This window comes from Paracoccus sp. SY, assembly GCF_002901215.1.
In the GTDB taxonomy this organism is placed as follows: Bacteria; Pseudomonadota; Alphaproteobacteria; order Rhodobacterales; family Rhodobacteraceae; genus Paracoccus; species Paracoccus acridae.
In genome coordinates this window covers 1-46,642 of record NZ_NWMQ01000026.1, presented here as the reverse complement: position 1 = coordinate 46,642, position 46,642 = coordinate 1, and the positions used below count along the sequence as shown (strand labels likewise).

The following is a 46,642-nucleotide window of genomic DNA, read 5'->3' as shown; positions in this document are numbered from 1 at the left end:
GAGGTGCGCAACAGGACCGAACTGGCAGTGCTAAATCCGGCTGCACGGCCCGCCCCCGTCCAGGCGGCAGGGCCGTTGATCTAGGGCACGGCGGCGACCTTCCCGGGTGGGCATGGGATCGGCCCTGGGTCACGTCAGGACCGCGAGTTTCCATAGGTTCTGGCCCAGGGGGTCGCTGCAATGCCGCCGAAACGCGCTGCAAGCAGTCTGCAGGGCCGTGGATCGCCGTCTGCACCCTGATCCGACTGGACTTCAGTCCAGTTTCCCCGACCATGCATCCGGGGAATGATGGATCATGCGAGGACGGGAACTGGTTTGCACGGCTTGGAACAGGGCATCGCTCGCCACCCGCTTCGGATTGGCGGGCGGGGTGGTCCTGCTGGTCTTCTCGCTTCTGGCGGGGGGCCTGATCGTCCAGCAGATCCAGCGCGTCGTCGTCCGCAACACGGCGACCGCCGCAGCCTTCTACATGGAAAGCTTCCTGCATCCGCTGGTCGAAGGCTATATCGGCGACGAGGCTCCCTCTCCGGCCATCCGGCGCGCGTTGCAGGAGGTGCTGCCCGCGACCTCGATGGGCGACCGCATCCTGTCCTACAAGATCTGGCGCCCCGGAGGACTGGTCATCGAAGCCTCGGATGCGGACCTGATCGGAAAGACCTTCCCGCCGTCGGACGAATTGCGGCAGGCCTGGGCCGGACAGGTCGCCGCGACATTCGAGGACGATGCCGAGGAGGAGGACGAAGCGGAACACGCGCTCGGGCTGCCGCTTCTGGAGATCTACAGCCCAATCCGCGCCGACTGGACCGGCGAGATCATCGCCGTGGCCGAGGTCTATGTCGCCGATCCCGCGTTGAAGGCCGACCTTGTCGCCGCGCGCAACAAGGCGCTGCTTTGGGTCGGGGGGGCGGGGCTGGCGCTTGGCTTGCTGCTTTATGCCATCGTCTATGGAGGCAGCCGGACCATCGAGGCGCAGCGCCGCGATCTCGACCGTCAGTTGGCAAACCTGCACAGGCTTTCCTCGCATAACGGGGCATTGCGCCGGCGCGTGCAGGAAGCCGCGGCCCGCGCGGCGATCACGGCCGAACAGGGCTTGCGCCGGATCGGGGCGGATCTTCATGACGGCCCCGCCCAGTATCTGGCCTATGCCAGCCTGCGGGTGGATGCCCTTGGCCGTGCGATCGGGCCAGCGGCGCCGGAACTGGACGAGTTGCGCGATGCCCTGGCGCAAGCCATGTCGGAAATCCGGTCCATCTCGCGCGGGCTGGTGCTGCCCGACATCGCCGACATGTCGGCCCGGCAGATCGTCGAATTGGCGGTCGCGGCGCACCAGGCCCGCCATGGTCAGGCCGTGGACCTGACGGTCGATCTGCACGGCACGGTGACCATGACCCCGGCATTGCAGGTCTGCCTGTTCCGCTTCACCCAGGAAGGCCTGAACAACGCCGCCCGCCATGCCCCCGGTGCGGAACTGGGGGTGGTTCTGTCCCGAAGCGGGTCGAACCTGCGGCTGGTCGTGCAGGACCGAGGTCCGGGACCGGCGCCCGACAGTGTCCCGGGCCTGGGGCTCAGCGGACTTCGAGACCGGGTCGAGGCCTTGGGCGGACATTTCGGCCTTGAGCGCAAGAATGGAAGGACCGAACTGTGGATGGAGGTGGAGACATGACAAGGCACCGCGTTCTGGTCGCCGACGACCACCCGCTGTTTCGCGAAGGCGTTGCACGGACCCTGGCGGAAAGCACCTTGTTCGAGGTGGCGGGCACGGCCGCCTCCGGCGCCGAAGCGGTCGAGCAGGCGTCGCGCCTGGCACCGGACCTGGTTCTTCTGGACCTGTCGATGCCGCAGGGCGGATTGTGGGCCCTGGAACGGATCGCGCGGCTTGAACCCGCGCCGGTGGCCGTCATGCTGACCGTTTCGGAAGACAGCGAGGCCGTCTTTGCCGCCCTTGAAGGCGGGGCCCGGGGCTATCTTCTCAAGGGGATCGGCGGGACCGAACTTGTCGCCATCCTCCAACGCCTGATGGAGGGCGAAAGCCATGTGGCCCCCGCCCTGGCGGCGCGGATGCTGACCCGGATGCACAAGCCGCAAGACGCCCCGCCCGATCCGCTTTCAACCCTGACCGCGCGCGAGGAGGAGATCCTGCGCCTTGTCTCGGCAGGCCTGTCGAACAAGGAAGTCGCGCGCCGGCTGGATCTGCAGGAACGCACCATCAAGCATCACATGACCCAGATCCTGCAAAAGCTGCACCTGCGCAACCGGACCGAAGCCGCGATCCTCGCACAGCGCAGATGGGGCGACGGCTAACGCCATCGCCCCTCGATCCGTCGTTCGCGCGCTGCTCAGCGGGCGATGGCACCAAGGCGGTTGTAGTCCTGCCGGGTGGCGGGACGCTCGACCACCGTACGGTTCTGCGCATCCTTCAGTTCGTAGCGGCCGTTCTCCACCTCCTCGCGCCAGCCGTCGGAATAGGTCACCTCGATCCCGCGGTCCGAGCGTTCATAGCGCGTAGGGGTTGCATCCGGGGGGCTGCCGACCGATCCGCCACGACCTGCGGACCGGCCGCCACGATCGTCCTTCCCGCGGTCGTCCCCGCCGCGTCCACGCCCGCCGCGGTCATCGCCGGGGCCGTCATCACTGCCCCGGCCGCGTCCGCCGTGGTCATCCCCGGCGCGGTCATCGCCGCCACGTCCACGGCCGCCATTGTCATCGCCGCCACGTCCGTGGCCGCCGCCATGACCGCCGCCATGACCACCCCCGTGACCCGCGCCGTCATCGCCTCCGCGTCCGCCGCTATCGTCGCCGCCTCGGCCGCCGCCCCCTCCGTTATCGCCGCCGCCCCGGCCGCCGCCGCCATCATGGCCGCCGCCGTCGTCGCCGCCCCGAGCCTGGGCAAAGGCAAAGGACAGCGTTGGTCCCTTTCCGGGCGCAAAGTCGATCGTGACAGGCGCGGCAATCGCCGCCCCGGCCAACAGCAGCACCATCAGTCGCGATCTTGCCGAATGGCGCAGGAATGATGTTTGCAGTCGCATGAACGTGTTTCCTTCCTTGACCGGCCCCATGGCCGCTGATCACCCCTGCATTAAAGCACCGCGCGAGCCGCTGCGGATCGAACCAAGGTCCAGTCGATGCGGCGCAAAGGTTCGGCAAGGCCGCTGCCGGATGGACAGTTGCGGTGTCGCAGGCCTCGGCCTCTGCCATCCGATCGCTGCGACAAGGCCGCGTTCGGGGCGCCTGTCTGGACAGGCACGATCGACTTTGCGCCATCAAGGCGATGATGGACCGCGCTGCTGCCGCGGATCGCCTTGATTGACGCCCTGAACGGGCGTTGTTGCGGAACCTTCAAAACGTCACCGTGAAGGTCATCCAACGCCGGGGGCGTGTTTCCTCAGCCATGCCGCAGGCTGTGCAGCCTTGACGCGATGCCAGAGGATTCGGTCCTTCTGCGGCATCTGGACCGGCCGGACGGCATGGTGCAGGGTGCCGATACCACCCGCCCGGATTTGTCGCCGCATCCTTGGGCCTGTCGCGCATCCATGCCGACGACCTGAAACGACCGAAGGGCGGGATTCTGATCGGTGGCGCCCTGTGTCGCCGGGCACCGGACGCCACGAACGAGACCCGAAACTGGCCCAGTGCCGAGGCAGGAGCCGCGCCATGACCCATCCAGGAACACCGCCGGAAAAGGGCCAAGGGGACGACCCCACCGGCACTACCTTGCATCCCCCCCATCCTTCGCTGGCCGAGGCGACCCGAACCTGGGCACGCATCGCGCTTCTGTCCTTTGGCGGCCCGGCTGGCCAGATCGCCGTCATGCACCGGATCCTGGTCGAGGAAAAGCGGTGGATCGGCGACGGCCGCTTCCTGCATGCGCTCAACTTCTGCATGCTTCTGCCCGGACCCGAGGCGCAGCAGCTTGCCACCTATGTCGGCTGGCTGCTGCACGGCACGCGTGGTGGCCTGATCGCGGGGTTGCTGTTCGTCCTGCCCGGCGTGGTGGCGATCATGGCCCTCAGCTGGCTTTATGTCCTTTACGGGGATGTCGGCCCGGTCGAGGCGCTGTTCTTCGGCCTCAAGGCCGCCATCCTCGCCATCGTGCTGCAAGCCGTGGTCCGCATCGGCCGGCGGGCCTTGAAGAACAACGCCATGCGCCTGCTGGCGGTGCTGTCCTTCGTGGCGATCTTCGCCTTTGATGCACCCTTTCCGCTGATCGTGCTGACGGCCGCCTTGATCGGCTATCTTGGCGCGCGCGGCGGCCTGCGCGCCTTCGCCCCGGGCGGAGGGCACGGAGCCGTCGGCGGCACCCATGTCGATGATGCCGATACGCTTCTGGGCGAGGAAATGGCCGAGATGCCCCCCGCGGCGCGGCGCAGCGCGATCCGGGCGGGCGGTGCGGCGCTGATCCTGTGGCTGGTGCCCGTGGCCCTGCTGGTCCTGGCATTGGGGAACGGGAATGTCTTTGCCGAGATCGCCGTTTTCTTTTCGAAGATGGCGGTCGTGACCTTCGGGGGCGCCTATGCGGTCCTGGCCTATGTCGCGCAGGAGGCGGTGGGAACTTATGGCTGGCTCCGCCCCGGAGAGATGCTGGACGGCCTCGGTATGGCCGAGACGACGCCCGGACCCCTGATCATGGTGTTGCAGTTCGTGGGCTTCCTTGGGGCGTTCCGTGGCGCAGGCTGGGACAATGCGCTTCTGGCGGGGACGCTGGGGGGATTGCTGACCACCTGGGTCACCTTCGCCCCATGCTTTGCCTTCATCTTCCTGGGCGCCCCCTACATGGAGCGGTTGCGGTCCAACCGGGCGCTTTCCGCCGCCCTTACCGCCGTCACCGCCTCGGTCGTGGGCGTGATCCTGAACCTGGCGATCTGGTTCGCGGTCCATGTCATCTGGCGCGAGGTGCAGCGGATCGAGGCAGGGGCCCTGTCCCTGGAACTGCCGGTTCCGGGCAGCATCGATTGGCTGGCGGCGCTGCTGTCCGTGCTTGCCCAGATCGCCGTGTTCCGGCTGAAGCTGGGAATGGCGACGGTGCTGGTGGGGGCGGCGGGGCTCGGCCTTGCTCTTTATGGTGCAGGCATGATCGCCTAAGCACAGCCTGAGCCGTGCCGAGGCAGGCGAGCGGGCCGACCATTATCTGTCCCGCGTGGGCGTGGCGCACCGGAAGGACGCCTATCCCGGCTTCCTGTCCGGCGGAGAGCAGCAGCGCGTCGCCATCGCCCGCGCCCTCGCGATGGAGCCGGATCTGATGCTGTTCGACGAACCGGCCAGTGCGCTTGACCCCGAGCTGGTGGGCGAGGTGCTCGTCATGCGCAGCCTGGCCGAGGAAGGCCGCACCATGATCGTCGTCACGCATGAGATGAACTTCGCCCGCGATGTCGCCCACCGGGTGGTCTTCCTGGACCAGGGCGTCATCGCCGAACAGGGTTGCCCGCGCGAGGTGTTGCGCAACCCCCGGACCGAACGCCTGCGGGGGTTTCTGGCCGCGCAGGCTGCGTGACCGGAAGGGCCGCCCCGACCAGGGGCGGCGCCGGCATCAGGCGGCCTGCGCGCCCTCGGCCCGGCAGATCATGCCGAACAGATCGCGGGGATCGTCGGGATCGGCGATCATGTCCAGGTCCTGGAAGAACCCCGTCCCGCGCAGGCGGCGGTGGATATGGCGCAGGGCGCTGAAATCCTCGATCGCGAAGCCCACGCTGTCGAACAGCGTCACCTGCGCCGCGTCGGTCCGGCCGGGCGCCTCGCCCGCAATGACCTGCCACAATTCGGTCACGGGATGATCGGGGCCGAGTTGCTGGATTTCGCCCTCGATCCGGGTCTGGGGCGGGTATTCGACGAAGATCTCGGCGCGATGCAGGATGGCCGGGGCCAGTTCGGTCTTGCCGGGACAGTCGCTCCCGACCGCGTTGATATGCACCCCGCCGCCGACCATGTTGTCGGTCAGGATCGTCGCGTATTGCTTGTCGGCGGTGCAGGTCGTGATGATCCGCGCCCCAAGGATCGCGTCCTCGGCGCTGTTGCAGGACACCACCCTCAGCCCCCTGCCCGCCAGGTTCGCCGCGCATTTGCGCGTCGCGGCAGGGTCGATGTCGTAAAGCCGCACCTCCTCGATGCCGCAGACGGCCTTCATCGCCAGGGCCTGGAATTCGGCCTGTGCGCCATTGCCGATCATCGCCATGACGCGGGCGTCGCGCGGGGCAAGCCATTTCGCGGCCATCGCGCTTGTCGCCGCGGTTCGCAGCGCGGTCAGGATCGTCATTTCGGACATCATCACCGGATAGCCGGTGGCAACATCGGCCAGAACGCCGAAGGCCGTGACGGTCTGCAGGCCCCGGCGCATGTTGCCCGGATGGCCGTTCACGTATTTGAAGCCGTATTGCTGACCATCCGAAGTGGGCATCAACTCGATCACGCCGATATCGGAATGGCTGGCGATGCGAGGGGTCTTGTCGAATTCCGGCCAGCGGCGGAAGTCGGCCTCGATGGCATCGGCCAGTTCGACCATCAGGCGTTCTACCCCTACATGAAGGACAAGCCGCATCATGTTGTCAACGCTGACAAAAGGAACAAGAGCCTGGCGGGAAGGCGGGTTCATGCGGGTCTCCTTTTACACATGAACAGGTCGGGCGGCCGTTTTTGGCAGGATGCTGGACGAAACGGTCCAGCCACAACTGGACAATCTGTTGGTTCGGCATCAAAACTGGTCAAATCGGGCAGAGGGACTTTCCAAAGTGGACGATCTTGATCAGCGGTTGATCGCGGCCCTGCGTCGGGACGGCCGGGCTTCAGTCCAGCATCTTGCGGATCGCCTAGGGGTCAGCCGCGCCACGGTGCGGATGCGGATGGCCCGTCTGCAGGCGCGTGGCGAAATCCTCGGCTATACCGCCATTACGCGCGGCGACGTGTCGGACGCCCCCGTGCGCGGTCTGGTGCTGATCGGGATCGAGGGGCGGGGCGGCGACCGCATCATGGCACGCCTGTCGGGCATGGCACAGGTCTCGGCCGTGCATTCGACCAACGGCAAGTGGGACCTGATCGTCGAAATCTCGGCCGCTTCCCTTGCGGAACTGGACGAGGTGCTGCGCCAGATCCGCAACCAGGATGGCGTCGTCACATCGGAAACGAACCTCTTGCTGTCGTCACGCCGCACTGCAGCGCGTTGGACCTGACCGGAGGAATGCTGCCACCGCACCTGCGAAGGTCCCATCGGGACCTTGCTAGTACGAGGCTTGACATGCAAACTAGGCCCCCTGCCCTGCCTTGCTCAACGCATACGCCGTCGTCACCGGTGCTGTTCAACGTGAACACACTGATCCGCATTATAGCCGGTTGACGCGGATAAATTGAGACGGGCGTTGAGTGATGACGATCAGCGCAAGCCTCGAAGATGGCACCTGCCCTAGCCGATCTGATCCAACAGCGCCACAACCGCCGCCTCCAATCTGCGCCGGTCGATGGCTGAAAAATCACGCGGCAAGCGGATTTCCAGACAGCCGTTGGCAGCGATGCATTTCGCGTTGCCCTGCGGCCTCGGGATCTGGAAAGTGGTCTTAGCGCGGCCGGCGGGCGTCGCCGGACCGGACGCCTTGACAGGCGGCGCGTCTTCGGATGCGTCGGGCCCCTGCCCCGCGAAACGGCGCAGGACGTCCAGTTCATCCTTCACCGAACGGGTGTCCCAGTCCTTCAACTCGGCGGCGATGGCGGCGGCAAGACCCGGTATCTCGGCCAGGCGCTGCGCTAGGGCCAGACCCAATGCACGCGGGATCTCCTGAGGATAGAGCAGCACCTCTCCCAAAGCCTGGACCAAGGGGATGAAGTTTCGGATATAGCTGCGCTTCTGATATCCCGCCGACTTGAACAGGATTGCGACGGCGCGATCGGGATCATGTTCGGCCGTATGCGGGTCCATCGCGTAATGCAAGGCAAGCTGCGCCATTTCCGCAAACGAAATATCCTTGCGGACCATGTTCTCATCGACCATGCGGCGGTAAAGTTGTTCAAGGGCATCGCCTCGCGCCGCGATGCCGGCAGGAATGCGGCCCCAGGTTTCCGCATCGCCGGTGTCCTTCAGCAGCTGGCGATAGGCCGACAGGCGGCGCCATCCCTGGATCAGCTCAAAGCGCCCTTCCCTGCCCGGCTCAACCCGGATCGGATTGGACAGACCGATGTCTCGGATGGATTGCACCAGTTCTGCCAGTTCGAAGTCGGCCGCGGGCGCCCGGTCGCGGATCAGCTTGTGCGTGTCGATCGCATCCAGCGGGATCAGATCAACGATCAGCCCTGCCCGCTTCAACCTGACATGTTCCTGTGCCAAGGCATCGTTTTCGGCGCGGATTTCTGCTTCCAGGCGGGCGCGATCCCTCGTGGATTCGACGGTTTCGGCGATGGCCGTGGCCATGGGTCCGCGACGCTGCGGCTTGTCATCCTCCTTCCCCGCCGGGAAGGTTTCGGGCTCCTCGACAGGAACCTCGATATCGAACATGCGACGCTTGCGGCTCATGCCTTATCCTCCAGCTTGGCCCAGGCCGCCAAGACATGCGACCGAAATTCCTCATATGCCTGGTCGAATGTGGCTCGGGCCCGCCGCCAGGTTCCCCGCGTCATCTCGCGATAGTCGATTTCATAGACCGAGCTCAAAAAACGCCCTGATTGCTCCACCGCGCGGGTCAATTCGATCGGATGTTGCGCCATGCGTTCGCCGAAGACCTGGCGAAAAGCGCCCAGCATAGCCTGATGCAGTTCATTGGCCGGTTCGAACCGAGTCATCAGGAAACGAATGTCCGCGAATGCCTTGGGCAAGGCGATCTTCCCCGTGGGGAAGTTTTCGAAGCCATGGGACAGATCCTCAAGCGCCTCGGCCAACTGGCCGATGAAGCTGGTGGTGGAATCGTATTCCCAGTAGCCGGGACCCGAGGGAATATAGAGCATGTCCGCCGCAAAGACGGCATTCATCGACTGATAGCCGATGGCAGGCGGGCAGTCGAACAAGATCAGGTCATAGGCGTCGTCCGGCAAGGCATCCAGGAACCGCGACACCGCGCCGAAGAAGGTCCATTCCGGGTTCAGGTGCCGATATTGGGCACTGGCAAATTCCACGAACGCCGCATTGGCGCAGCTTGGAACGATGTCGATGGTGGGCCAGGCGGTCTGCTTGATGAAATCACCGGGCCGCAACGACCCGAGACCCATGTCGCGGATCGAGGCCGGCAGCTTTCGCTGGGGCAGGGCCGTTCCCGATTCCGCACCGGCTGCGGCGGCGTTCATGCGGTCGGTCTCGCGTTCCAGATCGCGGGCCATGATGCCCCAGACGGTGTGATCCTCGCCCACGTCGTTCAGGCCCATGGAATGGGACAGCGTGGCCTGCGGATCAAAATCGACCACAAGGACGCGATAGCCATCCAGGGCCGCGGCATGGGCGAAGTGCAGCGCGACCGTGGACTTGCCCGCGCCGCCCTTGAAGTTCGCGATGGCTGCACGGAAGGCGCGCCGGTTGGCGGGGCGTGGCGGCATCAGGGATTTCTTGTTGACCCGTACACGCCGACGCAGTTCGTTGATCTCGTCCAGAGAGAACCACCGCTGGCGGCCGTCCTCCTCGACTTCCCCGAGGGGAAGGTTCGGATCAGCGGCCAGCTTGCCGCGGAAGGTGGACTGGTTCATGCGGAAGATCAGCTCGGCCACCTCCCAACTGGAGAAGCGACGAAGGGTCTTCTCATTGTCCGGGCTGAAGGTCTGCCGCCGAATCCAGCCCTGCATCTTCAGAGACTGGGCCTGCAAACGGGCGAGGTCTTGGTGTGTATACATCATGGGCCTTGTTTCGGTGGACGCAAATCATTGTCATCCCCGCTTTTACGCCGAATTTGCCACCTTGGCAAAAGGGATGTTTAGTCGATGCAAGAAGACGCCCATCTTCAAGGCAGACAGGACGAATCATGTCTGGCAGTCAATGACAGTTCGCCAAGTCATGACACGACAGATTGGGTGACGTGCCGCGTACAGCCACAACAAATAAGGGGACATTCCCTTCGGAATAGGGGACATCCAGCGCGGCCCCCTATACCAAAGATACCGTTTTTCGAGGGAAAGCAGCCCGGCCTATGAACCATCAAGACCGAATCTCTTGACAGAATCGGGAAGCAGGACGCAAATAGCGATGCGACGGTGAAAAGCGTTTGAGAGACGTCCCGGAAAGCAGGGGAACATCGTTGACGGGGCAGTTTCGGACGGACGGCGCGGCAAGAGGCGGGCAAGGGTATGGATCGGGTGCGGGCGGTCGGCCGAGAGGCGGCGGCAAAGAAGTACGACATCCTGTCGGCCATGGTGGCCCATGCTTTGGCGGGCGATCCGCAGGCACAGCGGCTGGTCCTCCGGCTGATGGCGCTGATTACGACCCGCTATAACTGGCAGGGGAACGAGTTGTCCATCGGTCAGCGCGAGATCGCGCGGCTGTGGTGCGTCGACGAACGGACCGTCAAGCGGGACATGGCGCGGCTGCGGACCATGGGCTGGATCACCGTCAAGCGTCAGGGCGCGCGGGGCAGGGTGTCGGTGCTGGGCCTGGATCTGGACCGGATCCTGCTGGACACGCGGCCGGCTTGGTCCAACATCGGTCCCGATTACGTCTCGCGGATGGGCGGCGCGGAGGCGGGCGAGGGCGGGGAACCCGACCGGACGGTGGTGCCCTTCCGCCGACCCGATATCGCGCCCGCAGAAGGGTTGTGGGGCGCGGCACGCCTGCGCCTTGCGGCCGAGGACAGGCCGCTGTTCGACGCCTGGTTCGCGGGCCTTTCCGATGGTGGGACGCAAAACGGCTGCCTGACCCTGATCGCGCCCAGCCGATTCCATGCCACCTATCTGCGGACCCATCTGATCGACCGTCTGCGGATTGCCGTCGGTCGCTGCGATGGTCGCGTGCGGGAGGTTCGGATCGAAGTGGCCTAGGACCCCCTTATCGCCCCAGCTTGGGCGCGCGGAAGATGCGGGTCCTGGCAAAGACGTCCTCGAGCCGGTTCAGGCGGTCCTGCACCTGATCGGCGCAATGGCCCTGGACGCGGCCAAGCAGCGCCTCGACCAGCAGCAGGATCGCGACGGTCGAATCCCAGGCCGCAGGCATGTCGATCCGGCAGGGCAGGGTGTGGTGGGCGTGCCCTGCCGCGGGGGACAGCCAGTGATCGGTCACAAGGATGACCCGCGCGCCCAGGCCCGCCGCCAGTTCGGCCATGTGCACGGCGTTGGATTCGTAACGGCGGATGTCGAAGATCACCACCACGTCGCCCGCCCGCAAATCCAGCAGCGCCTGCTGCCAGTCGGTCAGGTGGTCCGAGACATAGGTGACCCCCGGACGGATCACGCGCAGCAGGGTCGCCATGTAATCGGCATGGGCATGGGTCAGCCGCCCGCCCATCACCGCGACATGGCGGCAAGAATCGGCCAGAAGCGCCGCCGCTGCATCGAATTCCCCCGTCGCAATCTGGTCCAGGGTGGCATGGATGTTCGCGATCGCCTGTGCGGCGAAGGATTGCATAGGGTGGCGGCGGCGCTCCATCTCCGGCAGGTCCAGGGGCGCGGCCAGCAGGCGCCCCACCTCCGCCCGCAGGGCGGCCTGGTATTCGGCATAGCCCTTAAAGCCTAGCTTCTGCACCAGCCGCACGATGGTCGGCGCCGAGACCTCGGCCGCGCTTGCCAGCATGGTGATCGACCCCAGGGCCGACATCGGGAAATGCGACAGGATATGGGTCGCCGCCTGCCGTTCGGCGCGGGTCAGCGACGCAAGGCTGGCGCGCATCCGCTGTTCGATGGTCACGACGCCCCTCCTCGTTCTGGAATGATCCTATCAGAAGCAAACGAAAAGAAAAATTCTTGACAGAATGCAAGGACCGGGAGGACGCTGAACCAAAAACAGGGAGAAGAATCGTGGCCTTGCCACCATTTCAGCGCGTTTCCGCGCCCGATGACCTGTTGCCGCAAGGGGGCTGCTGATGCCGCCCTTGGCGCTTGGCTTCGTGCGCGTGGTCGAGGGGGTCAACCGCCGCATCGGGCGCATGGCCTTGTATCTGCTGTTCGTGCTGGCGGGCGTCCTGGCCTGGTCGGTCATCGCCAAAGCCTTCTTCCGGCCCGCCTTGTGGACGCAGGAAATGGCGCAGTTCACGATGATCGCCTATGTCGTCCTTGGCGGGGCCTATTCTCTGATGATGGGCGCGCATGTGCGCATGGACCTGCTCTATTCCCGCTGGTCCGCCCGGACGCGCGCGGCGGTGGATTGCGTGACGGTCTTTGCCTTGATCGTGTTCCTGGGGGTGATCCTGTGGGGCGGGATCGAAAGCACCATCTATGCGCTTGAGATCGGCGAACGGTCGCGCACTGTCTGGCGGCCCTATATGGCGCCGATCAAGATCGTGATCTGCCTGGGCACCTTGCTGATGCTGCTGCAATCGCTGGCCTTTCTGATCCGCGACATCGCCATCCTGCGCGGCACCCCCATCCCCGAGGGGCATGGCTGATGTCATACGAGCTGATCGCCATCTCGATGTTTCTTGGCATGTTGGCCCTGTTGCTGACCGGGCAGCGGGTCTTTGCCGGCATCGGCTTTGTCGCGGTGATCGCGGCGATCGCGCTGTGGGGGGACAGGGGAGGGCACGACCTGGCCTTCACCAGTGCCATCAAGCTGATGAACTGGTTTCCGATGCTGACCCTGCCGATGTTCGTCTGGATGGGCTATGTCATGTCGGAAACGCGCATGGCCGACGACCTTTACCGGATGTTTCATGTCTGGTTCGGCCCGGTGCCGGGCGGACTTGCCGTGGGAACCATCCTGCTGATGGTGCTGGTGTCAGCCATGAACGGGCTGTCGGTCGCGGGCCTTGCCATCGGCGCGACCATTGCCCTGCCGGAAATGCTGCGGCGCGGTTACGACAAGGTGATGGTCACCGGCATCATCCAGGGCGGATCGTCCCTGGGCATCCTGGTGCCGCCGTCGATCGTGCTGGTGCTTTACGCGATGATCGCGCGCCAGCCGGTCGGGCATCTGTGGCTGGCTGGCGTCTTTCCCGGCCTGTTGATGGCGGGGCTGTTCATCGTCTATGTGCTGATCCGCTGCGGCCTGAACCCGCGCCTTGCCCCGCGCCTGTCGTCCGACGAACTGGCCCAGATCACCTGGGGCGAAAGGCTGCGCCTGCTGCGGGCGGGCATCACCCCGCTGGTCATCTTCGGCGCGATGATGGGGCCCTTCGTCGCGGGCTATGTCAGCCTGGTCGAATCCTCGGTCGTGGGCGCGGTCATCGCCTCGGCGGTGGCGGTGATCAAGGGCCGCTGGACGCGGACCATCTGGGAAACCTGCCTGCGCGGCACGCTGAACGTGACCTGCATGTTCATGTGGATCCTGCTGGCCGCGCTTGCCTTTGGCGCGGTCTTCGACGGGCTTGGCGCGGTGCGCGCCATCGAATCCTTCTTCCTTGAGGAACTGGGCCTGACCCGGTGGCAGGTCATCATCCTGATGCAGGTGTCCTTCCTGATCATGGGGATGTTCCTGGACGACACGGCCATGCTGGTGATCGTCGCGCCCTTGTATATCCCGCTGGTGCGCGCGCTGGAATTCGACCTGATCTGGTATGGCGTCCTTTATACGATCACCTGCCAGATCGCCTATATCACGCCGCCCTTCGGCTATAACCTGTTCCTGATGCGGGCGCTTGCGCCGGACCATGTCACCCTGGGCGACATCTATCGGTCGATCGTGCCCATCGTCGGCATCATGATCCTGACGCTGGCGATCATCATGGCCTTCCCGCAGATCGCATTGTGGCTGCCCCAGCAGGTTTACGGACAATGACAACACGGGCGGGCCAAACCGCCCCTTTCCCCAACACATCGGAGGTTCGGATGACGACAAGACGCAAGTTTCTGATGACCGCCCCCCTGGCCGCGGGGACCGCCACCCTGGCCGCGCCCGCCGTCCATGCCCAGGGCGCGCCGATCCGCTGGAGGATGCAGACCTATGCCGGCGCCGCCTTGGGCGAGCATGTGGTCAAGCCCGCCATCGACCGCTTCAATGCCATCGCCGAGGGCGAGATGCAGATCGAGCTTTACTATGCCGACCAGCTTGTCCCCACGTCGGAACTGTTCCGCGCCATGCAGAACGGCACCATCGACGCGGTGCAGTCGGACGACGATTCCATGCAGTCGCCCACCGAGGTGACGGTTTTCGGGGGCTATTTCCCCTTTGCCAGCCGCTACAGCCTAGATGTGCCGGTGCTGTTCAACCAATACGGGCTGAAGGAGATCTGGGAACAGGAATATGCCGCCGTGGGCGTCAGGCACATCTCGGCCGGGGCCTGGGATCCGTGCCACTTCGCGACCAAGGATCCGATCAACAGCCTGGCCGACCTGGAAGGCAAGCGGGTCTTCACCTTCCCCACCGCGGGCCGATTCCTGTCGCAATTCGGCGTCGTGCCCATGCAACTGCCCTGGGAGGATATCCAGGTCGCCCTGCAGACCGGGGAGCTGGACGGCATCGCCTGGTCCGGCATTACCGAGGATTACACCGTCGGCTGGGCGGACGTGACGCAGTATTTCCTGACCAACAACATCTCGGGCGCCTGGATCGGGCATTTCTTCGCCAATGCCGACCGCTGGGCCGAGGTGCCCGACAAGCTGAAGATGCTGATGGAGGTCTGTTTCGAGCAGTCACATTATTACCGCCAGTGGTGGTACTGGGGCGGAGAGGCGGATCTGCGCGTGAACGGGCCCAAGCTGCAACTGACCTCGATCCCCGACGCGGAATGGGCCACGGTCGAGGAACGCGCCCGTGTCTTCTGGGACGAGATCGCCGCCGAGTCCGAGGTTAAGGCCCGCGTGGTGGAAATCTTCAAAAAATACAACGACGTCATGGCCAAGGCGGGACGACCTTATCGCTATAGCTGATGCAGCCTGCCGCCGGGCGCGACAGCCCGGCGGCACGATCCTGGGAATGGACGATCATGCCTGCAAACCTGACACTCGACAGCCTGAAGACGGCCTTTGACGCCGGAGAGATCGACACCGTCCTGGTGGTCTTTCCCGACATGCAGGGCCGGCTGATGGGCAAGCGTTTCCATGCCGGCTTCTTCCTGGACGGCGGCCACGAGGAAACCCATTGCTGCAACTATCTGCTGGCCCTGGACATGGAGATGAACACCGTTCCCGGCTATCGCAGTGCGGGATGGGAACAGGGCTATGGCGATTACGTCATGCGCCCGGACCTGTCCACGCTGCGCCGCCTGCCCTGGCTGCCGGGCACCGCCATGGTCATCTGCGACCTGCTAGACCATCACACGCATGACGAGGTCGCAGTATCGCCCCGCGCCATTCTGAAGCGCCAGATCGCCCGTGCCCGCGACATGGGCTTCGACGCGATGATGGCGACGGAACTGGAATTCTACCTGTTCGACAACAGCTATGAAAGCCTGCGCGGCGGCATCGCCGGGCTGGTGCCGTCTTCCGGCTATAACGAGGATTACCACATCTTCCAGACCACGCGAGAGGAAGACGTGATGCGCGCGGTCCGCAACCAGCTTTACGGCGCGGGCATCCCCATCGAATGCACCAAGGGCGAGGCCGACGCGGGCCAGATCGAGGTGAACTATCGCTATTCCGACGCGCTCGACACGGCCGACAACCACACGATCATCAAGCAGGGCGTCAAGGAAATCGCCTGGTCGCGCGGCAAGTCCGTCACCTTCATGGCGAAATACGACACCGCCAAGGCGGGATCGGCGGCCCATGTGCACCAGTCGCTGTTCCAAGGCGGCCAGTCCGCCTTCCACGACCCGGAAGGCGATCACGGCATGTCTGCCACGATGAAGCATTTCCTGGCGGGCCAGCTTGCCGGGGCCGACCAGATGATGGTGTTCCTGGCGCCCTATGTGAACAGCTACAAGCGGTTCTGCACAGGGCTGTTCGCCCCCACCAAGGCCGTCTGGTCCTGCGACAACCGCACGGCGGGCTTTCGCGTCTGCGGCGAGGGAACCAAGGGCGTCCGCGTCGAATGCCGCATCCCCGGCGCGGATGCCAATCCCTATCTGGCCTGCGCCGCGCTGCTGGCCGCGGGCCTTGAGGGAATCGAGCGGAAGCTGGAGCTGGAGCCGGAAATCCGTGGCGACCTGTATCGGGCGCAGTCCGTGCGGGAAGTCCCCAAGACCCTGCGCGAGGCCGCGGAACGCCTGAAAACCTCGGATCTTTACCGCAGGGCCTTTGGCGATGATGTGGTCGATCACTATCACCACGCCGCCGAGTGGGAGATCGCCGAGACCGACCGCGTCGTCACCGACCACGACCTGCGCCGATTGCTGGAACGCGCCTGACAGGACCGACCATGAAAGACATCAACCTGATTTCCCCCATCGACGGATCGGTGCTGGTCCGGCGCACGCCGCTGGACCGTGACGCCGCCCAGGCCGCTGTGGCCCGCGCCCGTGCCGCGCAGGCGGATTGGGCCGCCCGCCCGCTGGATGACCGCATCGCCCTGGTCAAGGCGGGCGTCGCCGCGCTGACCGCGATGAAGGACGACATCGCCACGGAACTGGCCCGGCAGATGGGCCGACCCATCCGCTTCGGCGCGGGCGAGATGGGCGGCGTGAACGCGCGCACCGACTATATGGCCCAGATCGCCGCCGAGACGTTGGCGCCCAGGGTGATCGAGGACAGCGCCGGGTTCCACCGCCAGATCGCGCGCGAGCCGCTGGGCCTGGTCTTCGTGATCGCGCCCTGGAACTATCCCTATCTGACGGCGATCAACACCATTGTTCCCGCGCTGATCGCGGGCAATGCGGTGGTCCTGAAGCACGCAAGCCAGACCCTTCTGGCGGGCGAGCGTCTGGCCCAGGCCTTTCACGCGGGCGGCGTGCCAAGGGAGGTGTTCCAGAATGTCGTGCTGGATCACGGGACCACGGAAGGCCTGATCGCCGCGCGGGCCTTCGATTTCGTGAACTTCACCGGATCGGTCGCCGGGGGCCGCGCCATCGAACGCGCGGCGGCTGGTACCTTCGTGGCCCTGGGCCTGGAACTGGGCGGCAAGGATCCAGGCTATGTCCGCACTGACGCCGACCTGGATGCGGCGGTCGAGGGGCTGATGGACGGTGCGATGTTCAATTCCGGCCAGTGCTGCTGCGGGATCGAGCGGATCTATGTCCATGAGAGCCTGTATGACGCCTTCGTCGAAAAGGCGGTGGCCTGGACGAATGCGCTGAAGCTGGGCGATCCGCTGGACCCGGCCACGACGCTTGGGCCGATGGCGCATGTCCGCTTCGCGCAGACCGTGCGCGACCAGATCACCGAGGCCGTGGGGCAGGGGGCCCGCGCCCTGATCGACCCTGCCGGTTTTCCGCAGGACGACGGCGGCGCCTATCTGGCCCCGCAGATTCTGGTGGACGTGGATCATTCCATGCGCGTCATGGTCGAGGAAAGCTTTGGCCCCGTCGTGGGCATCATGCGCGTGTCGGGCGACGACGAGGCGGTGCGCCTGATGAACGACAGCCCTTACGGCCTGACCGCCAGCATCTGGACGCGCGACGACGATGCCGCAGCCGGCATCGGCGCGCGGATCCAGACCGGCACCGTCTTCATGAACCGCGCCGATTACCTGGACCCGGCGCTCTGCTGGACCGGCTGCAAGGATACCGGGCGCGGCGGCAGCCTGTCCTATCTGGGTTACCATTCCGTGACCCGCCCGAAATCCTATCACCTGAAAAGGGCGTGACATGAGCCTTGATGTCCCCAACCGCAACTGGTCCTATCCGACCGCCATCAAGTTCGGCGCGGGCCGGATTTCGGAACTGGCCGACCATGCCAAGGCGGCGAGCCTTTCCCGCCCGCTGCTGGTCACCGACAGGGCGCTTGCCGCCCTGCCCATCACCGCGGGCGCCTTGGATGTCCTGGACCGCGCGGGGCTGGGCCGCGCCGTCTTTTCCGACGTGGACCCCAACCCGACCGAGGCGAACATGCAGGCCGGGATTGCGGCCTTCAAGGCGGGCGGGCATGACGGGGTGATCTGCTTCGGCGGCGGCTCGGCCCTGGATCTGGGCAAGATGATCGCGCTGATGGCCGGGCAGCGCCCCGGCCTGTCCGTCTGGGATCTGGAGGATGTGGACGACTGGTACACCCGCGCCGATGCCGACGCCATCGCCCCCGTCGTCGCCGTGCCCACCACGGCAGGCACCGGCAGCGAGGTCGGGCGGGCGGGCGTGCTGACCAATTCCGAAACGCATCGCAAGAAGATCATCTTCCACCCCCGGCTGATGCCCACGGTGACCATCTGCGATCCCGAACTGACGGTCGGGATGCCTGCCTTCATCACTGCGGGCACCGGCATGGACGCACTGGCGCATTGCCTGGAAGCCTATTCGTCGCCCCATTACCACCCGATGAGCCAGGGCATCGCATTGGAAGGAATGCGCCTGGTCTTCGAGAACCTGCCCGTCGCCTATCGCCATCCGGACAACCTGACGGCCCGCGCCCATATGATGAGCGCGGCGATGATGGGGGCTGTGGCCTTTCAAAAGGGCCTGGGCGCGATCCATTCGCTGTCCCACCCGGTGGGCGCCGTCTATGGCACCCATCACGGCACCACCAATGCGGTGGTGATGCCCGCCGTGCTGGACTTCAACCGTCCCGCCATCGAGGACCGCATCACCGCCGCCGCCGCCTATCTGGGCATCCCCGGGGGCTTCGACGGCTTCCGCAGCCGCATCGTGGAACTGTGTTCGGAACTGGGCATCCCCAAGGGTCTGGCCGCGATGGGGGTCGAGGCTGACCGCCTGGACAAATTGACAGAAATGGCGCTGGAGGATCCGTCCTGCGGCGGCAATCCGGTCGCCATGACCGCCCAGAACACCCGCGCGCTGTTTCAGGCCGCGATGTAAGGGCCGGGCGGCGTCCTGGGCCGCCCGGCGGGGCTGCCGCCTAGCGGCCGCCCTTTGTCTTGGGGTCGTCGGTGTGGTGGCTGTCGCGCACGCCGCCACCGCCCGAGACGTCCGAATCCGGGCCGTTGGTCGGCTCACCGGGCTTCGGGCCGCGGCCCTCCGTCGGGTCCGGCAGGTCGGGGCGCTGATGGCTGCTGCCGGGGCCGCCGTGGTGGCGGTTCGCGGCGTCGGTTTTGTCGGATGTGGACATTGTCTTACCTGTCCTGCTGGTGACCCTGGTTGGTCGTGTTCTGCTTGATGTTGCCCTGCCGGCCCTGCTGGTCCAGGTTCCGCTGGCGCTGATCGGGGATGTCGGCGTCGGTCTGAACATGGCCGCCGGGATCGCCGGGACCCTTGTCGCTGCGGTTTTCGGGCGGGACGGGTGGAAGTCGCTGGGACATGATGTTCCTCCTGTTCGTGGAAAGGAACGACTGGTGGCGAGATTTGTTTCATGCCCCCGCGAAGGGCAGGGGGTCAAGCCCCCGTCACCCGCCAGATCACGTCGCCCACATCGTCCGCCATCAGCAGCGATCTGCCGTCCGCGCCGACCACAACGCCGACCGGGCGTCCATAGGCCAGCTTCTCGTCCGGGGACAGGAAGCCGGTCAGGATGTCGCGGGGCGGGCCGGCGGGCGCGCCATTCGCGAAGGGCACGAAGATCAGCTTGTAGCCGCTGAGTTTGGACCGGTTCCAGGATCCGTGCTGCCCGATGACCATGCCCTCTCCAAAGCCCGGCAGCGTGCCTGCGGGCATCCAGCACAGCCCCAGGGATGCCGTATGCCCGCCCAGGGCGTAATCGGGGGTGATGGCGCGGGCCACAAGCGCCGGATCCTGCTTCACCCGGTCGTCCACGGTGCCGCCCCAATAGGAATAAGGCCAGCCATAGAAGCCGCCGTCGCGGACCGAAGTCAGGTAATCCGGCGGCGTTTCATCCCCCAGGCCGTCGCGTTCGTTGACCACGGTCCACAGCGTGCCGGTCGCAGGCTCCCACGCCATGCCCACGGCATTGCGCAGGCCGGATGCGAAGATCCGGGCCTTTTCGCTGGCCACATCCAGTTCCCAGATCGCGGCGCGGCCTTCCTCGGCCTCCATGCCCATGTCCCCGATATTCGACAGCGACCCCACGCCCGCATAGACCTTGGTCCCGTCAGGCGAGGCGATCAGGCTGCGCGTCCAATGCCCATGCGGCTTGAAGCTGACCAGCTTGCGTCCCGCACCCGTCAGAGAGGTCGCGCCGGGCGTATAATCGAAGACGACAATGCCGTCGGTATTGCCCAGATAGAAGCGATCCCCGATCAGCGCCATGCCGAAGGGCTGGTTCTGGTCCTGGACAAACACCTCTTGCACCTCGGCCACCCCGTCGCCATTGGCGTCGCGCAGCAGCGTCACGCGGTTGGCGCTGTCGCCGATGGCCTTGGCGCGGCGCATGGTGGCCTGCGCGGCATGATCCATCAGCGTCCTGGGCGGGCCCGCCTGTTCCTTGGATTCCGCCACAAGCACGTCGCCATTGGGCAGAACCTCGATCCAGCGGGGATGGTCGAGGCCGGTGGCAAAGGCATTGACGGCCAGGCCCGGCGCGCAGGTGGGGACATGCCCTTCCTTCCAGCCCCGCGCCACGGGCATCTTCAGGGTCATGATCCCCTGCGCCTTGGCTTCCGGGATCTGCGGGCTTGGGCCCATGGCCTGATGTCCCGGTGCTCCGATCCGGCGGACAAGCGCGACCGCGCCGCCCACCACCGCAGTCGCCCTTGCGATGAATTCCATGTTTGTCTCCAAGCTGTCGGGGGAATGATAAAGGCAGGGATGGCGGCATGACAGGGGGTTTCTGCCGGACGCCACGCCGGTCGAACGCGTTTCCATGGGGGCAGGTTTCAGCCCGAAGGCACCCCTGTCGCATGGCACCTTGACCCCGCTGCCGCTTCGGCCATGACTGTGGCGCATGATAGACCATGACGCGACACATCAACTGGCAGCCCTGCGTTCAGGCGCCATATCCGCCCGCGAACTGATGGCGGAAACGCTGGACCGGATCGACCGGGTCAATCCGGCCATCAACGCCATCGTGGCCCTGCGCGACCGCGACACGCTTCTGGCCGAGGCGGCGACCGCGCCACCCGGCCCGTTGCAGGGCCTGCCGGTGGCGATCAAGGACCTGGCGGACACGGCGGGGATCGTGACCACCTATGGATCGCCCGCGTTCCGCGATCATGTACCGAAGGCGGACAGCCCGATGGTCGCGCGGCTGCGCAGGGCAGGGGCGGTGATCATCGGCAAGACCAACACGCCGGAATTCGGCCTGGGATCGCACAGCTACAACCCGGTGTATGGGGTGACGCGCAACCCTTATGACACCGCGCGTTCGGCGGGCGGGTCCAGCGGCGGCGCGGGGGCGGCGCTTGCGGCCCGGATGGTGGCGCTTGCCGACGGGTCCGACATGATGGGATCGCTGCGCAACCCGGCGGGATGGAACAACGTCCTGGGTTTCCGCCCCAGCTATGGCCTTGTGGCAGGGGGAGGGCCGGGGGATCTGTTCCTGGCGCAATTGTCCACCGACGGTCCCATGGCGCGGTCGATCCGCGACCTGGAACTGCTGCTGTCCATCCAGTCCGAACACGACCCGCGCCATCCCCATTCCAGCGGGCCATACCGCCCGCAGCCGCCGGGCCGCAGGCTGCGGATCGGCTGGCTGGGCGACTGGGGCGGCGCCTATGCGATGGAGCCGGGCGTCCTTGACCTGTGCGAGACGGCGCTGCGCGTCTTCGCCGATCTGGGCCATGAGGTGACGCCCCTTGCGCCGCCCTTCCCGGCCGAGGCGCTGTGGCAGGCCTGGACCACGCTGCGAAGCTGGACCATCGCCGGCAATCTTGAGGTGCTGCTGCGCAGCGCGCCCGACATGGTCAAGCCCGAACTGCGGTGGGAAATCGAGCGCGGGCTGACCTTCTCGGCCGCCGATATCCGCCGCGCCAGCACCATCCGGTCAGACTGGTTCCTCCGCACCGCCGAGATGGAGGTCGATGTGCTGGCCCTGCCATCGGCGCAGCTTTTCGCCTTTGACGCCGACTGGCACTGGCCGCGCCAGATCGCCGGGACGGCCATGGACAGCTATCACCGCTGGATGGAGGTGGTGGTGCCCGCGTCCCTGACCGGGCTGCCGGCGCTGTCGGTTCCGGCGGGCTTTGGCCCGTCGCCCATGGGCCTGCAACTGATCGGTCATCGCGGCCAGGATGCCGCCATCCTGAACCTGGGCCGGGAATACGAGGCGGCCACCGACTGGATCGTACGGGTGCCTGCGATCTGAAAGCGTTCTACCGTGCCGGGGCGTGGTCTTCAGGACCGGTTCCTGCCGCTTAGCGCTGTCCAAAGGATTCCGCAGCCCACGGCGCAGGCGATCGCGGCGGCGCCCCCGCGCAACCGGCCGGGACGATAGGCTGTCACATGGGATCGCGCATTATCCCCGAACCGGCCCGAAGCGCCGTGATCGCGGTCGGCGTCCATCGGGGCGAACAGGTTGTCCGGGTGCGGATGGGCCGCTTCGTCGGTCTGCTGCCCGGAATAGCCTTGGCTGGACAGGATCCGGTCCACAAGCGCAGGGGCCGCGGCATCGCCCAGGATCGCCTTGACCGCCGAACCGGCCAGCCAGACTTCCCTTGGGGCATCAAGGGACGCGCGATAAACGGCGCGGGCGATGGCCTCGGGGGAATGGATCGGCGGCACCGGCTGAGCCTTGCGGGGCATCTTGTTGCGCGCCCAGTCGAACTGGGGCGTGTTGACGGCGGGCAGGTGGATCTCGGTCAGGCGGATGGGGCTGTTTTCGTGCAGAAGCTCGGTCCGCAGGGAATCCATGAAGCCGCGCGTGGCGAACTTGGCCGCGCAATAGGGCGCCTGCAACGGGATGCCGCGATAGGCCAGGGCCGAACCGATGCTGACGATGGTGCCACGGCCCTGGGCGCGCATGTGGCGCAGGGCGGCCTGGGTGCCGAAGACCTGGCCCAGATAGGTCACCTCAGTAACGCGGCGGAATTCGTCGGGCGTGACCTGGGACACCGGCGCCAGCACGGTCGCCATGGCGGCGTTGATCCACAGGTCGATCCGGCCCCAGCGGTCCATCACGGCCTGGGCCGCGTCATCGACCGCGCCCGCATCCGCGACATCGGCGGGCAGGACCAGGGCTTCGCCGCCCCGTTCCTCGGCATCGGCCCGCGCGCCTTCCAGGCCTGCCCGGCCCCGTGCCACAAGCCCCAGGCGCCAGCCATGATCCGCGAATTCCCGTGCCACCGCCCTGCCGACCCCGGCCGAGGCGCCCGTGATGACCGCGACGCGCGGCTGCTGGCTGATCCCGTCCATAGGCTTCTCCTTGTCCTGCTTGTCCTGCCGCTTTCCAACGCGCCGGCGGGGCAGGGGTTCGCCGGGACGTTGCCGGCCCCTGGGTGAACCGATGCCTTGGCGGTTGCGTTCGACCCAGGACACCGCCCCTGGGGGCAAGCCGGATCACGGGAAAAAGGAGCCTGCATGGATATCAGCCGCACAGGCGATGTTTGGTGGAAGAACGCCGTCATCTACTGCCTTGACGTCGAGACCTTCCAGGACAGCAACGGCGACGGCATCGGCGATTTCGCCGGACTGACGCGCCGCATCGACCACCTGGCCCGCCTGGGCGTGACCTGCATCTGGCTGATGCCCTTCTATCCGACCGCGAACCAGGACGACGGATACGACATCACCGACTATTACGGGGTCGATCCGCGCTTGGGGACGCTGGGCGATCTGGCAGTCTTCCTGCGCACGGCCAGGGACCGGGGCATCCGGGTGATCGCGGATCTGGTGGTCAACCACACGTCCGACCAGCATCCCTGGTTCCGGTCGGCGGCGTCGGACCGCAACTCTCCCTATCGCGACTGGTATGTCTGGCGCGACGAGATCCCCGAGGACGGCCCCGACGAGGTGATCTTTCCCGACCAGGAAGACAGCATCTGGGAATGGCACGAGGAAACGGGACAGTATTACCTGCACCGCTTCTATGCCCATCAGCCGGACCTGAACATCGGCAATCCCCTGGTCCGCGAGGAGATCCACAAGATCGTGGGCTTCTGGCTGCAGCTTGGCTTGTCGGGGTTTCGCGTCGATGCCGTGCCCTATCTGCTGGACACCCAGGGCCTGAAGGCGCCCCCGGACCTGGATCTGCACGACTGGCTGCGCGACCTGCGCAGCTTCGTTCAGCGCCGTTGCGGCGAGGCGGTGCTTCTGGGCGAGGTGAACCTGCCCTATCAGGAGACCCGCCGCTTCTTCGGCGACGACGGCGGGGGCGAGCTGAACATGTGCCTGGACTTCAACATGAACCAGGCGATGGCCCTTGCCCTGGTGCGCGAGGATGCGGGACCGCTGGTCCATTCCCTGCGGGCCATGCCCGAGCTTCACCCCGACGACGGCTGGGCGCATTTCGCGCGCAACCATGACGAATGGACGCTGGACAAGCTGACTGAGGCCGAGCGCCAGCAGGTGTTCCGCGCCTTCGGTCCCGACAAGGACATGCAGCTGTTCGGACGGGGCTTGCGCCGCCGCATTCCCACCATGCTCAAGGGAAACGATGACCGGATCCGCCTAGTCTACAGCCTCGTCTTCGCGCTGCCCGGCGCGCCCGTCCTGTTCTATGGCGAGGAGATCGGCATGGCCGAGAACCTCGACATCCCCGGCAGGCTGAGCGTCCGCAGCCCGATGCAGTGGTCCGACGGGCCGAATGGCGGCTTTTCGACCGCGCCGCCCGACAAGATGCTGCGGCCCGTGGTTTCGGGATCCCGCTGGGGACCGGAGGCCGTCAATGTCGCGGATCAGGAACGTGACCCGGATTCCCTGCTCAACTGGCTGGAACGCCTGATCCGCCGCCGCCGCGAGATGCCCGAGGTGGCCTTCGGCGAATGGAGCTTCATTCCCTTTCCCGATGCCGCGATCTTCGCCCTGCGCTATGATTGGGGGGACCGCACGGCGCTGCTGCTGCACAACCTGGGCAAGCGGGCCTGCAGGTCCCGATGCCGCCTGAACGGGGGCAAGCCCCTGGGCCGCCTGATCCGCATCCAGGGCCAGGGGCGCCTTGACCTGGACGCGGACGGGACCGCCAGCCTGGACCTGCCCGGCCATGGCTGCCTGTGGCTGCGGGCGGATCCGGCAGGCGAGGCCGGCTGACGGCCGCCGCTGTCGGAAGATGCCTGTTGCGCCGGGCGGTCCCACCCTGTCACATGACGGTCCGACAGCCAGGGGGGCATGATGACATTCGACAGTCTTGTTTCCGCGATGCTGGACGCGGATACCGTCCCGCCGCTTCTGGGCAGCGTCGTCGCCGGTGCCCTGATCGGCGCGGACCGTGAATTCCTGGGCAAGCCTGCGGGCCTGCGGACGCATATCCTTGTCTGCTTCGCCTCGGCGCTGATGACGCTTTTGGGGCTGCGCATGGGGGAATGGACGGTGGTCTTTCCCGAAGGCACGCAGATCGTGTCGGACATGGCGCGGATGCCCCACGCCATCCTGACCGGGATCGGCTTTCTGGGGGCGGGGGTGATCTTCCGGTCGGGTTTTTCGGTCCACGGCCTGACCACGGCCGCATCGTTGTGGCTGACGGCATCGCTGGGCATCGTCTTCGGCGCGGGCCTGATGGAGCTTGCGACCATCGCGACGGTCATCTGCCTGGCCGTCCTGGTGTTCCAGCGGGCCTTGCGCCGGATGGCGCCGCCGCAGCCGGTCTTGCGGATCCGGGTCGTCGTGGATGCCGGAAGTTCCTATGACAGTGCCGGGCTGGCGGCCATCCTGGCCTCGGGCGGGATGCGCGCGGGGCCTGCCTCCATCAACCAGGCCCGGGCCAGCGGCCTGCGGTCCTATACGCTGCTGGCTTCCGCTTATCAGGACGCCCCGGATGTCGAGCGCCTGGCGCGGGCGATCCGGGAAGACCCCGCCGTCCAGGAACTGGCGATCACGCCGCTGGAAAACGAACGGGCCTGACGGGGGGCGGGACGGCGATCAGGATTCGCCCGAACCGCCGCCGACGGGAAACATGTCCTCGCCGTAATGGTGCAGCTTCATGTGGTGGCGACGGCACAGCCACCTGACCTCCAGCGGCTGGTCATAGCGGTCGTGATGCGCATCCACCTTTTCGATGCCGCAAACCTCGCAGGCCTGCCGTTCAAGCTTGCCCGTGGCAATGGCCTGCTGGACGGCAAGATGCGCCGAATACTTGGCCGGATTGGCCAGGCGCCAACTGGTCTGGCGGGTCTTGCTTTTCAGCATCGGGGCCTCTCGTTGGTCGATGTCAGGCGCGGCAGCCTTGGGGGCGGTCATGTCTGCGATCCAGCGTCAGCGGTCTTCGGGTCGATGCACCATAATGGAAGACGAAGGCCAATGCATCAAGCATTCTGTTCTAGGGGCGTGCGGACACCGTCAGGAAGTCCCGCAGAAGGGCGTTGAAGGCCGCCGCGGATTCGACATTCACCAGATGCCGCCCCGGCAGGCCATGGTGGCGGCCGTCCGGAACGCCCTGGGCGATCGCCTGCAGATCGGCTGGCGGACAGACCGGGTCGTCGTCACCCGATACGGCCAGGACCGGCACCGTGATCCGCGCCAGATCGTCCCGCAGATCCGCTTGCGCCAAGGCGGCGCAGCATCCCACATAACCCTCGGCCGAGGTGGTGGCGAAGGTCGAAAGGATGGCTTCCACTTCGCCAGGCCGGGTTGCGCTGAAGGCAGGGGTGAACCAGCGTTCGGCGGTGGCGGGAACAAGCCCGGCAAGGCCGTTCGCCCGCACGTCGGCCATGCGGGCGGTCCAGCTTTCGGCGGTGCCGATGCGGGCCGCCGTGGCGCAGACCGCAAGGCGGTCCAGCCGCGCGCCGGCATGGATGCCCAGCCATTGCCCGGTCAGTCCGCCGATGGACAAGCCGCAGAAATGGCTGCGCGGGATGGACAGCGCGTCCCACAGCGCGATCACGTCGCCGCCCAGGTCGGACAGGGCATAGGGGGGCGGCGGGGTGCCGGACTTGCCATGTCCGCGACGGTCATAGCGCAGGATGCGGAAATCCCCTGCCAGATCGGTGATCTGGGCGTCCCACATGTGCAGGTCGGTGCCCAGCGAATTGCAGAAGGTCAGCCAGGGCTTGTCCCCGTCCGCGCCGTCGATGCGGTAATGGAGGCGATGGGTGGGCAGGTTCAGATAAGGCATGGCAGGCTTTCCAATGGAAAAGGGCGCGCGGCCGACAGGGCCGCGCGCCATTGTTTCGTCGGGATCAGGCCGCGGCAAGCTGCGCGTTTTCGCGGACCCGGTTGTTGGCAAGGGCGAAGACCAGCATCGCCAGTGCCGAGACCGCCGCGGGGATCGCGAAGATCAGGAAGTTCTGGCCCAAGGGCAGTTCCCGCGCCAGCAGGACCCCGCCCAGGGTCGGCCCGACGATGGCGCCGATGCGGCCTACGCCCGAGGCCCAGCCAAGGCCCGCTCCGCGGACCGACAGGTTGTAAAGCTGGGCCACGCTTGCATAAAGCAGGATCTGCGTGCCGATGGTGGTGGCACCCGCCACGAAGACCAGGGCGAACAGCAGGCCCGGCGCCGGGTTCATGCCGATCATCGCGATGGACAGCGCGGCGGCGGCGAAGAAGCCCACCACGACCTTGGGCAGCCCGAAGCGGTCGCCCATCCGTCCGCCCAAGATCGCCCCGGCCATGCCGCCGAAGTTCAGCGAGAACAGCGACAACAGGCTGGCGCGTTCGGCATAGCCGGCCTCTTGCAGGACCTTGGGCAGCCAGGACGACAGCAGATAGACCAGCAGCAGGCAGCAGAAGAAGGACAGCCACAGCATCAGCGTGCGCAGGGCCCGGCCATGGCGGAACAGTTCGGCGATGGATGCCTTGGCGCCCTTGGCCTCGGTGAAGACCAGCCGGTCATCGGCGGCCAGGGGCGTGGCGGGGTTGATGCGGGCGAAGATGCGCCTCGCTTCCTCCTGCTTGCCCTGGCGGATCAGGAAGCCCAGCGATTCCGGCAGCTTCCACAGGATCAGCGGCAGCAGCGCCAGGGGCAGCGCGGCGATGAAGAACATGGGCTGCCACCCGAAAGAGGGGATGATCCCGATGCCAAGCCCCGCCGCGACCATGCCGCCCACCGAATAGCCCGAGAACATCAGCGCGACCATGGTGCCGCGCAGGCGCTTGGGCGCATATTCGTTCATCAGGGCCACGGCATTCGGCATCAGCCCGCCGCATCCCAGGCCCGCGATGAAGCGGAAGATCTTGAACTGCTCGGGCGAGGTGGCGAAGCCCGTCAGCACAGTGGCCGAGGTGAACAGCACGAAGCTGATCGCCACGCCCTTCTTGCGGCCGATGCGGTCGGCCAGCGGCCCCAGGATCAGCGCGCCGAACATCATCCCGAACAGTGCCCAGGCCTGCAGCGCACCCGCCTGCGGCTTGGTCAGGCCCCATTCCGCGATCAGCGTGGGCAGGACGGTCCCCGCGACGAAGACGTCGTATCCGTCAACGATCAGCAGCGCGCCGCACAGCGCGACCACCATCCACTGAAAGCTGCCGAACGGGCCTTTGTCTATGGCCTCGCTCACGTCTATGCTTCTCATTGTCTTCTCCTCCCTTGTTGTTTGCTTGTGGGTCCGTCGGCCCGTGTCGCCTCCGGCGACGTCTATCCCGTGTCGCCTCCGGCGACGTCTATCCCGTGTCGCCTCCGGCGACGGGCAGCACAGAGCCGGTGATGTAGGATGCCTCGTCCGAGGCCAGGAACAGGATCGGCGCGGCCTGTTCCTCGATGGTGGCATAGCGGCGCATGAAGGCCGATTGCTTCACCTGTTCGACCACCTCGGCCATCCAGGCCTTCTCGGCCTCGCTGTCGCCCTCGGCGTTGCGGGGGATGCGGCGGGGCGGGGCCTCGGTCCCGCCGGGGGCGGTGGCGACGACGCGGATGTTCTGGCCCGCCATTTCCATCGCCAGCGACTGCGTGATCGCGTTCACGCCGCCCTTGGCCGCCGAATAGGGCACGCGATGGATGCCGCGCGTGGCGTTCGAGGACACGTTGACGATGGTGCCGCCGCCCCGCGCCAGCAGATGCGGCAGCACCGCATGGCAGCAGTAAAGCGTGGGCATCAGCGACCGGCGGATCTCGGCGTCGATCTGGGCCGGTTCGAATTCGACGAAGGGACGCATTCGGATCGCGCCGCCCACGTTGTTGATCAGGATGTCGATGCTGCCGAAGATGTCGGCGGCATGGGCCATGGCCGCATGGGCGCCGTCCCAGGTTTCCAGGTCGGCGGTGAAGGCCGCCGCATCGCCCCCGGCCTCGGCCGCGACGTCCGAGACGAAATCGGCGCGGTCCACGAACAGGACGCGGCCGCCCTCGGCCGCCGCGCGCAGGGCCACGGCGCGGCCGATCCCCTGCGCGGCGCCGGTCACGACCAGCACCTTGCCCGCGAAGCGCCCGGCAAAGACCGCCCCCGTCATGCGCTGGCCTTCAGGGGCGCGTTGGGGGTGAACTTCTCGTAATGGAAGCTGGCGGGGCGGATGCCCTTTTCGTCAAGGTAATGGCGCACCGCATCGACCATCGGCGGAGGGCCGCACAGATAGACGTCCACCTCTCCGGCGGCCAGCATGTCCTCGGGCATGTGCTGGGTGACCCATCCCTTGCGCGGATGGGCCGAGGCGTCGTCCGCGACCACCGTGGCGAAGGTGAAGTTCGGCAGGCGGCGGGCGAAACCCGCGATCCGGTCCACCAGCACCAGATCCTGGTCGCGCGTCACGCCATAGATCAGGTGGATCTGCTGGCGCGACCCGGCGCGGGCCAGAACCTCCAGCATCGACAGGAAGGGCGCAAGGCCGGTGCCGCCGGCCAGGAACAGCAGCGGACGGCCTGCGTCGCGCAGATAGAAGCTGCCCATCGGCCCGGTCAGATCCAGCTTGTCGCCGGGGGTGGCACGGGCCAGCCAGCTGCTCATCAAGCCGTCGGGGATCTTCTTGATCAGGAATTCCATCCGCCCTTCCGCCGGGGCCGAGCTGAAGGAATAGGACCGGCTGGCGGTGCTGCCCGGCACGCCGATATTGACGTACTGGCCGGGCAGGAAGGCGGGGGGAACGGCGCCTTCCTCGATCTGAAGCTCCAGCACGACCGCGGCATCCTGGTGCGGCTCGATCCGGGCGACGGTGGCCCCGATCTTCTGCTGGCCGGTCTTGCAGGACGCGGCCGTGACGGGCACCGACAGCACGCAGTCGGATGACGGCACCATCTGGCAGGTCAGGACCAGGCCTTCTTCGGCCTCGTCCTCGGTCAGGGCGTCCTCGATATAGTCCTCGCCCAGGTCATAGGCGCCGCTTTCGGCGCGGCACTTGCAGGTGCCGCAGACGCCGTCCGAACAGTCCATCGGCAGGTTGATCTTGTTGCGGAAGGCCGCATCAAGAACCTTCTCGCCCTGCTTGCAGTCGATGAAGCGGGTGATCCCGTCCTCGAAGTTGAGCGCGATCGTGTAGCACATGGTCGCCTCCTCCTTGCGTTGTGCTTGGTCTGGCGGCCGTCAGACGTGATAGACGTCGATGACCTGGCGGATGTAGTCGTTCTTCAGGACGATCTTCTTGGCGGCGATCACCAGCCCGTCATCCGTGCGGCGCAGGGTCACGAACATGGTCCCGAAGAACTGGTCCGTGGTCTTGTAGCGGTGGTTCAGCGTGTGGAAGTTGTAGCGCACGTCCACCTCGGACCCGCGATCCGCGACCACCTCGACATTGCTGACCGTGTGGCTGGTGCGGGGTTCGGGCGTCGATGCGCCGGACCGTTCGGTCTTGATGCGGAACACCCGATCCTCGAGCCCCTCGCGGTTGGGGTAATACATCAGCGAGATCTGGGACTGCGGGTCCTCGGTGATCTGGTCGTTGTCGTCCCAGGCGGGCATCCAGTAGGTCACATCGGGCGCATAGCAGGTCAGCCATTCGTCCCACTGGCGGTCGTCCAGCAGACGCGCCTCGCGATACAGGAAGGCGCAGATGGTGTTCATGTCCAGGCTGCTGCTGGGGATGGCGTGATCCAGGCTCATGCCGCTTCTCCCTTTTCGCCGGCCTTCTCGGCGGCAAGCGCTTCGCGCATGGCCTTGGCCCAGTATTCGTGCTGCACGACGAACAGGCCCTCGTCCTCGCTCCGTTCGCCCGACAGAACAGGGTTCAGGCCCATGCGGCGGGCGTTTTCATCGGGGCCGTGGACCCACAGGGGCGCACCGCGCGACATGTCGTTCCACAAGGGCGCGGCATAGGCGGTCTGGCAGGCGCGGAATTCTTCCAGGTCGTCCGAGGTGCCCATGCCCGAGACGTTGAAGAAATCCTCGTACTGGCGGATGCGGGTCGTGCGGTCGGCGGCGCTTTCGCCCTTGGGGGCAAAGCAGAAGATGGTGATTTCGGTCTTGTCCACCGACAGCGGGCGGACGACGCGGATCTGGGTGCTGAACTGGTCCATCAGGAACACGTTCGGATAGATGCCCAGGTTGCGGGTCTGGTTGACGATGAAGCCCGCCTTCTCCTCGCCCAGGCGGGCGACCAGGTCGTCGCGGCGGTTCCAGACGGGACGGACCTCGGGGTTGCGGGTGTTGGTCCAGAGCAGGATATGGCCGTTCTCGAAGCCATAGACGCCCGCGACCGACTTGGACCAGCTGTTGGCGTCCACCGCCTTGGTGCCGGTTTCGCTGCGGCGTTCCATGGTGGTGGCATAGTTCCAGTGGACCGAGCTGACGTGATAGCCGTCGCAGCCGTTCTCCATCTGCAGCTTCCAGTTGCCGTCATAGATGTAGGAGGAATTGCCGCGCAGCACCTCCAGACCCTCGGGGGCCTGGTCCACGATCTGGTCGATGATGACCTTCGTCTCGCCCAGGAAATCCTCAAGCGAGGCGACATCGGGGTTCAGGCTGCCGAACAGGAAGCCGCGATAGCTTTCGAAGCGCGCCACGCGGGTCAGGTCATGGGATCCGTCCTGGTTGAACTGGTCGGGATATTGCGTGGTCTTGGCGTCCTTCACCTTCAGCAGCTTGCCGGTGTTGGAGAAGGTCCAGCCGTGGAAGGGGCAGGTGAAGCTGCCCTTGTTGCCCTGCTTGCGGCGGCACAGCATCGCGCCCTTGTGGGCGCAGGCGTTGATGACGGCGTTCAGCGCGCCGGTCTTGTCGCGGGTGATGACGATGGGCTGGCGGCCGATCCAGGTGGTGTAATAGTCGTTGACCTCCGGGATCTGGCTTTCATGCGCCAGATAGACCCAGTTGCCTTCGAAGATGTGCTTCATCTCCAGCGCGAACAGATCCTCGTTGGTGAAGATGTCGCGGCGGCAGCGGAACAGGCCGGCCTCCTTGTCGTCCTGGACGGCGACGTCCAGCAACTGGTCCAGGTCGCGGGCCTTTTCGATGATCGCGGACATGAGTTCTCCTCCCCAGGGGTACGCCTGTCGCGAACGGGCCCCTGCCGATGTCGGTGATGAAAGATGGGGTGGGGGTGGACGGCCCTCCCCTCCAGGGGGCCGTCCGGGATGCGCTTACGCTGCGGCGCGGCGGCGCTGTTCGTTGACCTGGTTGTCGATGCCTTGAACCAGGGCGGTCAGGTGGATGTCGAAGCTGATCTCGGCGAAGGGACCGTTGAGTCCGTTCGCATGGATGCTGTCCTCGTCCGTGCGCTCGATCACATGGGGGACCAGGCCTTCGCGGGTGGCATAGGCGAAGTCGTCGTCGATCAGCGGATCGCCCTCGATGTTGATCTGGGTGGTCAGCTTGCGGTGGTCGTCGGCGCTGACGAAGAAGTGGATATGCGCGGGACGCTGGCCGTGGCGGCCAAGGGCGGTCAGCACCTTCTCGGTCGGGCTGCCGGGGGGCACGCCATAGCCCGAGGGCAGGATGCTCTGGAACTTGTAGCGGCCGTTTTCGTCGGTGATGATCGTGCGGCGCATGTTGAAGGGCGCCTGCTTGCCGGTCGGGTCGAAGTGGGAATAGAAGCCCCGCGTGTCGCAGTGCCATACCTCGACCTTGGCGCCGGCCAGCGGCTTGCCGTCGGACCCGTGGACCGTGCCGTGCATGATCAGCGTCTGGCCGTCCGTGTCCGAGCCGTCATCCAGGCGGGCGAAGCCCACCGATTCCGGGGCGCCGGCGACGTAAAGCGGGCCTTCGATCGTGCGCGGGGTCGGGTTCTCGATCCCCAGTTCGGCGTCGATGGCGTCCAGGCGCTCGTCCAGGAAATGGTCGATCCCCAGGCCCGGCGAGATCAGGCCCGCCTGGCCGGCGGCGCCCAGGTCGTTCAGCCAGGCCACGCCGGTCCAGTATTCGTCGGGGGTGATGTCCAGGTCGTCGATGGCGCGGAACAGGTCCGACATCAGGCGATGCACGATCTGCTTCATGCGCGGATTGCCATCGCTGCTGTTCATGCCGCTGAGTTCCTTCAGGAACTCCTGCACGTCGGGACGGTCGAAAATCTTGACGGTCATTCTTCTCTCCTCCTGGATTCGCTTGGAAACTGGGTGGGACGGCCCTCGCTCCGTCCCGTTTGGGGATGGCTTCAGGTATCGTCGTCGCGGATCGCGGACGGGTGACGCAGCAGCGGCATCACGGCGATGTCCATGAACGGGAACAAGGGCAGGCCTGACAGGATGTCGTGCAATTCGTCGTTGTCGCGGACGTCGAAGATGCTGACGTTGGCGTATTGCCCGGCGATCCGCCAGATGTGGCGCCATTTGCCCTGGGCCTGCAGATCCTGCGAATAGGCCTTTTCGCGCGCAAGGATGTCGGCGCGCTCATCGGCGGGCAGATCGCGGGGGATGTTCACATCCATGGTCACATGAAACAGCATGGTCACGCCTTTCCGGGCAGGCTGATGGTCTTGCGGATGCCGTCGCGGGCGAAGAAGGCCACGCGATCCTCGTCCAGCGTCAGGCCAAGGCCGGGGCCACCCGGCACGGTCAGTTCGAAATCGCTGTAATCCAGAGGCTCGGCCAGGATGTCCTCGGTCAGCAGCAGCGGGCCGAACAGTTCGGTGCCCCATTGCAGATTGGCGAAGGTGGCGAAGGCATGGGCGGAAATCACCGTGCCCACCGCGCCTTCCAGCATGGTGCCGCCGTAAAGCCCGATCCCCGCCGCATCCGCGATGGCCGCGACGCGCAGCGCGTTGAAGGCGCCGCCGCTTTGTTCCAGCTTGACGGCAAAGACATCGGCGCCCTGGACACGGGCGATCTCGAAGGCGCTTTCCGGGCCGGTCAGGGATTCGTCCGCCATCAGCGCGACGGGGAAGCGGCGCACCAGCCGGGAAAGGGCTGCGGCCGATGCCACCGGCTGCTCGACCAGGTCGCAGCCCGCGTCCGCCAAGGCGGCCATGCCAAAGGCGGCCTCGCCTTCCGACCAGGCCATGTTCACATCGACGCGCACCGCCGCACGGTCGCCAAGCGCGGCCTTGATCGCGGCGACATGGGCGATGTCGTCGCGGATGGGGCGTGCGCCGATCTTCAGCTTGAAGATGTTGTGGCGGCGCAGATCCAGCATCCGTTCAGCCTCGGCGATGTCGCGGGCCGTGTCGCCCGAGGCCAGTGTCCAGGCGACCGGCAACCGGTCGCGGCGCCGTCCGCCCAGAAGCTCGCTGACCGGCAGGCCCAGGCGCTTGCCCTGGGCGTCCAGCAGCGCACATTCCACGGCGGATTTGGCGAAGCGGTTGTCCTTCACCATCTTGCCGATCCGCGCCATCAGCGCCTGCACCCGCGTCGCATCCTGGCCCATCATCACCGGCGCGAACCAGGTGTCGATGTTGATCTTCATGCTTTCGGGGCTTTCGCCGCCATAGGCCAGCCCGCCGATGGTGGTGCATTCGCCGATGCCGGTGACGCCGTCGCTGCAATGGACGCGCACCAGGGTCAGGACCTGACCGTTCATGGTGGCGACCGACAGCTTGTGCGGACGGATCGTCGGCAGATCGAGGATCACCGTCTCGACCCCGGTGACGACCGGGGCGACGAGGGCTGCGGACAGGGGTGCGTATGGCTGGTTCATGGGTTGAATGTGCATGGCCCTGCCGCCTTGCGTCCAACACCATTTTGGTTTGAAACCATACCCGGAAGGTATAATGGATGCTAAACTGTTGAGGATGGGGGCGTTCGTTAACCGAAAGATACCCAAACCGACCTGAATTTTGCTGTCTCGGGACCGGATAAAAGCCGTGGATCTGCGTCAATTGCGTTACTTCGCCGCCGTTGCGCGGGAACGGAACTTCACCCGCGCGGCCCAGGCGCTGAACATCGCGCAGCCCCCTCTCAGCCGCCAGATCCAGTTGCTGGAGGAGGAACTGGGCGTCGCCCTGATCATCCGCAGCAGTCGGCCGATCAGGCTGACCGATGCGGGGCGGCTGTTCTATGAACAGGCGTTGCAGGTGCTGGGACGGGTGGACCAGATGAAGGACGCCACGCGCCGGGTGGGGGCGAACCGCAACCGGCTGCTGTCCATCGGCTTCGTCGCCTCGACCCTTTACGGCGGCTTGCCGCTGCTGGTCAGGAAGCTGCGGCAGAACGCGCCGGAACTGGACATCCAGTTGCTGGAAATGCTGTCGATCCAGCAGATCCCGGCGCTGAAGGAAGGTCGCATCGACCTCGGCTTCGGGCGGTTGCTGCACAACGACCCCAACGTCACCAGCACCGTCCTGCGGGAAGAACGCCTTGTGGCTGCGCTGCCCCGGCGGACCGCGCTTGCCGGGGAAACGGGACCGCTGGCGCTGGCGGATCTGACGGGCCAGAAGCTGATCGTCTATCCCAAGGAGCCGCGCCCCAGCTATGCCGATCAGGTGCTGGCGCTGTTGCAGGATCGGCTGGTGCAACCCGCCGAGGTGCTGGAGGTGCGCGAGATCCAGACCGCCCTGGGCCTGGTCGCGGCCGAATCGGGGATCTGCATCATCCCCTCGTCGGCCCGGCAGATGCGGTCGGATGTCGAATACCGCCTGATCGGCGACCCCGGGGCCTTGTCCCCGGTCATCCTGAACCACAGGGCCGGAGACAGTTCACGCTATCTGGCGATGGTCAAGGCGCTGATCGGGGACATGTATGCCGAAAACCCCGCCTGGCTCGAGGCGAACAACCTTCCGCGTCGCCCCTAGGATCCCGGATCATCGCCGGACTTGCTTATGGAACCCGACCCGCTAACCTTCCAGGCGTCTTCACAGTGAACATTGGGGGGTTTCCATGCCGGATGGCAGCATCGCGCCGTCGCGTCGCAGCGTCGTCGTCACCGAGTTTACCAACAGTGTCCTCGATCCCGCGGCAGCCATGCTCGGCCCGGTCGAGAATGGCGGCACCATCATCGCCAACACCGCGCCCGGTTGCTGGGGTCCGATGATCACGCCCCGCCTGCGCGGCGGCCACGAGGTCACGACGCCCGTCCGCGTCAACGGGGCCGAGGTGGGCGACGCCGTGGCGATCCGCATCCGTGACATCACCGTGACCTCGGCGGCCACGGCGTCCGGCCACGACAGTTCGCCCGAGGGGTTCTGCCTGGGCGATCCCTATGTCGCCGCGCGCTGCCCGGTCTGCGACACCGTCTGGCCCGAAACCCATGTCGAGGGGATCGGCCCCGATGCGGTGAAATGCGACCGCTGCGGCAACCCGGTCACGCCTTTCCGCATCGTCCACGGCTATACTGTCACCTTCGACGAGACCCGCAGCGTCGGTGTGACCCTGCCCGCAGCGGCGGCCGAAACCATCGCGCGGGACGCGGACAGCTTTGCGGCCCTGCCCGACGGCAGCCGCCAGCATTCGATCCTGACCTTTGCGCCCTCGGACATGCCGGGCACGCTGGTGCGGATGCGGCCCTTCCTGGGGCAGCTTGGCACCTGTCCTTCGACCGCGATGCCCGACAGCCACAATGCGGGCGATTTCGGCGCCTTCCTGGTCGGCGCGCCCCATGACTATGCCATCAGCGCCGAGGATCTGGCACGCCACAAGACCGACGGGCACATGGACATCGACGCGGTGCGCGCGGGCGCGATCATCGTCTGCCCGGTCAAGGTGCCGGGCGCGGGCGTCTATATGGGCGACATGCACGCGGGCCAGGGCGACGGAGAGATCGCCGGGCACACCATGGACGTGGCGGGCAGCGTGACGCTGCAGGTCGAGGTGGTGAAGGATTATCCCATCGACGGCCCGGTCCTGTTCCCGCTGGCCGAGGACCTGCCGCCCCTGGCCCGCCCCTTCACCCCGGCCGAGATGGCGAAGGGACAGCGTCTTGCCGCGAAGTGGGGGGTAGGAGACATCGAGCCCCTGGCCCCTGTCAGCGTGATCGGCACCGCCCCGAACCTGAACGCCGCCATCGAGAACGGCCTGGAACGCGCGGCCACCCTGCTGGGCATAACGGTCCCCGAGGTGCGCAACCGCGCCACCATCAACGGCGCGATCGAGATCGGGCGTGCACCGGGCGTGATCCAGGTCACCTTCCTGGCCCCGCTGGCCAGACTGGATGCGGTCGGCCTGGGCGGCTACGCGCGCGAGCAATACGGGCTGTGACGAAGGCCCGGCCCCGGCTGAGGATCTCGTGGCCTGCGGGGGCAGTGTCCAATGGTCGATGGATGAAACGGCGGAGGGTGCCCGTCCGTAGAGCCGGCAGAAGCCCCCCTTGGATCGGCCGTGTTCGCAGACTGCGGCCGTGACATGTTGCGATGGAGGGTGTTCGCACGACCCTCCACCGCATCCGTCTTCAGGTATGGCGGATTTCGGTCCCCAGGACCTTGAGGCATTCGCGCATGAAGGCCGCAAGCCCGGTCCAGCCCTTGGCCGAGACCATGGTGCCGTCCACATAGGCCTCGTGCGGCTTGACGTCGATATAGGTGCCGCCGGCCAGGATCACCTCGGGCTCGCAGGCGCCCAGGGCCGCGACCTTCTTGCCGCGGATCACGCCATCGACCGCGACCAGGATCTGCACGCCGTGGCAGATGGTGAAGATCGGCTTTCCGGTCTCGTGGAAATGGCGCACTATCGCCTGGATGCGCTTGTCGGTGCGGATGTATTCCGGTCCCCGGCCGCCCGCGCAATAGACGGCGTCATAATCTTCCAGCACGATTTCCGAGAAGGTCTGGTTGATCTCGGCCAGGTGCCCGAAGCGCTCGATATAGGTCTGGTGTCCCTCGAAGTCGTGCAGGCTGGTCTGGATCATCTCGCCCTTCTTCTTGTCGGGGCAGACGACGTGGACGGTATGCCCGACGGCCTCCATGCCTTGCTGGAAGACGAAGATTTCATATTCCTCGGTGAACTCGCCGCAGAGCATGAGGATTTTCTTGCCACTCATCCGTGGTCTCCTTGTGTCAAATCGAAGCCGGAGGCTGAGACGCCTCCGGCGCAGTCGTCAGAACGGGCTGTCGGGGAAATAGAACTGGTCGGCGTTTTCCGGCGTGATCAGCGGCGCATCCAGCTTGAAGTTGCCGCGCATCGGCGCCTGGCCGGAAAACTGCGCCGCCGTCATGTAGATGGCCGACTTGATCATTGACGGAGGGTAGGGGGTCGAGATGGGCGTGACGGGATCGCCCGCCTTCACCATCTCGATCACGTCCTTCATGCCGTTGCCGCCCAGGGCATACTTGATCTCGGTCCGGCCCGACTGCTTGACCGCTTCCAGCACGCCCAGCAGCATGTCGTCGTCATTGGCCCAGACCGCGTCGATATGCGGATACTTGGCCAGGTAATCCTGCATCAGGCTGAAGGCCTCGTCCTGGTTCCAGTTGGCATACTGGATGTCCAGGATCTCGATATTGGTGTCCTTCATCACGTCGGTGAAGCCCTGGATGCGTTCGTCGTCGATGACGGTGGGGATACCGCGCAGCACGACGACCTTGCCCTCGCCGCCCAGCTTCTCGGCCATCCATTTCGCGGTATTGGCGCCCACGGCGATGTTGTCGCCCGCGACATACAGATCCTGGATCGTTGGGTCGGTCAGGCCGCGGTCCACGACGGCGATATAGGTGCCGTTCGACTTGACCTGCTCGACCGGGCCGGTCAGTTCCTCGGAGGTGAAGGGCAGGATCACCAGGGCGTCCAGGGTCTGCCCGGCGGACAGGTCCTCCAGTGCCGATACCTGGGCCGTCGCGGAAGGCGAGGTCTTCACGATCACGTCGATATTGGGGAATGCGGCCTCGATCTCCTTCTCGGCCTGTTCGGCGTGATAGACCACGCCGCCGGTCCAGCCATGCGTGGCGGCGGGGATCGAGACGGCGATGGTGCGCTTGTCCTGGGCCATCGCCCCGCCTGCGGACAGCGCCAGCAGGCTTGCGGCGGTGGCCAGTGTCAGGGCGCGTTGGTTCAGTCTTTTCATTGTCGTTCCTCCCTTTGGAAAAATCCTCGCCTCTCCCTGGGCGATTACTTGATGAAGCGGTGGGCCAGCATGGCCAGGATGATGATCACCCCCTGGACGGCCGCGACCAGGTATTCGGACACCATGTTCGACAGCACCATCAGGTTGGCGATCACTTCCAGGATCAGCGCACCAGCGACCGTGCCCCAGATGCGGCCCTTGCCGCCGCGCAGAAGGGTGCCGCCGATCACCACGGCGGTGATGACCTGCAATTCCCACAACTGCCCGGTCGTGGGGGTCGCTGCCCCCAGGCGAGGGATATAGCAGATCGCGGCGATCGCGACGCACAGCCCCTGGATCACGAAGGCCGTGGTCCGCACCCGCGCCACCGAAACGCCCGAAAAGCGCGCCACATCGGCATTCGATCCCGCCGCCATGCAGCGCCGCCCGTATTTGGTGCGATACAGGATGAAGGCGCCGACCAGGACCACGGCCAGCGTCACGACGACGGGCAAGGGGATCCCCAGCACATTGCCGAAATAGACGGGACGATAGGGATCGCGCAGCGCCCGGTCGATGGGGATGGATCCGCCGTCCGACATCCAGGTGATCAGCGCCCGGAAGATGCCCATCGTGCCCAGCGTGGCGATGAAGGGCTCGATCTTGCCCACCGTCACGATCAGACCGTTCAGCAAGCCGCACAGCGCGCCGACGATCAGCCCGAAGCCCGCGCCGACAAGGATGGCATTGGCCCCCATGGTCGGTTCCAGCCGGTTCATCGTCAGGATCATGACGCCCGTCACGAAGGCCATCATCGAGCCCACCGACAGATCAAGGCAGCCGGACGAGATCACGAAGGTCGCCCCCACGGCGATGATGGCGATGAAGGCCGACCGGGTGACGACATTGGCGATGTTGGTGCCGGTCGCGAAATTGGTGTTGATCAGCGTGCCGATCAGCACGACAAGGGCCAATGCGATGAAGGGGCCCATGTCGGCCCAGCGGATGCGGCGCGGTGCGCCGGCAATCTCCGTGGTGACGCTTGTCATCCGGGTCTCCTCCCCCTGACGTTCGATTCAGGCGTGTGTTCTGGTCGCCGGGACATGCGGCCCGGCTTCTTGTTTTTCGCCACTGGTCGCCGCATAGACGACGTTCTGTTCGGTGATGGCCTCGCCTGTCAGTTCCGCGACGATGCGCCCCCCGCGCATCACCAGGACCCGGTCCGACAGGCCGACCAGTTCGGGCAGTTCGGACGAGACGACGATCACCGCCTTGCCCGCCCGCACCAGCCGGTCGATGAAGTCATAGATCTGGCTCTTGTTGCCGATATCGATGCCGCGTGTCGGTTCGTCGATGATGACCACGGCGGGATCGGTCAGCATCACCTTGGCCAGAAGCAGCTTCTGCTGGTTGCCGCCCGAAAGCTGGCCCGCCGACAGGTGGCGGTTGCGCACGCGGATGTCATAGGCGTCCACGGCGCGATCAAGGGCGCGATCTTCCGCCGCATGGTCAAGCCGCGTGCCGGGATGCACGCTGTCCAGGGCCTGAAGGGTCAGGTTGGTGGCGAGGGGCTCGTCCAGAAGCAGCCCCTTGCCCTTGCGATCTTCGGTCAGATAGACCAGCCCCGCCGCCTGCCAGTCGCGCACGCTGCGATGCGTGACCTCGTGCCCGCCCAGCGTGATCCGCGCGGCCTGCGCGGGCCGAAGGCCCATCAGTCCCTCGAACAGTTCGGTCCGGCCCGATCCGATCATGCCCCCGATGCCCAGGACCTCGCCGGGGCGCAGCACCAGGCTGGCTTCCACCGCGCCATGATCGACGGACAGGGCGTCGATCGCAAGCTGGGGCGCGACCGTGGGCAGGGCGCGCTTGGGTGGATAAAGCGTGCCCAGTTCCCGGCCCACCATCAGGTCGGCCATGGCGCGCTGCGTCAGCCCGGCGGCGGGCCAGGTGCCGATCATGCGCCCGTCGCGCAGCACCGTTACGCGGTCCGCCAAGGCTTCGACCTCGTCCAGACGGTGCGAGATATAGAGGACGGCCGCGCCTCGTGCCCGAAGGCCGCGCACCACGTCCAGCAGGGCCGCGACCTCGTCATTGGCCAGAACGGCGGTCGGTTCGTCGAAGATCACGACCTTGCGCGGCTCCAGCAGCGCCCGCGCGATCTGCACCAGCTGGCGCTGCGCCAGGGGCAGGGAACCCACGCGGTCGCGCGGATGGCAATGCGCCCCGATCGAGGCCAGGACCTCGGCCGTGCGGCGGTTCATGGCGCGGTCGTCCACCATCGGCCCGCGCGTCAACTCGCGGCCCAGGAACAGGTTCTCGGCCACGGTCAGGTCGGGGGCCAGCAGGATTTCCTGATGCACCAGAACGACGCCCGCCGACTCGGCCGCGGCGGCATCGGCAAAGGCCACCGGCGCTTCCGCCATCAGCAGGCGCCCGGCCGAGGGCGCGACATGGCCCGACAGCAGCTTCATCAGCGTGGACTTGCCCGCCCCATTCTCTCCGATGACGGCGTGAACCTCGCCCGGCAGGATGTCCAGCGTGACATCCGACAGGACCGTGACCGGCCCATAGGCCTTGCTTAAGCCTTCGGCCCGAAGGGCAGGCCGGGCAAGGGCGGTGGCCGACATGGGCATGGTCGCCGCGTTCATTCGAAGGCCAGCATCAATCGGTCGCGCGACCGCGAGATATGTTCGTGCATCGCCGCCTGCGCCCGGGCGCCGTCGCCGGCGCGAAAGGCGGCCAGCAGGTTCTCGTGTTCTTCAAGCGCCTCTTGCGTGACGCGGCTGTGGAACATCAGGCGGAACAGGTGCAGATGCACATGCTGGTCGGCGAAAGCCTGGCGGATCACCTCGTTCCCGGCGATCTTCAGGATCGCGTCGTGGAAATGCGCATCGGCGCGAGCAAAGCGGGAATAGCGGCTGTTGCGGTCCACCGGCGCCTCGCCATGGCCCATGTCGGCGGCTGCTTCCTCAAGTTCTTGCAGGCTGTCCGGGGTCAGATTCTGCGTGGCGATCCGGGCGCATTCCGGTTCCAGCAGAAGGCGAAAAGCGAACAGATCCTCGAACGCCTTGCGCGACAGCTGCGGCGCGGCGCTGTAGCCGATCAGATGCGCCTTGCGCACCAGACCTTCACGTTCCAGCCGGGACAGGGCCTCGCGGACGGGGGTCTGGGACACGCCCAGGTCGCGGGCCACGACATCCACGGGAATGCGGGCACCAGGCGCGATGTCCAGGGACATGATGCGTTCGTAGATGCTGTCATGGACGCCATCCACGATGCTGGCCGGCCTGACCATCTGGATGCCCTGGCTTTCCACTGCGCTTCCCAATCCTGCACCTTTCATCTGCGGTGTTTGCAAGACGATGGTTTACAAAGATCGGATCGGATGTCAAATACAATATCATATAGGATACGATAAGCAGATCAGGATGGGACTGGTGGGTCGCGTCCTTGTTCAAGCGGCACATGAAGCGGGAGAGGAACAGAATGGCGCATTTCGGCACGATCAGGCCGCCGCGAGAGATCATCTTCGGCCCGGGTCAGCGGCAGGTGCTTGGGCAGGTCGCGGCCAGGCTGGGGCGCCGCGCCCTGGTCGTCACCGATGCCCGTCTGGCCGGCGATCCCCAGTTCCAGGCGATGCTGGCGGATCTGAACGATCACGGGCTTGCGGTGCAGGTCGAAAGCGGAACCCTGCCGGACGTGCCGGTGGACAGCGCCCTTGCCGCCAGCCAGGCCGCGCGCGGCTTTGCGCCCGATCTGGTCGTCGGGATCGGGGGCGGATCCTGCCTCGACATGGCGAAATGCGTGGCCCTGTTGCTGACCCATGGCGGGCAGCCGCAGGATTACTATGGCGAACTGAAGGTGCCCGGGCCGATCCTTCCGCTGATCGCGATGCCCACGACGGCAGGCACCGGATCCGAGGTCACGCCGGTCGCCGTTCTGTCCGATTCGGCGCGCAGCCTGAAGGTCGGGATCTCCAGCCCGCATCTGGTGCCGACGGCGGCGATCTGCGATCCCGACCTGACGCTGACCTGTCCGCCCGGTCTGACGGCCATCGCCGGGGCCGACGCCCTGACCCATGCGATCGAGGCGTTCACCGCTATCCGTCGTCCCGTCACCGCGACCTTGACGCAGGAACGGGTCTTCGTGGGAAAGAACGCGCTGTCCGACCAGTTCGCCCTGACCGCGATCCGCCTGCTGTGGCAAGGGCTGGAACGCGCCTGCCGGACGGGCGCGGATGCCGAGGCGCGTGCCCGGGTGATGCAGGGCGCCCTGTTCGCGGGGCTGGCCTTCGGCGTTGCGGGCACCGCCGCCGCCCATGCGATCCAGTATCCGGTGGGTGCGCTGACGCACACTGCGCATGGTGCCGGCGTGGCCTGCCTGATGCCCTGGGTCATGGAATGGAACCGCCCCGCCATCGCCACCGAACTGGCGCAGATCGCCGACGCCATGGGCCTTGCCTCGGCCGACGAGGTGATTCCCGCCGTCCGATCCCTGTTCTCTCGCATCGGGATTCCTGAGACGCTGTCGGGCCTGGGCCTGCCCGAGGACCAGATCGGCTGGGTGGCCGACCAGTCCTGCGGCATCGAGCGACTGATCCAGAACAATCCCCGCCCGATCGACCGCGCCGACATGACCCGCCTGCTGCAGGCCGCCTTTTCCGGCGACGCCCGCATCCTCCAGTAAGCCCGAAAGGACTGGCCATGAGCCTCGACACCCTGAACGCGACGGATTTCGCCGATCCCGGCCTTCATGCGGCTGGATTGTATATCGGCGGCGAATGGCTGCCCGGCGGCGGCATTCCGGTCGTGAACCCCTCGACGGCGGAAACCCTGGCCGAGGTGCCCGATGCCACGGTCGCCGATGCCATGCGTGCCGTGGACGCGGCCCAGGCCGCCGCAGCCGGTTGGCGCGCGACCCCCGCCCGCCAGCGCTCCGAGATCCTGCGCCGCTGGTTCCAGTTGATGGTCGAGCATTCCGAGGAGCTGGCCCGCCTCATCTCGCTGGAAAACGGCAAGGCGCTGCCCGACGCGCGAGGCGAGGTTGCCTATGCGGCCGAGTTCTTCCGCTGGTATGCCGAGGAAGCCGTCCGCATCGCGGGCGAATTCCGTCATGCGCCGTCGGGCGCCAATCACATCCTTGTCGATCACGACCCGATCGGCATCGCAGTCCTGATCACGCCCTGGAACTTTCCGGCGGCCATGGCCACGCGCAAGATCGGCCCGGCCCTGGCCGCCGGCTGCACCGTGATCCTGAAGCCCGCCAGCGAGACGCCGCTGACGGCCTATGCCATGGCCCGGCTGGGGGCCGAGGCGGGGGTGCCCCCCGGCGTGGTCAACGTCCTGACGACCAGCCGGCCCGCGCCCGTCACCAATGCCATGCTGGCCGATCCGCGCGTGCGCAAGCTGTCCTTCACCGGCTCGACCGGGGTGGGACGCGTGCTTCTGGCCGAGGCGGCGAAAAGCGTCGTGTCCTGCTCGATGGAACTGGGCGGCAACGCGCCCTTCCTGGTCTTCGACGATGCCGACCTGAACGCGGCGCTTGACGGCGCCATGATCGCCAAGATGCGCAACGCCGGAGAGGCCTGCACGGCCGCGAACCGTTTTTACGTCCAGTCGGGCATCCATGACGCCTTCGTGGCGGGCCTGACCGAACGCATGGCCGCGCTGAAGGTGGGGCCGGGGACGGACCCCGCCACCCAGGTCGGGCCGATGATCACGACGCAGGCCGTCCAGAAGATCGGCCGCCTGGTCGAGGAGGCGGTCGGCCTCGGCGCCCGCGTCACCACTGGCGGCGCGGCGCTGCCGGGGTCCGGCTTCTTCTTCCCGCCCACGGTGCTGGACAATGTCAGCCCGGATGCAGCCATCGCCCATGAGGAAATTTTCGGCCCCGTCGCGCCGGTTTACCGCTTCGAGACCGAGGACCAGGCGATCCGGCTGGCCAATGCCACGGAATACGGGCTGGCGGCCTATGTCTATTCGGGCGACCTGTCGCGCGCGCTGCGGGTCGGCAAGGGGATCGAGGCGGGGATGATCGCGATCAACCGCGGCCTGATGTCCGACCCGGCCGCGCCCTTCGGGGGGACCAAGCAAAGCGGGCTGGGACGCGAGGGTGGCGTGACGGGGATACTCGAGTTCATGGAGCCGAAGTATTTCGCGGTCGCGTTCTGACGGGGCGCAGGATGCAGGACCTGTACCGGAACCGCGACTTCATCCCGGATTTCGATGCCGTGATCGAGGAAACGGCCGCGCGCTCTCGGGCCATTGCGTCCACTGTCCGGATCATTCGCGATCTGCCCTATGGCAGCCGATCTCGGGAAAGGATGGACATCCTTCTTCCCCGGGATCCCGAACCGGGGGCGCCGCTGCACCTGTTCATCCACGGGGGCTATTGGCGGTCGGGCAGCAAGGAGGACCACCACCTTGTCGCGGCCCCGGTCCTGGCCGTCGGCGGTGTCGCGGCGATCGTGACCTATGACCTGATGCCGGGCATCCGGCTTGGGACCATTGTCGCGCAGGTCAGGGCCGCAGCCCGGCATCTGGTGGCGATGGCGCCCGGACTTGGCGCGGATCCGGCGCGGCTAACGGTCAGCGGGCATTCCGCAGGGGCGCATCTGGCCTGCTATCTGGCCGGGCATGGCCCTGCCGAAAGGACCCGGCCCAACCTGCCTGCGTTGCGCGGCCTGCTGCTGGTCAGCGGCATCTATGACCTGTCGGGCATACCCGGCAGCTTCCTGAAGGACGAGGCCCGGATGACCCATGAGGAGGCGAAGGCCTGGTCGCCCCTGACGTCCCGCCACGATCCGGCGCCCCGGCGGATCATGACCCGCGGGGCGGATGAGACAAGCCCCTTTCACAGCCAAGCCTTGGCAATGGCCGACCTGCTAATGGAGGGCGGCGCCAGCGTCGAACTCAGGTCCGAGCCGGGGCTCAACCACCTGACCGTCGTTCAGGCCCTGGCCGATCCGGCGGCGCCGCTTGGGCGTCTGCTGGGGGAGCTCGTCGCCTCAAGCTGAAGCGGCCCCTGATACCTTTGCCACCAAGGAAAGACGTGCCTGGCGCAGTGGATCGCCAGGCACCGTTGGAACCGGCAGCCTTGCAGGTCAGGTCCTGCCTTGCCGCCGGCAGGACGTCACATCACCCCCGGCCGCCGAACAGCTTGTTCAGCAGGCGGCTGAAGACCGATCCGCTTTCGGCGGCCGGTTGCGGCGACGGGGCAGGGCGATGCGGCGCCGAGGACGGCGCCGGTTTCGGCTGGGCGGGCGCTGGCTCAGGGCTTTTGCCGGCAGGGGCCGAGGGCAGTTTCCCTTCTCGCTTGGCGACATGGGTGGCAATGGCGTCCATCAGCGGCGGGGAAAGGGTGTCATAGGGGGTCAGTCCCAGTTCGCGCAGGCGGGCCCGGATGCCGTCCATCCGGGACGGCGCGACACCCGATTCGATCACCGAA

Annotated in this window: 44 protein-coding genes and 2 pseudogenes; 20 read left to right on the top strand and 26 right to left on the bottom strand. The window is 66.4% G+C overall.

The annotated features are described in order from the left end of the window. Nucleotides 1-295: 295 nt before the first annotated feature. Both CK944_RS16005 and CK944_RS16000 read left to right on the top strand, forming a co-directional pair. The gene (locus CK944_RS16005) at nucleotides 296-1,663 is read left to right on the top strand and encodes a sensor histidine kinase (RefSeq protein WP_103174072.1); all 1,368 of its coding nucleotides are present in this window, start codon (nucleotides 296-298) and stop codon (nucleotides 1,661-1,663) included. Next, a complete protein-coding gene (locus CK944_RS16000) occupies nucleotides 1,660-2,301 on the top strand; it encodes a response regulator transcription factor (RefSeq protein WP_103174071.1) in 642 nt (213 codons plus the stop codon). Before CK944_RS16005 ends, CK944_RS16000 begins: the two co-directional genes overlap by 4 nt. A gap of 35 nt (nucleotides 2,302-2,336) precedes the next feature. Here the strand turns inward: CK944_RS16000 and CK944_RS24210 are convergent, their stop codons facing one another. Further along, the gene (locus CK944_RS24210) at nucleotides 2,337-2,471 is read right to left on the bottom strand and encodes a hypothetical protein (protein ID WP_256388155.1); all 135 of its coding nucleotides are present in this window, start codon (nucleotides 2,469-2,471) and stop codon (nucleotides 2,337-2,339) included. Beyond that, complete coding sequence (locus CK944_RS23275; RefSeq protein WP_158248026.1) at nucleotides 2,468-2,890, bottom strand: hypothetical protein; 423 nt, start codon at nucleotides 2,888-2,890, stop codon at nucleotides 2,468-2,470. The genes CK944_RS24210 and CK944_RS23275 overlap by 4 nt, the downstream gene beginning before the upstream one ends. 761 nt (nucleotides 2,891-3,651) lie before the next feature. Between CK944_RS23275 and chrA the strand changes: the two genes are divergently transcribed. Beyond that, the gene (chrA, locus tag CK944_RS15990) at nucleotides 3,652-5,079 is read left to right on the top strand and encodes a chromate efflux transporter (RefSeq protein WP_103174069.1); all 1,428 of its coding nucleotides are present in this window, start codon (nucleotides 3,652-3,654) and stop codon (nucleotides 5,077-5,079) included. Continuing rightward, nucleotides 5,072-5,488 (top strand): annotated as a pseudogene (locus CK944_RS15985) (amino acid ABC transporter ATP-binding protein); the annotation flags it as partial. The gene chrA and the pseudogene CK944_RS15985, both read left to right, overlap by 8 nt. Before the next feature lie 36 nt (nucleotides 5,489-5,524). Here CK944_RS15985 and CK944_RS15980 read toward each other — a convergent pair. Further along, nucleotides 5,525-6,583, bottom strand: coding sequence for an ornithine cyclodeaminase (locus tag CK944_RS15980; protein WP_103174068.1), 1,059 nt, complete (start codon nucleotides 6,581-6,583; stop codon nucleotides 5,525-5,527). Between the two features lie 136 nt (nucleotides 6,584-6,719). Here CK944_RS15980 and CK944_RS15975 point away from each other — a divergent pair, with 136 nt between their 5' ends. Then, a complete protein-coding gene (locus CK944_RS15975) occupies nucleotides 6,720-7,157 on the top strand; it encodes an Lrp/AsnC family transcriptional regulator (protein ID WP_103174079.1) in 438 nt (145 codons plus the stop codon). Between the two features lie 230 nt (nucleotides 7,158-7,387). Here CK944_RS15975 and CK944_RS15970 read toward each other — a convergent pair whose 3' ends face one another. Then, the gene (locus tag CK944_RS15970) at nucleotides 7,388-8,488 is read right to left on the bottom strand and encodes a ParB N-terminal domain-containing protein (protein WP_103174067.1); all 1,101 of its coding nucleotides are present in this window, start codon (nucleotides 8,486-8,488) and stop codon (nucleotides 7,388-7,390) included. Further along, complete coding sequence (locus tag CK944_RS15965; protein WP_103174066.1) at nucleotides 8,485-9,789, bottom strand: AAA family ATPase; 1,305 nt, start codon at nucleotides 9,787-9,789, stop codon at nucleotides 8,485-8,487. The genes CK944_RS15970 and CK944_RS15965 overlap by 4 nt, the downstream gene beginning before the upstream one ends. Before the next feature lie 450 nt (nucleotides 9,790-10,239). Between CK944_RS15965 and CK944_RS15960 the strand changes: the two genes are divergently transcribed. Further along, on the top strand, nucleotides 10,240-10,926 hold the full coding sequence (locus tag CK944_RS15960; protein ID WP_103174065.1) for a hypothetical protein: 687 nt from the start codon (nucleotides 10,240-10,242) through the stop codon (nucleotides 10,924-10,926). A gap of 7 nt (nucleotides 10,927-10,933) precedes the next feature. Here the strand turns inward: CK944_RS15960 and CK944_RS15955 are convergent, their stop codons facing one another. Then, the gene (locus tag CK944_RS15955; RefSeq protein WP_229665250.1) at nucleotides 10,934-11,788 is read right to left on the bottom strand and encodes a MurR/RpiR family transcriptional regulator; all 855 of its coding nucleotides are present in this window, start codon (nucleotides 11,786-11,788) and stop codon (nucleotides 10,934-10,936) included. 175 nt (nucleotides 11,789-11,963) lie between these two features. Here CK944_RS15955 and CK944_RS15950 point away from each other — a divergent pair, with 175 nt between their 5' ends. Genes CK944_RS15950 through CK944_RS15925 form a run of 6 tightly spaced genes read left to right on the top strand, consistent with a single transcriptional unit; the run spans nucleotide 11,964 to nucleotide 18,878 of the window. Then, on the top strand, nucleotides 11,964-12,485 hold the full coding sequence (locus CK944_RS15950; protein ID WP_103174064.1) for a TRAP transporter small permease subunit: 522 nt from the start codon (nucleotides 11,964-11,966) through the stop codon (nucleotides 12,483-12,485). After that, entirely contained in the window at nucleotides 12,485-13,813 is a 1,329-nt protein-coding gene (locus CK944_RS15945) for a TRAP transporter large permease subunit (RefSeq protein ID WP_103174063.1), read from the top strand. The genes CK944_RS15950 and CK944_RS15945 overlap by 1 nt, the downstream gene beginning before the upstream one ends. 50 nt (nucleotides 13,814-13,863) lie before the next feature. Continuing rightward, entirely contained in the window at nucleotides 13,864-14,904 is a 1,041-nt protein-coding gene (locus CK944_RS15940) for a TRAP transporter substrate-binding protein (RefSeq protein WP_103174062.1), read from the top strand. A gap of 56 nt (nucleotides 14,905-14,960) precedes the next feature. Then, nucleotides 14,961-16,322, top strand: a complete 1,362-nt coding sequence (locus CK944_RS15935) for a glutamine synthetase family protein (RefSeq protein ID WP_103174077.1) — start codon at nucleotides 14,961-14,963, stop codon at nucleotides 16,320-16,322. Between the two features lie 11 nt (nucleotides 16,323-16,333). Continuing rightward, nucleotides 16,334-17,716 (top strand): aldehyde dehydrogenase family protein, encoded by a 1,383-nt coding sequence (locus CK944_RS15930; RefSeq protein ID WP_103174061.1) that lies wholly within the window; start codon nucleotides 16,334-16,336, stop codon nucleotides 17,714-17,716. Nucleotide 17,717: 1 nt separating this feature from the next. Then, nucleotides 17,718-18,878 carry an iron-containing alcohol dehydrogenase gene (locus tag CK944_RS15925; protein WP_103174060.1) on the top strand — a complete coding sequence of 387 codons (1,161 nt, stop codon included), beginning with the start codon at nucleotides 17,718-17,720 and terminating at the stop codon, nucleotides 18,876-18,878. Nucleotides 18,879-18,918: 40 nt separating this feature from the next. On the opposite strand, the gene CK944_RS15920 is transcribed toward CK944_RS15925, so the two are convergent. From CK944_RS15920 to CK944_RS15910, 3 genes are all read right to left on the bottom strand, one after another. Then, on the bottom strand, nucleotides 18,919-19,128 hold the full coding sequence (locus CK944_RS15920; protein WP_103174059.1) for a hypothetical protein: 210 nt from the start codon (nucleotides 19,126-19,128) through the stop codon (nucleotides 18,919-18,921). A 4-nt stretch (nucleotides 19,129-19,132) separates the two neighbouring features. After that, nucleotides 19,133-19,318, bottom strand: a complete 186-nt coding sequence (locus CK944_RS15915; protein ID WP_103174058.1) for a hypothetical protein — start codon at nucleotides 19,316-19,318, stop codon at nucleotides 19,133-19,135. A gap of 73 nt (nucleotides 19,319-19,391) precedes the next feature. Next, on the bottom strand, nucleotides 19,392-20,681 hold the full coding sequence (locus CK944_RS15910; protein WP_103174076.1) for a sorbosone dehydrogenase family protein: 1,290 nt from the start codon (nucleotides 20,679-20,681) through the stop codon (nucleotides 19,392-19,394). A 175-nt stretch (nucleotides 20,682-20,856) separates the two neighbouring features. On the opposite strand from CK944_RS15910, the gene CK944_RS15905 reads away from it, so the two are divergent. Beyond that, a complete protein-coding gene (locus CK944_RS15905) occupies nucleotides 20,857-22,215 on the top strand; it encodes an amidase (RefSeq protein WP_103174057.1) in 1,359 nt (452 codons plus the stop codon). A 29-nt stretch (nucleotides 22,216-22,244) separates the two neighbouring features. Here CK944_RS15905 and CK944_RS15900 read toward each other — a convergent pair whose 3' ends face one another. Beyond that, nucleotides 22,245-23,261 (bottom strand): SDR family oxidoreductase, encoded by a 1,017-nt coding sequence (locus CK944_RS15900; RefSeq protein ID WP_103174056.1) that lies wholly within the window; start codon nucleotides 23,259-23,261, stop codon nucleotides 22,245-22,247. Between the two features lie 165 nt (nucleotides 23,262-23,426). On the opposite strand from CK944_RS15900, the gene CK944_RS15895 reads away from it, so the two are divergent. Together CK944_RS15895 and CK944_RS15890 are read left to right on the top strand one after the other, a co-directional pair. Further along, nucleotides 23,427-25,094, top strand: coding sequence for an alpha-amylase family protein (locus CK944_RS15895; protein ID WP_103174055.1), 1,668 nt, complete (start codon nucleotides 23,427-23,429; stop codon nucleotides 25,092-25,094). A gap of 78 nt (nucleotides 25,095-25,172) precedes the next feature. After that, nucleotides 25,173-25,904 (top strand): MgtC/SapB family protein, encoded by a 732-nt coding sequence (locus tag CK944_RS15890; RefSeq protein WP_103174054.1) that lies wholly within the window; start codon nucleotides 25,173-25,175, stop codon nucleotides 25,902-25,904. Nucleotides 25,905-25,922: 18 nt separating this feature from the next. On the opposite strand, the gene CK944_RS15885 is transcribed toward CK944_RS15890, so the two are convergent. The 10 genes from CK944_RS15885 to CK944_RS15840 all read right to left on the bottom strand — a co-directional run bounded on the left by CK944_RS15885 (nucleotide 25,923) and on the right by CK944_RS15840 (nucleotide 34,939). Continuing rightward, on the bottom strand, nucleotides 25,923-26,240 hold the full coding sequence (locus tag CK944_RS15885) for a hypothetical protein (protein WP_205049064.1): 318 nt from the start codon (nucleotides 26,238-26,240) through the stop codon (nucleotides 25,923-25,925). 79 nt (nucleotides 26,241-26,319) lie between these two features. Beyond that, a complete protein-coding gene (gene pcaD, locus CK944_RS15880; protein ID WP_103174053.1) occupies nucleotides 26,320-27,114 on the bottom strand; it encodes a 3-oxoadipate enol-lactonase in 795 nt (264 codons plus the stop codon). Between the two features lie 64 nt (nucleotides 27,115-27,178). Next, nucleotides 27,179-28,510, bottom strand: coding sequence for an aromatic acid/H+ symport family MFS transporter (locus tag CK944_RS15875; protein ID WP_103174052.1), 1,332 nt, complete (start codon nucleotides 28,508-28,510; stop codon nucleotides 27,179-27,181). Nucleotides 28,511-28,598: 88 nt separating this feature from the next. After that, nucleotides 28,599-29,384 (bottom strand): benzoate diol dehydrogenase BenD, encoded by a 786-nt coding sequence (gene benD, locus CK944_RS15870; RefSeq protein ID WP_103174051.1) that lies wholly within the window; start codon nucleotides 29,382-29,384, stop codon nucleotides 28,599-28,601. Next, nucleotides 29,381-30,409, bottom strand: a complete 1,029-nt coding sequence (gene benC, locus CK944_RS15865) for a benzoate 1,2-dioxygenase electron transfer component BenC (RefSeq protein WP_103174050.1) — start codon at nucleotides 30,407-30,409, stop codon at nucleotides 29,381-29,383. The genes benD and benC overlap by 4 nt, the downstream gene beginning before the upstream one ends. 39 nt (nucleotides 30,410-30,448) lie before the next feature. Then, on the bottom strand, nucleotides 30,449-30,964 hold the full coding sequence (benB, locus tag CK944_RS15860; RefSeq protein WP_239986103.1) for a benzoate 1,2-dioxygenase small subunit: 516 nt from the start codon (nucleotides 30,962-30,964) through the stop codon (nucleotides 30,449-30,451). Continuing rightward, entirely contained in the window at nucleotides 30,961-32,322 is a 1,362-nt protein-coding gene (locus CK944_RS15855; RefSeq protein WP_103174049.1) for a Rieske 2Fe-2S domain-containing protein, read from the bottom strand. The genes benB and CK944_RS15855 overlap by 4 nt, the downstream gene beginning before the upstream one ends. 114 nt (nucleotides 32,323-32,436) lie before the next feature. Beyond that, complete coding sequence (catA, locus tag CK944_RS15850) at nucleotides 32,437-33,375, bottom strand: catechol 1,2-dioxygenase (protein ID WP_103174048.1); 939 nt, start codon at nucleotides 33,373-33,375, stop codon at nucleotides 32,437-32,439. Nucleotides 33,376-33,446: 71 nt separating this feature from the next. After that, a complete protein-coding gene (catC, locus tag CK944_RS15845; RefSeq protein ID WP_103174047.1) occupies nucleotides 33,447-33,737 on the bottom strand; it encodes a muconolactone Delta-isomerase in 291 nt (96 codons plus the stop codon). Nucleotides 33,738-33,739: 2 nt separating this feature from the next. Further along, entirely contained in the window at nucleotides 33,740-34,939 is a 1,200-nt protein-coding gene (locus CK944_RS15840; protein ID WP_305790799.1) for a muconate/chloromuconate family cycloisomerase, read from the bottom strand. 151 nt (nucleotides 34,940-35,090) lie between these two features. On the opposite strand from CK944_RS15840, the gene CK944_RS15835 reads away from it, so the two are divergent. Next, the gene (locus CK944_RS15835) at nucleotides 35,091-36,017 is read left to right on the top strand and encodes a LysR family transcriptional regulator (protein ID WP_103174045.1); all 927 of its coding nucleotides are present in this window, start codon (nucleotides 35,091-35,093) and stop codon (nucleotides 36,015-36,017) included. A gap of 85 nt (nucleotides 36,018-36,102) precedes the next feature. After that, the gene (locus CK944_RS15830) at nucleotides 36,103-37,419 is read left to right on the top strand and encodes an acetamidase/formamidase family protein (RefSeq protein WP_103174044.1); all 1,317 of its coding nucleotides are present in this window, start codon (nucleotides 36,103-36,105) and stop codon (nucleotides 37,417-37,419) included. A 190-nt stretch (nucleotides 37,420-37,609) separates the two neighbouring features. Here CK944_RS15830 and CK944_RS15825 read toward each other — a convergent pair whose 3' ends face one another. The 5 genes from CK944_RS15825 to CK944_RS15805 are packed head-to-tail and all read right to left on the bottom strand — an operon-like array spanning nucleotide 37,610 to nucleotide 42,524. After that, the gene (locus CK944_RS15825) at nucleotides 37,610-38,197 is read right to left on the bottom strand and encodes a DJ-1/PfpI family protein (RefSeq protein ID WP_103174043.1); all 588 of its coding nucleotides are present in this window, start codon (nucleotides 38,195-38,197) and stop codon (nucleotides 37,610-37,612) included. A gap of 57 nt (nucleotides 38,198-38,254) precedes the next feature. After that, nucleotides 38,255-39,217, bottom strand: a complete 963-nt coding sequence (locus tag CK944_RS15820) for a substrate-binding domain-containing protein (protein WP_103174042.1) — start codon at nucleotides 39,215-39,217, stop codon at nucleotides 38,255-38,257. Nucleotides 39,218-39,261: 44 nt separating this feature from the next. Continuing rightward, nucleotides 39,262-40,245: an ABC transporter permease gene (locus tag CK944_RS15815; RefSeq protein WP_103174041.1), complete on the bottom strand. Its 984-nt coding sequence runs from the start codon at nucleotides 40,243-40,245 to the stop codon at nucleotides 39,262-39,264. A 27-nt stretch (nucleotides 40,246-40,272) separates the two neighbouring features. Continuing rightward, nucleotides 40,273-41,844, bottom strand: coding sequence for a sugar ABC transporter ATP-binding protein (locus CK944_RS15810; protein WP_103174040.1), 1,572 nt, complete (start codon nucleotides 41,842-41,844; stop codon nucleotides 40,273-40,275). Further along, nucleotides 41,841-42,524 carry a GntR family transcriptional regulator gene (locus tag CK944_RS15805; RefSeq protein ID WP_239986102.1) on the bottom strand — a complete coding sequence of 228 codons (684 nt, stop codon included), beginning with the start codon at nucleotides 42,522-42,524 and terminating at the stop codon, nucleotides 41,841-41,843. The genes CK944_RS15810 and CK944_RS15805 overlap by 4 nt, the downstream gene beginning before the upstream one ends. Nucleotides 42,525-42,682: 158 nt before the next feature. Between CK944_RS15805 and CK944_RS15800 the strand changes: the two genes are divergently transcribed. The 3 genes from CK944_RS15800 to CK944_RS15790 are packed head-to-tail and all read left to right on the top strand — an operon-like array spanning nucleotide 42,683 to nucleotide 46,211. Beyond that, the gene (locus CK944_RS15800) at nucleotides 42,683-43,882 is read left to right on the top strand and encodes an iron-containing alcohol dehydrogenase (RefSeq protein WP_103174039.1); all 1,200 of its coding nucleotides are present in this window, start codon (nucleotides 42,683-42,685) and stop codon (nucleotides 43,880-43,882) included. Nucleotides 43,883-43,899: 17 nt separating this feature from the next. Next, a complete protein-coding gene (locus CK944_RS15795) occupies nucleotides 43,900-45,366 on the top strand; it encodes an NAD-dependent succinate-semialdehyde dehydrogenase (RefSeq protein WP_103174038.1) in 1,467 nt (488 codons plus the stop codon). Between the two features lie 11 nt (nucleotides 45,367-45,377). After that, nucleotides 45,378-46,211, top strand: coding sequence for an alpha/beta hydrolase (locus CK944_RS15790; RefSeq protein WP_103174037.1), 834 nt, complete (start codon nucleotides 45,378-45,380; stop codon nucleotides 46,209-46,211). 121 nt (nucleotides 46,212-46,332) lie between these two features. Here CK944_RS15790 and CK944_RS24020 read toward each other — a convergent pair. Then, nucleotides 46,333-46,642, bottom strand: a pseudogene (locus tag CK944_RS24020) (hypothetical protein); the annotation flags it as partial.

Coding starts and splice junctions, on each gene's coding strand:
- catC (WP_103174047.1), bottom strand. CDS start 33,737: ATGCTGTTTCATGTGACCATGGATGTGAACATCCCCCGCGATCTGCCC.
- CK944_RS15915 (WP_103174058.1), bottom strand. CDS start 19,318: ATGTCCCAGCGACTTCCACCCGTCCCGCCCGAAAACCGCAGCGACAAG.
- CK944_RS15905 (WP_103174057.1), top strand. CDS start 20,857: ATGATAGACCATGACGCGACACATCAACTGGCAGCCCTGCGTTCAGGC.
- chrA (WP_103174069.1), top strand. CDS start 3,652: ATGACCCATCCAGGAACACCGCCGGAAAAGGGCCAAGGGGACGACCCC.
- CK944_RS16000 (WP_103174071.1), top strand. CDS start 1,660: ATGACAAGGCACCGCGTTCTGGTCGCCGACGACCACCCGCTGTTTCGC.
- CK944_RS15795 (WP_103174038.1), top strand. CDS start 43,900: ATGAGCCTCGACACCCTGAACGCGACGGATTTCGCCGATCCCGGCCTT.
- CK944_RS15895 (WP_103174055.1), top strand. CDS start 23,427: ATGGATATCAGCCGCACAGGCGATGTTTGGTGGAAGAACGCCGTCATC.
- CK944_RS15800 (WP_103174039.1), top strand. CDS start 42,683: ATGGCGCATTTCGGCACGATCAGGCCGCCGCGAGAGATCATCTTCGGC.
- CK944_RS15940 (WP_103174062.1), top strand. CDS start 13,864: ATGACGACAAGACGCAAGTTTCTGATGACCGCCCCCCTGGCCGCGGGG.
- CK944_RS15840 (WP_305790799.1), bottom strand. CDS start 34,939: ATGCACATTCAACCCATGAACCAGCCATACGCACCCCTGTCCGCAGCC.
- CK944_RS15980 (WP_103174068.1), bottom strand. CDS start 6,583: ATGAACCCGCCTTCCCGCCAGGCTCTTGTTCCTTTTGTCAGCGTTGAC.
- CK944_RS15790 (WP_103174037.1), top strand. CDS start 45,378: ATGCAGGACCTGTACCGGAACCGCGACTTCATCCCGGATTTCGATGCC.
- CK944_RS15815 (WP_103174041.1), bottom strand. CDS start 40,245: ATGACAAGCGTCACCACGGAGATTGCCGGCGCACCGCGCCGCATCCGC.
- CK944_RS15920 (WP_103174059.1), bottom strand. CDS start 19,128: ATGTCCACATCCGACAAAACCGACGCCGCGAACCGCCACCACGGCGGC.
- CK944_RS15925 (WP_103174060.1), top strand. CDS start 17,718: ATGAGCCTTGATGTCCCCAACCGCAACTGGTCCTATCCGACCGCCATC.
- CK944_RS15935 (WP_103174077.1), top strand. CDS start 14,961: ATGCCTGCAAACCTGACACTCGACAGCCTGAAGACGGCCTTTGACGCC.
- benB (WP_239986103.1), bottom strand. CDS start 30,964: ATGAGCCTGGATCACGCCATCCCCAGCAGCAGCCTGGACATGAACACC.
- CK944_RS15885 (WP_205049064.1), bottom strand. CDS start 26,240: ATGACCGCCCCCAAGGCTGCCGCGCCTGACATCGACCAACGAGAGGCC.
- CK944_RS15820 (WP_103174042.1), bottom strand. CDS start 39,217: ATGAAAAGACTGAACCAACGCGCCCTGACACTGGCCACCGCCGCAAGC.
- benD (WP_103174051.1), bottom strand. CDS start 29,384: ATGACGGGGGCGGTCTTTGCCGGGCGCTTCGCGGGCAAGGTGCTGGTC.
- CK944_RS15855 (WP_103174049.1), bottom strand. CDS start 32,322: ATGTCCGCGATCATCGAAAAGGCCCGCGACCTGGACCAGTTGCTGGAC.
- CK944_RS15875 (WP_103174052.1), bottom strand. CDS start 28,510: ATGAGAAGCATAGACGTGAGCGAGGCCATAGACAAAGGCCCGTTCGGC.
- CK944_RS15825 (WP_103174043.1), bottom strand. CDS start 38,197: ATGAGTGGCAAGAAAATCCTCATGCTCTGCGGCGAGTTCACCGAGGAA.
- CK944_RS15910 (WP_103174076.1), bottom strand. CDS start 20,681: ATGGAATTCATCGCAAGGGCGACTGCGGTGGTGGGCGGCGCGGTCGCG.
- pcaD (WP_103174053.1), bottom strand. CDS start 27,114: ATGCCTTATCTGAACCTGCCCACCCATCGCCTCCATTACCGCATCGAC.
- CK944_RS15945 (WP_103174063.1), top strand. CDS start 12,485: ATGTCATACGAGCTGATCGCCATCTCGATGTTTCTTGGCATGTTGGCC.
- CK944_RS15950 (WP_103174064.1), top strand. CDS start 11,964: ATGCCGCCCTTGGCGCTTGGCTTCGTGCGCGTGGTCGAGGGGGTCAAC.
- CK944_RS16005 (WP_103174072.1), top strand. CDS start 296: ATGCGAGGACGGGAACTGGTTTGCACGGCTTGGAACAGGGCATCGCTC.
- CK944_RS15890 (WP_103174054.1), top strand. CDS start 25,173: ATGATGACATTCGACAGTCTTGTTTCCGCGATGCTGGACGCGGATACC.
- CK944_RS15930 (WP_103174061.1), top strand. CDS start 16,334: ATGAAAGACATCAACCTGATTTCCCCCATCGACGGATCGGTGCTGGTC.
- benC (WP_103174050.1), bottom strand. CDS start 30,409: ATGTGCTACACGATCGCGCTCAACTTCGAGGACGGGATCACCCGCTTC.
- catA (WP_103174048.1), bottom strand. CDS start 33,375: ATGACCGTCAAGATTTTCGACCGTCCCGACGTGCAGGAGTTCCTGAAG.
- CK944_RS15830 (WP_103174044.1), top strand. CDS start 36,103: ATGCCGGATGGCAGCATCGCGCCGTCGCGTCGCAGCGTCGTCGTCACC.
- CK944_RS15970 (WP_103174067.1), bottom strand. CDS start 8,488: ATGAGCCGCAAGCGTCGCATGTTCGATATCGAGGTTCCTGTCGAGGAG.
- CK944_RS15965 (WP_103174066.1), bottom strand. CDS start 9,789: ATGTATACACACCAAGACCTCGCCCGTTTGCAGGCCCAGTCTCTGAAG.
- CK944_RS15960 (WP_103174065.1), top strand. CDS start 10,240: ATGGATCGGGTGCGGGCGGTCGGCCGAGAGGCGGCGGCAAAGAAGTAC.
- CK944_RS15810 (WP_103174040.1), bottom strand. CDS start 41,844: ATGAACGCGGCGACCATGCCCATGTCGGCCACCGCCCTTGCCCGGCCT.
- CK944_RS15900 (WP_103174056.1), bottom strand. CDS start 23,261: ATGGACGGGATCAGCCAGCAGCCGCGCGTCGCGGTCATCACGGGCGCC.